Genomic DNA, 55,872 nt, shown 5'->3' with positions numbered 1-55,872 from the left:
AAATACATCAAGGATGAGATCTTCATCGTGCTGGGCACGGCATCGTCGGAAAGCGCCCTGCCGCGTCTGCTGCAAAAACTCGAGAAATTCGGCTGCTCCAAGCAGAGCGTCGGCCTGGTCCTGCCCACCGGCTATGCCTTCAACCTCGATGGCACCTCCATCTATATGTCGCTGTGCGTGCTGTTCATCGCCAATGCCTACGGCGTCCCGATGAGTTGGGAGCAACAGTTGGGCACCATCGCCATCATGCTGGTCACGTCCAAAGGCGCGGCGGCGGTGTCGGGTGGCAGTTTCGTGGTATTTGCCGCGACCGTGACCGCTATCGGCGTGCTGCCTGTCGAAGGCCTGGCCTTGTTGTTCGGGGTGTACCGCTTCATGTCGATGGCCATCGCCGCCTGCAACACCATCGGTAACAGCGTGGCGACGGTGGTGGTGTCCAAGTGGTCGGGGGAATTTACCGAGCAGACCGCCAAAGCCGAATACAGCCGGGTATTCGGACGCAATCCGGAAGCGGCGTTGTAACCCATCGCCCGCATTGCTTCAGATCACGACATTGACCCCGGATTTTCTCCGGGGTCTTTTTTTGCGGCCCAGCTAAGATTCATAGGTGGTGAACCTTATTCGCGGATACCCGGTCGATACCTGCAACCCGACCCGGTTAGCCGCCGCCTTCGATGCTCAAGGCGATGATTGGCTTGCTTCTTTTTCTGGAGAACGCCCCCGTGATATCGACTCTACACATCGCCAGGCTCAAAGCGTGGGGAGCCCATGGTTTTACCGCCACCGGCGTGGTCACCGCTTTTCTGGCGACCCTTGCCCTGCTCGATAACCAACCGACCCATTGCCTGTTGTGGCTGGGCGTAGCGCTGATTGTCGACGGCCTGGACGGCGCCCTGGCGCGCAAGGTCAATGTGCAGTCGGTGCTGCCCAGTTTCGACGGTTCGATCCTCGACCTGGTGATCGACTACCTGACGTATGTGTTCATCCCGGCACTGTTCATCTATCGCTACATCCCGCTGCCGGACTACACGCTGCTGCTGACCGTGTCGCTGATTCTGGTGTCGTCGCTGTTCTGTTTCTGCAACGTCAATATGAAAAGCAAGGACAACTATTTCCAGGGCTTTCCCGCCGCGTGGAATGTGGTTGCGCTGTGCCTGTACATCATCGCGCCGTCGCCGTGGATCACCTTCCTGACCGTGATCGGCCTGGCCCTGTTGACCCTGACCCGGATGAAATTCCTGCACCCCTTCCGTGTGCGCCGCTTCATGCCGATCAACATCGCCGTGACGGCCATCTGGCTGCTGTGCAGCCTGTCGCTGGTGATCAACCACCCGGTAATCAACCCGCTGGTGATGGGGCTCTGGCTGCTGATGTCGGCCTATTTCCTGGGGATCTGCTTCTGGCGCACCGCGCTGGAGTGGTTCGACGATTCGCGGCTCAAGTAACGCCATGCCGGTCCATATCGTGCGCCTCGGTTCGCCGCGAACACCCGGTGAAGGCCTGCGCCTGGGCACCGTGCGCCGCCCGCCCCGTGGCGTGCCGAAAGCCGAGTTCGCCAGGCGCGATTTCTACGATGTCTGGCAGCCACTGCTGTCGCCCAGCGCGGAGCTGGTGGCCGAAGCACTGTCTGCCCGGGATGCCAAGGCCTGGGCCACTTTCGTGCGCAAATTCAAGACCGAAATGAAGCAGCCGGCAGCCAGCCAGATGCTGGACCTGCTGGCCGCCCTTTCCCATCACACTTCGCTGGCCGTGGGCTGTTATTGCGAGGAAGAAGCGCATTGTCACCGCTCGGTGTTGCGCGAGTTGCTGGAGGCGCGGGGCGCGGTGGTTGTCTGAATATCTGAACCACACCACTAATCCCTGTGGGAGCGGGCTTGCTCGCGAAGGCGGTGCATCGGTCATTATCAATATCGACTGACACTCTGCCTTCGCGAGCAAGCCCACTCCCACATGGGCTTTGTGTGCTGCCAGAGACGGCCGACAACCGGCCCCAACAGCGGCCAATCATGGTCAATACTTAACAAGCCGAACGCCCCCCGGGAGGTTTGTCATGTCCGAGCAATCACGCTTCATGCTGGTGACTTCGCCCTTGATGGAGCACAGCCCCGCCTTCGACCGGGCGGCCGCGCTGGCCAAGGCGGAAGACGCGGCGCTGCACATCGTGGCGTTCGATTATCTGGAAGGCCTGGCCACGGCCGGCATGGTCAACGAAAAAGCCCTGGAACAGATGCGCCTGGGCTATGTCGACCGCCACCGCCAGTGGCTTGAAGACCAGGCCCGGCCCTTGCGCAAAATCGGTGTGCAGGTCACCACTGAGGTTGCGTGGGTGCAAGACCCGCTGGAAGAGATCCTGATTCACCTCAAGGAACAGCCGATGGATGTGCTGATCAAGGCGCTGGAACATCAGTCGCTGCTGTCACGGCTGATCTTCACCCCGCTGGATGTGCATCTGCTGCGCGAGTGTCCGGTGCCTTTACACTTCGTCAGCCACGCGGTGAACGCCCTGCCGCGCAGGGTGGTTGCAGCCGTGGACCCCTTCCACCGCGATGACCACTACAAGAGTTTCAACGACCGCATCCTGCACGAAGCCTCGAAACTGGCCAGTGCCTGCAATGCCGGGCTGGATGTGGTCTATGCCTATGATCTTTCGTCCATCAGCGCCGACGAATTCGGCTTCGACAATGGCTCGGCGTTCTTCTCCTCGACCCGCAACAAGACCCTCTATGACGCCCAGCTCCAATCTTTCAACGAACTGGCCGAACGCAACGGCATTCCGGCACCGCAACGGCACATGATCATGGGCAACCCGGCCAGGGTCCTGACCCGGTATGCCGATGCCTTTGACGTCGACGTCATCGTGATGGGTCGCGTCGGCCATCGGGGCATGGGGCGGTTGATCGGCAGCACGGTGGAGCACCTGCTGTACAAAATGCCGTGCAGTGTGTGGGTGGTGTACACCGAGCGGGTGGATGAGTGATAAGCCCTCTCCAAAACACCATAAACCTGATGTGGGAGCGGGCTTGCTCGCGAAGGCGGTGTGTCAGTCGACATATAGACTGACTGGTACTCCGCTTTCGCGAGCAAGCCCGCTCCCACAGGGATTTTCATCAACTCAACGCCGTGTGATGACCACCTCCAGGTACTCGCTCGGCACCACCAGCGACCTGTCCCCCGCCCGGTTAGAGCGGTTCAGCAGGTCGGTCATGTCGTTTTCCAGGGCTCTCGCGCCGTCGGCTGGCAGCGCCGCGAACGCCTTGTGCACCGGGCCGTACCAGCTGCGGAAGGTGTCGATGAAATGCCCGGCGTTGCGATAGCGGAAGGTGAAGGTCTTGCGCGTCACCTGGACCAAAAAGTTGCGCTCGTCGAAGTGCGTGTGCAACCAGGCCTCGGTGCCCCACTGCGAGGGCGGTTGCGCGCCGGGGGGTGGGGGCATGTGCTTGCCCAGGGTCTTGAACATCTGGCCGACGAAACCTTCCGGGGTCCAGTTGGCCAGGCCGATGCGCCCTCCTGGCCGACAGACCCGCGCCAGTTCCGCGGCCGCCTTGGGCTGGTCCGGCGTGAACATCACGCCGAAGGTCGAAAGCACGGCATCGAAGCTGGCATCGTCAAACGGCAGCGCTTCGGCATCGGCCACCTGGAAGGTGACATTGAGGCGTTCGGCCCTCGCCCGGTCTTCGCCGCGTTCGAGCAGTGCGGCCACATAGTCGGTGGAGGTAACCAGGCAGCCCCGGCGCGCGGCGGCTAGCGTGGCATTGCCATTGCCGGCGGCGACATCCAGTACCTGTTCATCGCACAGCAGGTCACAGGCTTCGGCCAGATTCTCGCCGACAATCTGCAGGGTGGTGCCGATCACGGCATAGTCGCCGCTGGCCCAAGCGGCCATCTGGCGGTTTTTCAAGGCAGTCAGATCAATGGGTGTACTCATGAATTCCGCTCCGTTGCGGTTAGGAACGCAGCCCCGGCTTATTCTGCCGTGGTCGGATCGATGATGGACGTGACCTGGGAAATGCGATTGGCCGGGAAACCGCTCTGCCTGGCGTGCTCCTTGATCAGCTCTTCACTCGGCGCAATGTACACGCAGTACAGCTTGTCGCCGGTGACATAACTTTGCAGCCACTGCACTTCCGGCAGCTCGCGCAAGGTCCTGCAGGACTTTTGCGAAGCGGCTTTCAAATCCCTTTCTGACAGTGTTCCAGCACCTGGTATCTCGCGTTCAATGACGAACTTCGGCATGGCAACCTCTCATTCTTTTTATTGATACAGGGCCGGCAGTGACCCTGTGGGCCAACTATCGCTCTGGCACGCAGCGGCGTCCTGCCCGATCGTCGGCGAACCTTGCCCGATCGTCCGGAGATTTCATGCCTGGCCGCCACTGGCTCACAATCAGGCTCCTGACCCCGCATTTACGCACGGGAAATCACCATGGACGCCCTGTCACAGACCCTTCGCGTCGTCCGCCTGGCCGGCGCCATTTTCATCAACGCCCGGTTCACCGCGCCCTGGTGCTACCAGTCGCCCAGGGCCGACACCGCCGCGCCGTTCCTGGAGCCCAACGCCGAACAAGTGGTGATCTTTCACCTGATCACCGAGGGCGAGTGCTACGTCGAACTCGGCGACGATCCGCCCCTGCGGCTGACCGCCGGCGACGTGGTGCTGTTCCCGCAGGGCGACGGGCATCGCATGACCTCCCAGCCCGGATTGCCCCCCGCCACCGGCGGACGGCTGGACAAGATCCTGGCGCGCCGGCCACAGCAACTGCGCTACGGCGGCGGCGGCGCGGTCACCCGCCTGGTGTGCGGTTACATGGCCTGTGATACGCGACTGGCCGGCATGTTGCTGACGGGGTTGCCGGCGGTGGTGCGGGTCAACGTGCGCGGCTCCAGTGCCGGCATGTGGCTGGAATCGTCGGTACGCTACGCCCTGGCCGAAGCCCGCTCGCCAAGGCCCGGTGGAGAAGGCGTGCTGGCGAAACTGGCCGAGGTGTTGTTCATCGAGGTCTTGCGCCTGTACATGCACGAGCACGGCGAAGGCCGTACCGGCTGGCTGGCGGGCGTCGGCGACCGGATCGTCGGTGCCGCCCTCAACGCCCTGCACAACAAGCCCTGCCATTGCTGGACCCTGGAGGAGCTGGCGCGCACCGCCGGCACCTCAAGATCGGTATTGGCCGAACGCTTCCAGCAACTGGTGGGGGTGTCGCCGATGCAGTACCTGACGCAATGGCGCATGTTGCTGGCGGCCAATCTGTTACGCAGCAGTAACAGCTCCTTGATCCGCATCGCCGAAGAAGTGGGTTATCAGACGGATACGGCGTTCAGCCGGGCGTTTCGGCGCGAGTATGGAACGCCGCCGGCGGCGTGGCGGCGTACGCACACGGCGCCACTGCATTAAGCCTCGCCCCGTAGGAGCTGCCGAAGGCTGCGATCTTTTGAGCTCTGCATCGATCCACGAGCAAAAGCAAAGTCAAAAGATCGCAGCCTTCGGCAGCTCCTACAAGGTGTGTCGCGTAGCGGGTTTACGCCGCTGGAGCACCCGCCTTCGCCTCTTCCAGCAACTGCTGGATCATCTGCTCCTGAGCCTCGTAGCGACCTTCACCAAAGTGGGTAAACCGTACCTGGCCTTTTGCGTCGATCAGGTAGTGCGCCGGCCAGTACTGGTTGTCGAAGTTGCGCCAGATCGCGTAGTTGTTGTCGATCGCCACCGGGTAGGTGATGCCGTATTCCTTCACCTTGTCCTTGACGTTGTCGATGATGCGCTCGAAGCCGTACTCAGGGGTGTGCACGCCAATCACCACCAGGCCGTCCTTCTCGTATTTCTTCGCCCAGTCCTTCACGTACGGGAGGGTGTGCTTGCAGTTGATGCAGTCGAAGGTCCAGAAATCCACCAGCACCACTTTGCCTTTGAGCGACTCATTGGTCAGGGCTGGCGAGTTGATCCATTCCACGGCACCGGCCAGCGACGGCATGGCGCCCTGGGCGTTGTCCATGGAGTCGGCCTTGACCTTGCTGACGAAGTAATCGACGACCTTCGGTACGTTTTCCAGCACGCTTTTTTCGACCTGGCCGACACTCTCCGACGAGGTACTGGCCAACAGCACGCTGTCGGCGCCGGTGGAGATCACTGCCGCACCGGCCAACACCGCCACACCGGCACCACGACGCAGCCAGCCCGTCACCGGGATCGACGGTTTCAAGCGATTGACCAGGCCGCGACCGGCGAAGATCAGCACGCCCAGGGACAACGCGCTGCCCAGGCCGTAGGCCACCAGCAACAGGCTGGTATTGGCGTTCGCGCCTTGCAGCATGGCGCTGGTGAGGATCACCCCGAGGATCGGCCCGGCACAAGGCGCCCAGAGCAGGCCGGTGGCGACACCGATCATCAGCGAACCCAGGGGACCCGAGACTTTGCGGCTGTTCGGGTCGAGGCGATTGCCCAGCAGGACGAACGGACGCGCCAGCCAGTCGCCGACCCGGGCGGAAATCAGCGACAGGGCAAACAGCACCATCACGATCAGGGCCACGTGGCGCCCGGCGTTGCTGGCTTGTATCACCCATTCGCTGCTGACCACGGCCAGGCTGGAGACCAGCGCGAAGGTCAGGGCCATGCCGCCGAGGGTGAGCAGGATCGATGAGCGCTTGCGGTCGGCACCGGCGAACAGGAACGGCACGACGGGCAGGATGCAGGGGCTGAGGACGGTCAATATGCCGCCCAGGAAAGCGATGAGAAACATGGGATCACCTTGAATAAAGAGGGTGGCAATTCACACAAGTCCCCTGTGGGAGCGGGCTTGCTCGCGAAAGCGGTCTGAGCGTCACACTAAGGTCGACTGACACTCAGCCTTCGCGAGCAAGCCCGCTCCCACATTGGATCGGGGGTGCTTGGGGTTCACGCGTTTTGTTCTTCCAGCCACTTGCCCTGGAGCGTATGACTGGAGCCGTTTTCGGCCACCACCTGCCCCTGTGGCGTGCGGTTGTAGCCATCCTCGGCCAGCAGCGCATCGGCGCCCTGCTTCGCCACCGGCGTCAGTTGGAAACAGGTGCTGCTGCCGCAGGCGCTTTGCTCCACGGCGGCATTGGCATGGGCCGCGGCGCCGGCGACGGAAAAGGCAATGGCGGTCAGGAATCGGCTGATGTTGTTCATGGTGGTGTTCCTCGCTTCAAAAGGGTTGTGATGGCCGGACTCAGTTGTCCGAGCCGCAGTTATCGGCAATTTTGCGGTAGTCCAGGACCTGGGTTTTGTTGTGCGAGTCCAGGTAGGTCAACTGCGCATCCACCACCCCGCAGGAAGCCGAGTTGTCTTGTTTCAGCGACACCACTTTCTTGATGTCCAGTTGCGTGCCGTAGGTGTAGGTTTTCTCGCTGACATCGGCTTCGGCACGGGCCGACAGGGTGCAGATGTTCAGGGCGGCAAACAGGCAGGCGGCGTAGATGGCTTTGGTGTTCATGGCGGATTCCTCAAGGCTTCAATAGGTAGTTCGTGAGTTGGGCCGAGGCGGTTTGGGTTTGCCTCGATGGAACCTATTTAAAGCGGGCGAGGTATCCCGCATGTGTCGGGAAAAGGCGCGTGTAAATCGGTAAGTATCAGAACCGGGCCGGGATACAGAGCGATACAAACCGGCGCAAAAACGGCTTTTTTTAGTCCGTGTGTATCCTTGGGCAAGCCAGATACACTGCAATACAAACGCCTGCGGGCGAGTCAGCCAAGGCTCGATAGACTGTGCGACATCCCCCACTGATAGAGGCAAGTCCCCATGGAACACGTCGATCACATTCTCATCGTTGACGATGACCGCGAGATCCGGGAACTGGTCGGCAACTATCTGAAGAAGAACGGCTTGCGCACCACGGTCGTGGCCGATGGCCGGCAGATGCGTACCTTCCTCGAATCCACCCCGGTGGACCTGATCGTGATGGACATCATGATGCCGGGCGACGACGGCCTGATGCTCTGCCGCGAACTGCGCGCCGGCAAACACAAGGCCACGCCGATCCTGATGCTCACCGCCCGCAACGATGAAACCGACCGCATCATCGGCCTGGAAATGGGCGCCGACGACTACCTGGTCAAGCCGTTCGCCGCCCGGGAACTGCTGGCCCGGATCAATGCCGTGCTGCGCCGCACGCGGATGCTGCCACCGAACCTGGTGGTGACCGAAACCAGTCGCCTGCTGGCTTTCGGGCGCTGGCGCCTGGACACCTCGGCCCGGCACCTGCTCGACGACGACGGCACCATGGTCGCCCTCAGTGGCGCCGAATACCGCTTGCTGCGGGTGTTCCTCGACCATCCGCAGCGGGTGCTCAATCGCGACCAGCTGCTCAACCTGACCCAGGGCCGCGACGCCGACCTGTTCGACCGTTCCATCGACCTGCTGGTGAGCCGCCTGCGCCAGCGCCTGCTGGACGATGCCCGCGAACCGGCCTACATCAAGACCGTGCGCAGCGAGGGCTATGTGTTTTCCCTGCCGGTGGAAATCATGGGGGCGCCAGCATGAACGTCTCGATGCGATGGCCCCGCACCCTGGCTTCGCGGTTGTCGCTGATTTTCCTGATCGGCCTGATCCTCGCCCAGGCGCTGTCTTTCGGCGCGCAGTACTACGAGCGCTACGAAAGCGCGAAAAACACCATGCTGGGCAACCTGGAAACCGACGTCTCGACCTCCATCGCCATCCTTGACCGCCTGCCGGTCGACGAGCGGGCCAGCTGGCTGCAACAACTGGAACGGCGCAATTATCGCTACTTGCTCGACGAGGGCTCGCCAGGCAACGTCATGGGCATGGACATGCCCGATGCGCCGATCGCGATGGCCTCGATCAAGGACGCCATCGGCAAGGATTATCCGATGACCTTCACCGATATTCCGGGCCCGAGGAAACACTTCCAGGTGCACCTGAAGCTGTCGGATGGCAGCCCGCTGACCATCGACGTGCGCCCGTCCATGGTGCCGCTGTCGCCCTGGCTGCCCATCGTCCTGCTCGGGCAACTGGCCCTGATGCTGGCCTGCACCTGGCTGGCGGTGCGGATCGCCATCCGCCCTCTCAGCCGTCTCGCCGAGGCCGTGGACACCCTCGACCCCAACACCCACCCGGTGCTGCTGGACGAAAAAGGCCCCACCGAAGTGGCCCACGCGGCCCGGGCCTTCAACGCCATGCAGGCGCGCATCGCGGCCTACCTCAAGGAGCGCATGCAATTGCTGGCGGCGATTTCCCACGACCTGCAAACGCCCATCACCCGGATGAAACTGCGCGCCGAATTCATGGACGACTGCCTGGAGAAGGACAAGCTCTGGAACGACCTGAGCGAGATGGAACACCTGGTGCGCGAAGGCGTGGCCTATGCCCGCAGCGTGCATGGCGCTACCGAAGAAAGTCGCCGCACCGACCTGGATTCGTTCCTCGACAGCCTGGTGTTCGACTATCAGGACGTGGGCAAGCAAGTGCAGCTGAGCGGCAAAAGCGCCACCGTTATCGACACCCGCCCCCACGCCTTGCGGCGGGTGCTGGTCAACCTGACGGACAACGCCCTGAAGTTCGCCGGGGCCGCCGAATTGCAGGTAGAGAAAAAGGCTGACGGCAGCGTCTCGGTGAAAGTCATGGACCGAGGCCCGGGCATCGCCGAAGCCGAGCTGGCGCAGGTCATGGAGCCGTTCTACCGCGTGGAAAACTCGCGCAACCGCAGCACCGGCGGCACCGGCCTGGGCCTGGCGATTGCGCAGCAGCTGGCGTTGGCGATCGGGGGATCGTTGACGTTGAGTAACCGTGAGGGTGGCGGGTTGTGCGCAGAGCTCAAGCTGCGGGGTTAACACATCTTCATCGCCGCTGACGCAACCTGTGGGAGCGGGCTTGCTCGCGAAAACGGAGTATCAGTCGATACAAACAGTGACTGGCACACCGCTTTCGCGAGCAAGCCCGCTCCCACAAGGGGCTGTGGTGTTTGGGCCAACCCTTCACCGTCAGATAACGAACCGCGCCACCAACCCGTTCAAGTCCACCGCCAGGCGCGACAGATCATGGGTGGCCACGCTGGTCTGGTTGGCACCGGCGGCGGACTGGGTGGCGAGATCGCGAATGTTCACCAGGTTGCGGTCGACTTCACGGGACACCTGGGCCTGCTCTTCCGAGGCACTGGCGATCACCAGGTTGCGTTCGTTGATCAGGTGGATCGACTGGGTGATCTGCTCCAGCGCCACACCGGCGGCCCGGGCCATCTCCAAGGTGTCCTGGGTGCGCTGGTTGCTTTGCTGCATCGACGCGACCGCTTCACCGGTACCGTTCTGAATGCCGGCGACCATCTTCTCGATTTCCTGGGTCGATTGCGCCGTGCGATGGGCCAGCGCCCGCACCTCGTCCGCCACCACCGCGAAACCCCGTCCGGCTTCACCGGCACGGGCCGCTTCGATGGCGGCGTTCAGCGCCAGCAGGTTGGTCTGCTCGGCGATGGCGCGGATCACGTCCAGCACCTTGCCGATGTCGCGGCCCTGGGCCGCCAGGCCTTCGATCATCAACGAGGTGTTGTGCACATCGTGGGTCATGGTCTGGATCGCGCCGACGGTTTCCACCACGCGGTCGCGTCCCTCACGGGCGGCCTGTGTCGACTGGCTGGAGGCTTCGGAGGTCGACACCGCGTTGCGCGCCACTTCTTCCACGGCGGCGGTCATTTGGTTGACGGCGGTGGCCGCCTGTTCGATTTCATTGTTCTGCTGTTGCAGGCCGCGGGACGCGTCCTGGGTCACGGTGCTGAGTTCTTCGGCAGCGGCGCCCAGTTGCGTGGCGGAGCCGGCGATCTGTTCGATGGTTTGCCGCAGGCTGGCCTGCATGGTGGACAAGGCGCCGAGCAAGCGTGCCGGTTCGTCCTTGCCGTCGACCTCGATGGTTTTAGTCAGGTTACCGCCGGCGATGGTTTCGGCGGCCTGCACCGCACGGCTCAACGGCGTGACGATGCTGCGCGTCAGCAGCCAGGCCAACAGCACAGTCATCAAGGCTGCCACCACGGACACCGCAATGATTCCGTTCACGGCGGCGTTGTAATTGTTTTCGGCGATCACCCCGGCGGCCTTGGCGCCGTCGGTGTTGTACTTCACCAGACGGCTCAGCTGCTCGCCCATCTGGTCGGTGCCGTCCTTGATCCGGGTGTTGATCAGGGTGCGCATCTCGTCCACTTTGTTCTGGCGCGACAAGTCCAACATTTCGCGTTGGGCCTGCATGTAGTTGTCCAGGGTCGCGCTGAACGCCTTGTACAGCGCCGCTTCATCCGGGCCCGCCGGCAACTCGGCGTAGCTGGCCTGGGCTTTGCGCGCATTGTCGGTCAGCACGCCGATACGGGTCTGGGCTTCCTGCAAACTGCCCGGCTCGCGGTTGACCAGGATGCGGAACGACAGAATGCGCATACGCAAAATGTTTTCGGTGATATTGCCCAGGTAACCCACGCTGGGCAGTTGGGTGCTGCCCATGTCGATCGACGACTGGCGGATGATCGACATGCGGTTGACCGCAAACACACCCAGCACGATGACCAGCAAGGCAATGAAGGCAAACCCCAGAAAGGCACGGGGCGCGATATTCAGGTTACGCAGGGACATAGGAGGATTCTCGGGTGAAAGGGCGACGAGCATCCTTGCCGTGATCACTGAACGGCGGGTATTGATGCCCCCTTTCAGCCTGGCGCCACTGCTGTAGCCGGTGTGTGCGCGCCTGAGAGTTGTATCGGCCGGGCTTGAGGTTTTTTGCGGGGATCGAGCAAATAAATTTCAACGGGTTACGAGTGTTTCCCGAGTGAAACACATGGTACGGGCGTGCATTATTTCTTGCCTCACCCCAGCTTTACTGTGGGAGCGGGCTTGCTCGCGAAGAGGTCCTGCCAGTCGCTATAGATGTCGACTGACAGTCCGCCTTCGCGAGCAAGCCCGCTCCCACAGGAAATGCGTCACCTCAGCTGATTACGCCCACCACCTCCTCCTCGTGTAGTTGCCGCAACAACGCCAGGCCGCTATCAAAGAACTCCTGCGATCCGCCCTGCCCTGCCTCAACCGCCAACGCTTGCAACTGTGCTCGCCCACTCAATTCAGGGAACTCATCGATACGCTGCAACAAGCGCCAGGCCAACGGGGTCAAGGCGGAAAACTTCACACTCCAGTCGTCTGCGCGGCGCACCAGCAGCAGCGTTGGTTCGGCCGGCACTGTAGCGGGCTGATAATCCGGCCCCACCGATTGCACCGGCCAGGCATACGCCAGCGGCCAGGCCAGCGGCGAAACCTGCAACGGACGCTCCGGCAACAGGTCGGCATCACCGGGTGACAACGGCTCGGCTTCGGATTGTTGCAGGGCCATTTCCACCCATTCGTAGTGCGCCAGCTCGACCATGAACGGCGGCCACGTGCCATCGGCCAGCGCCGGGGGTTCAGAGGTAAGGAACTCGACGAATTCCTCGGCGATTTCACCGAATTTCGGGGTGTGGGCGCGGTAGTCACGCAGGAAAATCCGCACCAGCGCCCGCCACTGACTGTCACCGAGAATCTGCACCAGCACCGGGAAGGTGCCGCTGATCAACGACGACAGGTTGGCGAACACCAGGTCGCGATAGACCCGGGCACGCTTGGGGTCCATTTCCGGCGGCGGTGCGCAGTGCTCGGGATCGCGCAGGTACAGGCCCATGCTGCTTTGCTGATCAAACAACGAGCGCTTGGCCACGGTTCACCTCCTCGGTCTGCAAGCGGCGGATGGTCTGCAACTCGGCGACCAGTTCGGAAAACAGCGGAAAGTTGAAATCCCGCTCCAGCAAGGTCGGTTGCGCGCCAAATCGGGCGTAGGCCTGGGCGAGCAGCGACCACACCGCCGGTTTGACCGAAGCGCCGTGGGTGTCGATCTTCAAGGTATCGGACTCATCGAAGTGCCCGGCGATGTGCATCGCCACTACCCGGTTGGCATCGATGCCCGCCAGGAAGGTACGCGGATCGAAGCCATGGTTGATCGAGTTGACGTACACGTTATTGACGTCCAGCAACAGATCGCAATCGGCTTCGCGCAGCACGGCATTGGTGAAGGTCACCTCGTCCATGTCCTGTTGCGGCGCGGCGTAGTAGGAGACGTTCTCCACCGCCAGGCGCCGGCCGAGAATGTCCTGGGCCTGGCGAATGCGCGCGGCCACGTGATGCACCGCCTCTTCGGTAAAGGGCAACGGCAACAGGTCGTAGAGATGACCGTCATCGCTGCAATAACTGAGGTGCTCGCTGTACAGCGGCACGTTGTAGTGATCGAGGAACACCCGCACCTCTTGCAGAAACCCGACATCCAGCGGCGACGGCCCGCCCAGCGACAGCGACAAGCCGTGGCAGGACAACGGATAGCGCTCGGCCAGGGTCCGTAGCGCCGCGCCGTGGGCGCCGCCGATGCCGATCCAGTTTTCCGGTGCCACTTCCAGGAAATCGAAATGGCCGGCCGGGGCGGCCAGGAGGTCCTTCATTAAACCGCGACGCAAGCCGAGCCCGGCGCTGGCCCTGGCGTAGGTGATGGGAGTCTGCATGTTGTCGATCTCAGGGGTTGTCGGAACGTGCTCACAGTTAACCGAAGCGATGTATCGGCTCTGTGTTGCGCGCCGACGGAAAACGGCAGGACGTGTATCGTCGCGGGGTCTGTACACACTGTGATACAGACCCCGGATCAGGCATTACGCCAGGTCGTATTTCTCGCGCACCAGATGGCCGATGCCCATGCGGTCCAGCACCGGCATCGGGCACAGGAAGGTCACGCGCACGGTGCCCGGCAGGCGGCTGATGTCGATGGAACCGGTGATGGTGGCGCGGTTGAGCACTTCGTCATACGGCAGGCCGGTGGCATTGGCGGCACGCTGCAAGCCGTTCTCTACCGCCAGGTTGAGGTTTTCGCCACTGCCGAGGAAAGTGATCGGGCCGCTCTGCTCGATCTCGTGCTGGCCCCAACGCTCGCCCAGCGCACGGACATTGGCCCGCTGTCCGGCGTTCATTGGCCGGGCCATCGGTGGCAGGTCATCGAGGTTTTGCAGGAGGATCGGGCCTTCCAGCGTCAGGTTTTTCACCACTTCCACCACGACCTCGGTTTCCCCGGAGCAATCGGTGGCGTGCCCGGCGATTTCGCCGTTGCCCTGCTGGGCGTGCATGTCGCCCATGTACACCCCGGCGCCCGGCACTTTCACCGGACAGATCAACACGCAGCCTTCGCGGATCGAGTTGGTGTCCATGTGGCCGTCGGTCTTGGCTGCGTGCAGCTCTTCGCGGGTCATGCCGAAACGGTGCGGGGCGTTGATCAGGTACTGGCCGAAGTCGGCGCAGTTGTGCGAGTCGGGCAAGTCGCGCGAGGGCATGGTGCCGATGTTGCCGAGAAACGGCCGCATGTGCGCGGCAACACCCGGGATATCGGCGCGTGCCAGGGACAGGATCGAATGCTGGGCGGCGAATTCCGGCAGCGCCGACATTTCGGAGGCCTTGCCGGCCAGTTGATTGGCGATGTCCTGGTTGACCGTCAGGCTGACCTGGTTCTGTGCGTCGAACACGATCACATAGCCGTGGCTGAAGCGGAACGCGCTGACCTCGGCGCCACAGTGGTTGCAGCGGATCGCGTCCTCGCCAATGCCTTCGACGTGGCTGGCCGGATGCTCGGTGCCGCACTTGGAACAGAACTTGGCGACGAACGGGTCGCCGTTGTAGCGCCCCTCGACGAAGGACATGACCCCGGACGAAGTGGCCAGCGACGTCACGCGCATGCTCTGGATCTTGATCGCCACCGCATCGCCGATCTCTGCGCCGGCGACGTACACCGGTTGCGTCACCTCGTGACCGCCTTCAAAGGCCGGCGTGATCATTGGTCCCCAGCAGCCCGGCGGCGTCCCGGTGATCAGGGTGCCGCCGTCCGCCAGCGGGCCCAGCATCGGCTGGCTCGGGCCGATGATGCCATTGGTGTAGTGATCGACCCGCAGGCGATCGACCGGCGTGGTGTCGAGCGTGGATTCAGGAACAAGCGTTGTCATTGTGGTCCCCTTGACCGCATCAGGCGCGGCACAGAGTCAGGAGCGAACGGTCGCCGGTGGCGGCGGCCAGGGAAAAAGTCTTGGCCGTCACGGTTGAACGGCGCCAAAACAGCCTGAACAGTTCATCGCAGGTTTGTATCTGGTCTGTGTTCGGCAGTGGCGGTGAATTGAGGGGAACTGTATCGGGAAGCCGGCTGGATACAGTGAGATACATACAAAGGCCTGCTGAACACTATCCCCCTGTGGGAGCGGGCTTGCTCGCGAAAGCGGTGGGTCAGTCACAGAAGATGTCGACTGACACTGCGCCTTCGCGAGCAAGCCCGCTCCCACAGAGGACTCTCGTCGACTGGGGTAACAGTGCACCCCATGCGGACTAAACTTAATGCACGCAGGACGTGCCTTTCGCCCTGCCCATTCCCACGACCACCGCCCAGCGGCGAAAACCCAGGCAAACCCTGCCTCTGGACCGTGATCCTCCTGAAGGAGCACACGTGATGGACGAGGCCAGACTCAATGATTTCATGGGCAAACTGGTGAATGACATGGGCGGCGCGGCGATGCTCGCCAATGTCATCCTCGGCGAGGAGCTCGGCCTGTACCGGGCGATGGCCGACAGCCAGCTCATCAGCCCTGAAGCACTCGCCGAAAAAACCGGCTGCAATGCCCGTCTGGTGCGCGAATGGCTTAGCGCCCACGCCGCCTCGGGCTACATGGAACACTCAGGCGGCCAGTTCCGCCTGCCGGAAGAACAAGCCCTGGCCCTGGCCATCGAAGATTCGCCGGTCTACATCGCCGGGGGCATCGGGGTGGTCGCGTCGTTTTTCCATGACAAGGACAAACTGGTCAAGGCCATGCGCGGCGACGGCGCCCTGCCCTGGGGCGATCACCATCCGTGCATGTTCAGCGGCACCGAACGGTTCTTCCGGCCCGGCTACAAGGCGCACCTGATCGCCGAATGGCTGCCGGCGCTGGATGGCGTGGTGGCGAAACTGGAGGCCGGGGCCAAAGTGGCGGACATCGGCTGCGGCCACGGCGCCTCGACGGTGATCATGGCCCAGGCGTTCCCGGATTCGCGGTTTGTCGGCTTCGACTACCACGCGCCCTCCGTCACCGTCGCCACCCAACGCGCCGAAGAGGGCGGCGTGTCCGGGCGGGCCCGGTTCTTCCAGGGCACGGCCAAAAGTTACCCCGGCGACGACTACGACCTGGTCTGCTACTTCGACTGTCTGCACGACATGGGCGACCCGGAGGGTGCGGCCAAACATGCCTACGACTCGTTGAAGCCGGACGGCACGGTGTTGCTGGTGGAACCCTTCGCCAATGATTCCCTCGACGACAACATCACCCCGGTCGGCCGGTTGTTCTACGCAGCCTCGACCTTCATCTGCACACCGAACTCGCTATCTCAGGAGGTTGGACTGGGCCTTGGCGCCCAGGCGGGCGAGGCGCGGTTGCGCAAAGTGTTCAGCGAGGCCGGTTTTTCGAGTTTCAGGCGGGCTACGGAGACGCCGTTCAACCTGATTCTTGAGGCCCGCAAATAAACACCGCTTGTGTAGGAGCTGCCGCAGGCTGCGATCTTTTGATCTTGCTTTTTCAAGATCAAAGTCAAAAGATCGCAGCCTGCGGCAGCTCCTACAGGTATTGCGGGGTTCTCTCCATGATCGACAGCCTGATCCACGAACAGCTCGACCGCCTCCGGCAACTCATGGCCGACGAGCCGTTCGCGGTGCTGACCGGTGCCGGTATCAGCACGCCGTCGGGCATTCCCGACTATCGCGACCATCAGGGTGTGCGTCGTGGCCGGCAGCCCATGATGTATCAGGAGTTTCTCTCGGCACCCGAATCCCGGCGGCGCTACTGGGCCCGGGCGATGCTCGGCTGGCCACGGGTGCGCCACGCAATGCCGAATGTGGCCCACGACACCCTGGCCCACTTGCAGAGCACCCGGCTGATCGGCGGCCTGATCACGCAGAACGTCGACACCCTGCACGACCAGGCCGGCAGCCACGACGTGATCGAACTCCACGGCAGCCTGCACCGGGTCCTGTGCCTGGACTGCGGACAGCGCTGCGAGCGCGACGCGATCCAGCAAGTGATGGAAACGCAGAACCCCTATCTTGCGGGCGTGGACGCCGTGCAGGCCCCGGACGGCGATACCCTGCTGGACAGCGCCTTCGAAGCGCGCTTTCAGGTCCCGCACTGCCCCCACTGCACGGGCGAGCGGATGAAACCGGATGTGGTGTTTTTCGGCGAGAACGTCGCCCAGGAAACCGCGGCCAAAGCCATGGCGACGGTGGAAAAAGCGGCGGGGCTGCTGGTGGTCGGCTCGTCGCTGATGGCGTATTCGGCGTTTCGCCTGTGCCGGTCGGTGGTGGATCAGGGCAAGCCACTGATCGCAATCAACCTGGGCAAGACCCGGGCGGATGAGCTGCTGGATTTGAAGATCGAAGGGTCGTGCGAGCAGTTATTGCCGTTATTGGCACAGCGCCTATCACTCTGAAAAAAACCATTCCTTGTGGGAGCGGGCTTGCTCGCGAAAGCGGTGCGTCAGTCGACAACCCTATTGACTGGCACGCCGCTTTCGCGAGCAAGCCCGCTCCCACATTTGGTTTTGTGTATCACCGCGAAGACAGTTGCTGCCCGAAGTTCTCTTCTTTCAGCACATCAAACAACGCCTGCGCCGCCGCCGACAGCTCTCCCCCGGGCAAGGTCAGCACGCCGATGGCCCGTTCCACCACCGGGTCGCTCAGGGTGATGCAGTGCGCGCCCAGCTCGCGCATCTGCCCGGCGCACAAGGCCGGTACGGCGCTGACGCCCAAGCCGCTGGCGACCATGCGCCCCACGGTCGCCAGTTGATGGCTTTCGAACTCCACCGGCAACTTCATGCCCCGGGCCTGCAAATGCTCCTCGAGCATCACCCGCACGGTGGATGGGCGTTGCAGGGTGATGAACGGTTCCATCAGCAGCGTCTGCCAGTCGATGTGATCGCGCTCGACCAGCGCCGAGTCATGGGGCACCACCGCCACGAACCGGTCGATGTACAACGGGGTGAATTGCAGCGACGAATTCTGCGTCGGCTCGAACGCCACCCCCAGTTCCACCTGGCGGTCGCGAACCATTTCCAGCACCTGTTCGTTGATCACATCGTTAACGGTGACGTTGACTTTCGGATACCGGGCGCGGAAGGTCTTGAGGATCGGTGGCAGCAGGTTACCGGCAAACGACGGCATGGCCGCCAGGGTCACGCGGCCGCGCTGCAGGGTGAAACGCTGGCGCAGTTCGTCCTCGGCGTTGTCCCAGTCAGCGATCAGGCGGCGCGCCAGGGGCACCAGGGACTCGCCCTCGGCGGTCAGCGCCACGTTGCGGGTGTTGCGGGTGAACAGGCGTCCGCCCAGGCCTTCTTCCAGCGCCTTGATGGTCAGGCTCAGGGCTGATTGCGACAGGTGCAGGCGCTCGCAGGCCACGGCGAAACTCAGGCTTTGGGCAACGGCCAGGAAGGCGCGGATCTGCTTGACGGTCATTCACGGCCCCTCCAGGGTAACTACATTGATTCGACATCACACAGACTTACCGTAGGAGCTGCCGCAGGCTGCGATCTTTTGATTTTGTTTTTGGCATTGTCGAGATTGCAGAAGATCAAGATCAAAAGATCGCAGCCTGCGGCAGGTCCTACGGATTGTTGAGTATTACCAATCAATCGACCTTAAAAATCAACTTAACAAATAAATACGCCGGCGCGACACTCCATCCATACGGCTAGCCAGCCGCCCACAAAGAATAAAAGAGGTGCATATGGCAGGTTTCGACAAGCGCGTGAGTTCCTACGAGGAAGCTCTGGCAGGTCTTGAAGACGGCATGACCGTGATTGCTGGCGGCTTCGGCCTGTGCGGCATCCCGGAAAACCTGATCGCCGAGATCAAGCGCAAGGGCACGCGTGACCTTACCGTGGTCTCCAACAACTGCGGCGTCGACGGTTTCGGTCTCGGCGTGCTGCTGACCGACCGCCAGATCAGCAAGGTGGTGGCCTCCTACGTCGGCGAGAACAAGCTGTTCGAAGAACAACTGCTCAAGGGCGAAATCGAAGTCACCCTGACCCCGCAAGGCACCCTCGCCGAAAAAATGCGCGCGGGCGGTGCCGGCATCCCGGCGTTCTTCACTGCAACCGGCGTCGGCACCCCGGTGGCCGAAGGCAAGGAAGTACGCGAGTTCCATGGCCGCAAGTACCTGATGGAAGAGTCCATCACCGGTGACTTCGCCATCGTCAAAGGCTGGAAAGCCGACCATTTCGGTAACGTGATCTACCGCCACACCGCCCAGAACTTCAACCCCCTGGCCGCCACCGCCGGCAAGATCACCGTGGTCGAAGTCGAAGAAATCGTCGAACCCGGCGAGCTGGACCCGGCGCAGATCCACACCCCTGGCATCTACGTCGACCGGATCATCTGCGGCACGTTCGAGAAGCGCATCGAACAGCGCACCGTGCGTAAGTGATCCCCTGCCCCCGGACCGAATGAAGGAATAACAACAATGGCACTTTCCCGCGAACAAATGGCTCAACGCGTCGCCCGCGAAATGCAGGACGGCTTCTACGTGAACCTGGGCATCGGCATCCCGACCCTGGTCGCCAACTACATTCCCGAAGGCATGGAAGTCATGCTGCAGTCGGAAAACGGCCTGCTGGGCATGGGTCCTTTTCCGACTGAAGAAACCATCGATGCCGACATGATCAACGCCGGCAAGCAAACCGTGACCGCGCGCATCGGCGCGTCGATCTTCTCCTCGGCCGAGTCCTTCGCAATGATCCGCGGCGGCCATGTCGACCTGACCGTGCTCGGCGCTTTCGAAGTCGACGTGCAAGGCAACATCGCCTCGTGGATGATCCCCGGCAAGCTGGTCAAGGGCATGGGCGGCGCCATGGACCTGGTGGCCGGTGCAGACAACATCATCGTGATCATGACCCACGCGTCCAAGGACGGTGAGTCCAAGCTCCTGTCCCAATGCAGCCTGCCGCTGACCGGCGCCGGTTGCATCAAGCGCGTACTGACCGACCTGGCCTACCTGGAGATCGAAAACGGCGCGTTCATTCTCAAAGAGCGTGCGCCGGGCGTCAGCGTCGAAGAGATCGTCGCCAAAACCGCCGGTAAACTGATCGTGCCGGACCACGTTCCGGAAATGCAGTTCGCTGCCCAGTGAGGAATCATTCCATGCAAGAAGTCGTCATTGTTGCCGCCACGCGCACCGCGATCGGCAGTTTCCAGGGTTCCCTGGCCAATGTGTCCGCGGTTGACCTGGGCGCGGCGGTGATCCGTCAGCTGCTGGCGCAAACCGGCCTGGACCCTGCGCAAGTCGATGAAGTGATCATGGGCCAGGTATTGACCGCCGGCGCCGGGCAGAACCCTGCGCGCCAGGCGTCGATCAAGGCCGGCCTGCCCTTCGCCGTACCCGCCATGACCCTGAACAAGGTCTGCGGCTCGGGCCTCAAGGCCCTGCACCTGGGCGCCCAGGCGATTCGCTGCGGCGATGCCGAGGTGATCATCGCCGGCGGCCAGGAAAACATGAGCCTGGCCAACTACGTCATGCCCGGTGCCCGCACCGGCCTGCGCATGGGTCACGCGCAAATCGTCGACACCATGATCAGCGACGGCCTGTGGGACGCGTTCAACGATTACCACATGGGCATCACCGCCGAGAACCTGGCCGAGAAATACAGCCTGAGCCGCGAGCAGCAGGATGCCTTCGCTGCCGCCTCGCAGCAGAAAGCCACGGCCGCCATCGAAGCCGGGCGTTTTGCCGATGAGATCACGCCGATCCTGATCCCGCAGCGCAAGGGCGATCCGCTGTCCTTCGCCACCGACGAGCAGCCACGGGCCGGCACCACCGCCGAGTCCCTGGGCAAGCTCAAGGCCGCCTTCAAGAAGGACGGTTCGGTGACCGCCGGCAACGCTTCGTCGCTCAACGACGGCGCCGCCGCCGTGATCCTGATGAGCGCCGAAAAAGCCAAGGCCCTGGGCCTGCCGGTACTGGCGAAAATCGCCGCCTACGCCAACGCGGGCGTGGACCCGGCGATCATGGGCATCGGCCCGGTATCGGCCACCCGCCGCTGCCTGGACAAGGCCGGCTGGTCCATCGACCAGCTGGACCTGATCGAAGCCAACGAAGCCTTCGCCGCACAATCGCTGGCCGTGGCCAAGGACCTGGAATGGGACTTGAACAAGGTCAACGTCAATGGCGGTGCCATCGCCCTCGGTCACCCCATCGGTGCCTCGGGTTGCCGCGTGCTGGTGACCCTGCTGCATGAAATGATCAAGCGCGACGCCAAGAAAGGCCTCGCCACCCTGTGCATCGGTGGCGGCCAGGGCGTGGCATTGGCGATCGAACGGGCTTAAAGCGTTCAACAGCCTGCGCGGGGACCCACGAAGAGCCGCGCAGTCTGGCAACATCCCGGTGCGATTCACGTCGCACCGGGTCTCTGAAACAACCCTGTAGGAGCTGCCGCAGGCTGCGATCTTTTGATCTTGACCTTCAAAAGCAAGATCAAAAGATCGCAGCCTGCGGCAGCTCCTACACAGGGAACGGCGGCCGATTTCTTCAGCCGAATTTCACCAGATTCAACGTCGGCAGCGGCCCGCCCGGAAACTGCGCCAGTCGCCCGCCGACACTCAAAGACCCCAGGTCAACCCCAAAGAACCCCAGGCGCTCGATCAACGCAGCCACCTCGACCTTGGCTTGTGCCGAATCGCCCGAGAAAAACAGCACCCTGCGCCCGCCCTCCGCCGCCGGATCGCCCTCGACCAGAGACGCTTGAAGGTGATTGAACGCCTTCACCACCCGCGCCCCAGGCACCCACTCGGCAAACACTTCGCTGGACACACGGCCCTGCAAATCCACCGCCTTGAACAACGGTGCCTCGATCGGATTGTTGGCATCGATCACGATACGTCCGGCGAAATCAGGCAGGCCGGCCAGCGCCGTCGGCAACTTCGACCAGTTCACCGCGACCAGCACAACGGCTTGCGCGGCCGCTTCTTCGCGGGTGCCGGCGCGTGCGGTCGGCCCGAGCTGCGCGACCAGATCAGCCAGGGAGTCGGGGCCGCGACTGTTGGCAATGACCACTTCGATGCCTTGACGTGACAGGGCCCGGGCGAAGGCTGCGCCGATAGCCCCGGCGCCAATGATTCCAATGCTGCTCATGCTGATGTCCTCTGGTTGATCAGGCTGTGAAGCCGCCGTCGGCAATGATGTCGGCAGCGGTGACAAACGCCGCGCCAGGGCTGGCCAGGAAGGCCACGACGCTGGCAATGTCTTCGGGTTTGCCGTAACGGCCGACGGCGATGCCGGGGCCGACGATTTCGCTGACCGGGCCGCCGTCCGGATTCATGTCGGTGTCGGTCGGGCCGGGATGAACGGTATTGACGGTGATGCCCTTGGGTCCCAGATCACGGGCCAGGCTGCGGTTGAAACCGGCGATGGCACCCTTGGTCAAGGTGTAGAGCGATGCGGTGGGGAACGCGGCGTAATGGGTCATCGACGAACCGATGTGGATGATCCGGCCACCCGTTTTCATGGTGCGAGCCGCTTCCTGGGTGGCGACAAACACTCCGGTGACGTTGACCGCGATCATGCGTTGGTAGTCGTCGAAGCTGATGTCCTCAATCGGCCCGCCGAGGGCGATGCCGGCGTTGTTGACCAGAATGTCGAGGCTGCCGAACGCTTCAAGGGTGCGAGTGACCGCTGCACGCACCGCGACCGGGTCACCGGCATCGGCGGCAATCGCCAGGGCACGGCCGCCAGCGGCTTCGATGCTCTGCACCACCTCGAAGGCTTTATCCGGCGACGCGCTGAAGGTCAGCACCACGTTGGCGCCGTCGGCCGCCAGGCGCCTGGCAATCGCCGCGCCAATGGAACGGGAACCGCCGGTCACCAGTGCGGTTTTGCCGGCAAGAGGAAGAGGGGAAGTGCTCATGGATGTTTTCACTCCGTGGGTTGGGGACGGAGTGAATACTGCCCTTGCCATTAGCAATTGATTAGCGGGTAATGGCTTGAATGATTTTCAAGCCTTGTTATCAGGTATCTGCCATGGAAACCCTCGCCAACCTCGAATCCTTTGTGCGCAGCGCTGAAACCGGGAGCTTTTCGGCGGCCGCCCGTTTGCTCGCCCTGACCCCGGCCGCTGTCAGTCGCAATGTGGCGACCCTGGAGCGCAACATCGGCGTGCGCCTGTTCCAGCGCTCGACCCGCAAGCTGTCCCTGACCGAAGCTGGGGAACGCTTCCTGGCCAGCATTGGCGGCAATCTGCAGGCGCTGCAAGCGGCGATCAACGCGGTCACCACCGATAAAGGCGAGCCTGCGGGTGTGCTCAAGGTCAGCCTGGCGCCCACTTTCGGCATCGGCCATATCCTGCCGTTGCTGCCGCAATTCCTGGCGCGCTACCCACTGATCCGCCCCGAATGGCATTTCGAAAACCGCGCCGTGGACCTGATTGCCGAAGGTTATGACGCCGCCATTGGCGGTGGCTTCGACCTGACGCCTGGGGTCGTTTCCCGGACCCTGGCGCCGGCCCAGGTGGTAGCCGTCGTTTCACCGGCCTATCTGGCGACTGTGACTGCCCCCGCCACCCCCGCTGAACTGGCCGGGCTGCGGGGTATCGTGATGCGCGGCACGGGCACCGGGCGCATTCGCCAGTGGGTCATGCGCGATGACCTGGGCAATGAATCGCCGGCCAGCCTGAGCGAAAACATCGTGCTCAACGACCCGGCCGCCATGCGCGAGGCCGCCATCCTTGGCCTGGGCGTGACGCTGCTGGTGCTGCCCGATGTGCTGCCGAACATTCAGCGCGGCGAACTGGTGCGACTGTTGCCGGACTGGCATGGGGATGCGGGGGCGATTTCGCTGTACTACCCGAGCCGGACGCTAATGCCGGCCAAGACCCGGGTGTTTGTTGATTTCCTGGTACAAGCCTTTGACCGGGGTTGAAGATCAACAGATCGCAGCCTGCGGCAGCTCCTACGCAGGAAAGCGTGTTTCTGTAGGAGCTGCCGCAGGCTGCGATCTTTTAATGGCTCAAGCCAAAAACTGCAGGATCAACCAGCTGTTAGCCCCACTGATCACCACAAACAACCCCCACGCCAACACCCGCGTCGGCCAGCGATTCACAAACGGGCCCATCAGCTTGCGGTCATTGGTCATGCGAATCAGCGGATAGAGCGCAAACGGCAATTGCAGGCTCAGCACCACCTGGCTCAACACCAACAGCTTGCCCACCGCACCATCGCCCATCAGCCAGACCCCCACGAATGCCGGGATCAGCGCCAGCCCACGGGTGATCAAACGCCGCTGCCAGCACGGCAGCCGCAGGTTGAGGAAACCCTCCATGATCACCTGGCCGGCGATGGTGCCGGTGAAGGTCGAACTCTGCCCCGACGCCAGCAACGCGACGCCAAACAGCACACTGGCCAGCGCCCCGCCCACCAAGGGATCCAGCAAGTGATAGGCGTCCTGGATGTCCACCACATCGGTATGCCCGGTCTTGTGAAACGCGGCGGCGGCGAGGATCAGGATCGCCGCGTTGACCATGAGCGCCAGGGCCAGGGAGCCGATGGTGTCGATGCGCGCCAGTTTGACCGCATCCTCCTTGCTGGCCTGGTCCTTGCCGATCAACCGCGTTTGCACGATCGAGGTGTGCAGGTACAGGTTATGCGGCATCACCGTGGCGCCGAGAATGCCGATGGCCAGGTACAGCGGCGCCGCGTCGGCGAGGGCTGACAGCGACGGCTTGAAGCCTTGCGCCACCTCGGGCCAGTAAGGCTTGATCAACAACAGCTCGACAAAGAAACAGGCGCCGATGGTGCCCACCAGCACCAGCATGATCGCCTCCAGGCGCCGAAAACCACGGTTCTGCAGGGCCAGTACCAGCAGGGTGTCGAAGGCCGTGAGGGCGATGCCGAAAGTCAGCGAGCAACCCAGCAGCAAATGGAACGCCAGGGCACAGCCGAGCACTTCGGCGAGGTCGGTGGCAATGATCGAGATCTCCGCCAGCACCCACTGGGTGCGCGCCGTCCGTGTGCTGTAGCGCGCCCGGCACAGCTGCGCCAGGTCCCGCCCGGTGGCGATGCCCAGGCGCGAGCACAAACACTGCACCACCATCCCCGCCAGACTGGCCAGCAACACCACGAACAACAGGCTGTAGCCAAACCGCGACCCGGCCTCGATGGCCGTCGCCCAGTTTCCAGGGTCCATGTAGCCGATGGACACCAGCAAGCCGGGACCGGCGAAACGCAACACGCGTTTGAAAAATGACGCGCCGGGATCGACGGCGACAGTACCGGCCACTTCCGGCGGGCAGAACGGCGCAGTGCCGACTTTGGGCAGAGTGAATTTCACGCGAAGGTCCATCAACAGGTGGGAAGGCGCAGCTTAGACGGTTCGCTGCTCACGCCCAAGGAGTAAATACCTGGTGTTCAAGGGGTGGCGAACCCGAGTAATCGTTGGCGTAACTCAGGACTGCGGGTGCGTGGATCGAGCCAGATATCGAAGAAGGCGCGAGCGAATTGCGGATCCTTGACTTCATGCTGCAACTGCTGCCCGACAAAAAACCGTGCGCCCTGCCCCGGCAAGTACACCCCGGTCAGCCGCGTCCCCGCCTGCACATCGACGAACGATTGCTGCATCTGCGCCTGCCACGCCGCCAGTTGCCCGTCACTGACCGAGCCACCGGACAGGCGCTTGATTTCCTTGAGGCTGGCCTCTACCAGGTCATCACGGGAAATCGTGCGCTGGTAAATCAGCTCCAGTGCGAACGGTTGATCATCGACCAACGGCCTCCCCGCACTCCACAGTCGTGCGTTGTAGACATCAAAACCGAACATGCGGAACTCGCCGCTGCCAATGATTTGCGCACCGGGCAACGCCTCCCGCCATTCGGCCAGGGCCTGGGAACCCAGCAATGCCAATAGCCACAGACTATGGCGCAGCGGTGAGCGTTGTCCGTTCATGGTGCGTTCGACTCCTGCGCAATGCCTGTTAAAAACCTATGCGTAAAAACTGCTTTTGTACAATTTCAACCCGTCATTAATTTTGTATACAAAAACTGGTTATCCGTAGAGCAATCCCTCACGGGCAATGCTACCGTTGCCGCCTTACAGAGATCGGAGGTAGACGCGTGCTAATGCTCAAACTGTTGGTAATTCCAGGCTTCCTGCTGCTGATTTCCCTCGCCGGCAAACGCTGGGGGCCGAGTGTGGCGGGCTGGTTGTCGGGGTTGCCGGTGGTGGTCGGGCCGATTCTGTTTTTCCTCGCCATCGAACAGGGCGAAGGGTTTGCCGCCCAATCGGCTCTGGCGGCGCTGTCGGCCATGTTCGCGATGATTTCATTCTGCGTGACCTATGCGCAGGTCGCCCAACGGGCGCAATGGCCCCTGGCGCTGACGGTTTCGCTGGCGGTGTGGGCCGTGGTCGCCACGGTGCTGTCATTGATTCCGCCCTCGCTGCCGGTGTCGGTGATTGCCGCCGCCAGCGCGCTGTTGGCCGCGCCCTACCTGTTCCCGTCGGTGCAGCCGATCGTTTCGGGCCCGGCGCCGAAGTCCGACAAACTCTTGCTGCGCATGGTGGCCGGCGCCCTGTTGACCCTGGCCGTGACTTTGCTCGCCAGCACCGTCGGCGACCGCTGGAGCGGCCTGCTGGCCGTGTTCCCGGTGCTGGGCAGTGTCATGGCCGTGTTCTCGCAACAGACCCGTGGCCCGGCCTTTACCGCCGTGCTGTTGCGGGCTACCGCCACGGGCATGTACTCGTTCTCGGCGTTCTGCCTCGTCCTGGCGCTGGCATTGCCAGGCATGGGGATGAGCGCGTTTGCCCTCGGCGTGGCGGTGTCCGTGGCGATGCTGGGCGTGACCAGGCGCCTGCTGGCCTCCGCGCCCCGCCCACCCGCAACACATTCGAATGTTTCGCACGAGTAGCCCAACTACTCCGTACGTCAATCGAACAGGTTTCGCCCATCATCAGCCTCAGTTCACCACCCACGACTGACTGAGGCCAACACCATGAAATTCTTTTTCCATCCTTCGCCCAACCCGATGAAAGTCGCCCTGCTGCTCGAAGAACTGCAGACGCCCTACGAGCTGATCGGCGTCGATACCTTCAAGGGCGAACAACACCTGCCGGCGTTCCTGGCAATCAACCCGAACGCCAAGGTGCCAGCGCTGGTCGACGGCGACGCCACGGTCTTCGACTCCCAGGCGATCCTGCTGCACCTGGCGCAAACGCACCAGCGCTTCCTGCCGACCAGTGCGGCCGGCAACGCCGAACTGCTGTCGTGGCTGATGTTCATCGCCACCGGCCTGTCACCGTTCTCCGGCCAGGCCGTGCACTTCCTGCACCACGCACCGCAAGACCTGCCCTACGCCAAAAACCGTTACTTGAAGGAAGTCGAGCGGCACTACCGCGTTCTCGACCAACGCCTGGCCGAACATCAATACCTGGCCGGCGACAGCTACAGCATCGCCGACATGGCTCTCTGGGGCTGGGCCAACTACGCACCGTACATCCTTGGCGAAAACGGCCTGGCGGCCTACCCGAACGTCAAGCGCCTGTTCGACGAAATCAGCGCCCGCCCCGCCGCTCAACGCGCACTGGGCCTGAAAGAAAAACTGGTGCTCAAGGCCGAATTCGACGAAGAAACCCGTCGCAACCTGTTCCCGCAAAACCAGGCGTAAACCGCCGGTTCCCGCATGCCGAGGTGATGAAATGAGTGATCAAGTCGCGTTTATCGTTTACCTGCCGGCCAGACCGGAACGTCTGGCCGAAACCCGGGAACGCCTGCTGGACGTGGTGCACCAGATGTCCGCCGAGCCGGACTTCGTCAACACCTGGGTGCACCAGCACCAGGACGAACCGAACACCCTGGTGCTGTATGAAACCTGGAACTGCAGCAAGGAAGACTTCATCAGTCGTCACCTGAGCAAACCCTATCGCCAGGAATACGAGCGGCTATTGCCGGAGTTGCTGGCCAGTGAGCGGCGGATCGAGTTTCTGGACGTGATCAAGCGCTATCCGGTGCGGCGGGAAATGTGATTGCGCTGGGCCTTGGATGAGGAATAAGCCTCTACCCAAGGCGACTATCGGGCTGTGACGAAAGTGCCTCAAATGTCGTTGATCGGGTTTCCCGCGTCGGATATTTCGTAAATGTATCAAGGAAATATCCGACGTCTTTTTAAGGTTGGCCCTCGGAAACCCGGAGCTTAGGATTTGGTTCGGCTGGAGTCATCAACCGCACTGTTTGGCAGGGTGTACTTCGTCGTTACAGCGACGACAACGATCCACATTCCCAATAGACTGCTTTCCATTGATCCTGGAGATCACCATGAGCACGGAACTTTCCCCCATCGTTTCAGAGTTTGAAACCGAAGAGCAGGCCGCCAGCTATGACCGCTGGTTCCGCGCCAAGGTGCAGGCTTCGCTGGATGATCCACGCCCGAGCATTCCGCATGATCAGGTGATGGCCGAGATGCATGCCCTTTTGGAGTCAAAGCGCATCAAGCGCAATGCTGGTTGAGTGGCGGCCCGAAGCACGGGCCGAACTCCGGCAAATCCTCGAATATATTGGCGATCGTAATCTCGAAGCAGCCATTGAGCTGTCCCAGGCCATTGAAGTTGCGACATCGACCCTTCCCGAACATCCCTATCTCTATCGATTCGGCCGAGTACCCGATACTCGGGAGATTGTTGTTCACCCCAACTATTTGGTGATTTATCAAGTAACGGATCGAATCGAGATTGTGAGTGTTGTACATGCCAGACAGAAATACCCGCCTGCCTGAGCATCCATGACCGTCCGTTAGCCCACACTGGAACGCCCGCCAACCTCCGTGGGATGATCGCCCCCCACCGCGCGACCATCCCTGGAGATTCACCCATGTCACTGTTGAGTAAAAAAGCCGTTGTCCTGTTGCTGGCGGCGGCTGCCACTTTGGGGGCATTGAATGCGCAGGCCGCCAAGGCCACGGCCAAGGAGACGGGGGCGGCGCTGAAGGTTTCAATGCTTGATGGCAAGTTCACCTTCACCCTGCCCAAGGGCTTCGTCGCCAACCCGCTGCCGAGCGGCCCTACCGGCGCCAGTGGCACCATGTACGCCAACGAGACCACCAAGACCGTGGTCATTGCCGCCGAAAACAACCTGCCGGAGGGCACCACGGTCAAGGACAACGACGGCGCGTTCCTCGACGGGACCGCGGCCGATTTCGACGCGGCGCAACGCAAGGCCCTGCCGGACTACAACAAGCTCAGCGAAAAAAGCCTGACCCTGAAAAGTACCGGGCTGGGTGTGCGCCAGGTCGACAGCACCGCCACCCAGGGTGGCGGCATGACCCTCAACACCACGCTGATGGCGGCGTCCGGCAAGCATATGACGGTGATTCAGGTCATTTCCCGCCCCGGCGACATGGCGGCCCACGAGACACTGATCAAACAGATCGTCAGCGGCAAGTGAGCCTCAGGGGTTGAGGCGCTGCAACCAGGCGCTCAAGTCCTGCATTTCTTCGGCACTGATGGTATGACCGACACCCTGGTAGGCGTGAAACTCGGGTTCGAGCGACACGCTCTGCAACAGGCTGTTGGCCTCGGTGCCGTCGCTGTACGGCAGGCGTTTGTCCGCCGTGCCATGACCGATGAAAATCGCCAGTGACTGGCGTTTTTCATCCGGTTTCAGCTCCGCGCGCAGCACCGGCAGAATCCGCCCGCTCAACGCGGCGATCCCGCCTACCGCGTCGGGGTGCCGCAAGGCAACTTCGTAGGACATGATCGCGCCCTGGCTGAACCCCACCAGGAACACCTTGTCGGGTTCGGTGTGATACTTCTGCGCCGCCTTCGCGACGAAATCCAGCAGCAACTGGCCGCTGGACTTCAGATCATCGGTCTCACCGTTGTAGGCGCCTTCGCCCTTCTTGCGAAACCATTGGTAACTGCCCTCTTCCATCACCATCGGCGCCCGCACCGACAGATAGGTGTATTGCGCCGGCAGTTGGTCCTTGATGCCGAACAGATCCTGCTCGTTACTGCCGTAGCCGTGGAGGAAAATCACCAGGGGCTGGTCACGGGCATCGGGGTTGGTTTGTTCCAGGTACTTGAGTGGCAGGTCGGTTTGCAGCGGGGTTTGAGCGTGGACAGCGGCGGATGCCAGCAAGGTCAGCAGAACGAGAAACTTCAACATAAGCCTTCCTTCACAGTGCGCAGGATTCGGGGCTGAGCCTAACACTGTGAAGCAGGCAGGGAAATTTTCGGTAAGGCTGATTCAGCCTTCGCGAGCAGGCTCGCTCCCACATTTGAAATGCATTCCATTGTGGGAGCGAGCCTGCTCGCGAAAAGGCCAGATGAGGCGCAGCAACTTCTGGAGTCAGTCGTTGATCAACTTTCCGACCCGAATCGGCTCCCGTCCCGCCACTTTAGCCTGCCAGGTCCCCGGCTGCGTGTAACGCCCGCGATCGATGGCAAACAGCACGCCACTGGTTCCGGCCCGTACGGTGCTGACCCTGTCGTTGAGCGGGTCGACCACTTCGAACAGTGCATCGCCCCGCTCCACCCATTCACCGGCCTCGCGCAGGAAGCTGACCACCCCGTGATGCGGTGCGAACAGGTATTCGGTGCCTTCGAACGGCATCCCTTCACAGCATTCCTGCGGCGCCGCCGGCCAGGTGCCCTTGATCACACCCTGTTCGGCAAGGAAGCCCAGGATCGCTTCGCAGTTGGCTTGCGCCTGGTCGACCCGGGTGTCGCCCATGCTGCCCAGTTCCAGGGTGGTCGCCAGGTTGGCCGGTGGAATCGCGGCATCGGGGAACGCCCTGGCCAGGCGCAACCACGGTGAGGAACAGGACTCGTCGAAGGAACTGCCGCCGGAGTCTTCACACAGCAACGCCACGCCGGCCTTCAAGCGCGCCGCCAGGGATTGCCACTGCGGCCAGTGTTGCGGCAAGGCGTAAATGTGAATCGCCGCATCAAAATCGCAATGCAGATCGAGGGTGATGTCGGCGTCGCAGGCGTGGCGCAGTAACAGGCGATGCATGGCTTCCAGTTGCGAAGCCGGGGCCGGCAAGCCGTCGAGCACCTGGCCCATGGCCTGGCGGATCAGCGTGATGTTCGCTTCGGCATCGTTGCCCAGGCGATCACCGATCAACCGGGCGACCGGAGCACTGAGTTCGACGAATGCGCGGTTGAAATTCTTGCCGCTGCCGAGTTCGAAGCGGCCCATGTGACTGCCTTGCAGATGCTGATCGAGACCGATGGGGTTGGCCACCGGCACCAGTTCAACCACGCCCTGCAACTGGCCCTGGCTTTCCAGCTCGGCCAGGCGCTTCTTCAGCTCCCAGGCCGTACGCATGCCCGGCAGCTCATCGGCGTGCAGGCTGGCCTGGATGTAGACCTTGCGCTTACCTGAACCGTAACGGAACACGCTGAGGGTGCGCTCGGTTCCGAGGTGGCTCCAGGGCAGTGGGTGGTCGATGCGTTGCATGGGGACGCTCCAATTCAAGGGTCACTGAGATCACCTGTGGGAGCGGGCTTGCTCGCGAAAGCGGAATGTCAGGCAACATCTATGTCGAATGTACTGCCGCTTTCGCGAGCAAGCCCGCTCCCACAGGTTTCTCGATTCAAAAGATAGAAATCATAAAAAAGTGGCCGCCGCGTCAACGGCTGCCACTTCTTTCAAACAGCTGGATTACTCGCCGTAAACGTCAAACTTGAAGTACTTGTCCTGCACTTGCTTGTACTTGCCGTTGGCGCGGATTTCGGTGATGGCTTTGTTGAATTGCTCGGCCAGGGCGGTATCGCCCTTGCGCACGGCAATACCGGCACCGCCACCGAAGTATTTCGGATCGTTGTATTCAGGGCCAACGAAGGCGAAGCCTTTACCGGCGTCGGTTTTCAGGAAACCGTCATCCAGGTTGACCGAGTCGGCCAGCAGCGCGTCGACGCGACCGGAAACCATGTCCAGGTTGGCTTCCTGCTGGGAACCGTAACGCACCAGCTCGATCCCGGCCGGCACCAGCACTTCGGTGGCGAAGCGGTCGTGGGTACTGGCGCGCAGCACACCGACTTTCTTGCCCTTGAGCTCGGTCAGCGGGTCCTTGATGGCGGTGCCTTCCTTCATCACGAAGCGCGCCGGGGTGTGGTAGTACTTGATGGTGAAATCGACGTTCTTCTTGCGGTCGTCGGTGATGGTCATGGACGACAGGATGGCGTCGATTTTCTTGACCTTCAGTGCCGGGATCAGGCCGTCGAACTCTTGCTCGACCCAGGTGCACTTCACTTTCATCTGCTCGCACAGCGCGTCGCCGATATCGACGTCGAAACCGGTCAACTTGCCGTCAGGGGTTTTCATCGAGAATGGCGGGTAACCGGCTTCGATACCGATGCGGATCGGCTTGGCGTCGTCGGCCACGGCGGTCAGGGACAACATCGACAGTGCCAGGGCACCGAACATCACTAGCTTCTTCATTTATAACTCCTGTGTGCGGAGACTTTTATTGGCAGCTTTCGGTCGTTTGCTTGTGGCGGGTAAGACCGAAGAGGCCGGCAGTCTAGAGCGGCTCGGGCAGGGCCAATTGTTTCGACGCGACAAGTTCTTACAGAAAATGGTCAAACATCCGACAGTGATTTCAGCGTGCTCCAGCACGGTGCAAAGTCTGTCAGATAATGTTCGCCCACCTGCCCATTCGTGAGAAGCGTGATGTCCGAGTTGAACCTGATCCAGCACCACCCCGCCGAAGGGCCGGGCGCCATTGCCGAATGGGCCGCCTCGCGCGGGGTGACGCTGAATGTCTTTCGTGCAGATCTAGGCCAGTTACCGCCCGTCAGCGCGGCGCCTGTGATCGTGTTGGGTGGGCCCTATGAGTCCAACGCCGGGCCGGCCTGGCTGGAAGCCGAACGGCAATGGCTGGCGGGCAGCCTGGATCGAGGCGCGGCCGTGTTCGCCATTTGCCTGGGGGCACAATTGCTGGCCCTGAGCCTGGGCGGCAATGTGCGGCGCATGGCGCAAAGCGAAACGGGCTGGACCACCGTGAACTTCATCGATGGCCAGGGTTTGAAGGTGCTGGAGTGGCACGAAGATGCCATTGACCTGCCGCCCGGGGCGCAGTTGCTGGCCAGTAGCGAGCACTGTGCACAGCAGATGTACCGCGTAGGGCCAACGCGGGTGGGTTTGCAGTTTCATCCGGAGTGGAATGCGCAATCGGTGGCTTTGTTGAATCAGCACTTCGCCGAAGAATCGCCGTTGCCTCGGGGGGGGGCTCGGGACAACGCCGCCCATGCTGCCGTTTTTGACTGGTTGCAGGCGACGCTGGATGAGTGGTGGGCGGTGACTTGAACAGCAACATCAAAAGATCGCAGGCTGCGCCAGCTCCTACAGATGAATGTGCATCCCCTGTAGGAGCTTGCGCAGCCTGCGATCTTTGCGGCTACCTCAGCATTCGCAACCGATGACCGTATTGACCGGTCGCTGCACCTCGACACTCAACGCAAACCCTTCATCCAGCCATCCGGTCACGCCGCCGATCATCTCCTTGACCGGGTACCCCAGCGCCGCCAGTTTCACTGCCGCCTTGTTCGCGCCGTTGCAGTGCGGGCCCGCGCAATAGACCACGAACAGGCTGCTCCTGGGATAGGCCGCCAGACTTTCAGCGGTGAGCAAGCGGCCCGGAATATTGATGGCCCCCGGCACATGCCCGCGCTCGAATGCCAGCGGCCCCCGCACATCCACCAGGATAAAATCGATCTCCCCGGCCTGTTGGCTGCCATGCACGTCGGAACAGTCGGTTTCGAAGGTCAGGCGGTTGCTGAAATGCATCAGGGCGATGGCCGAAGGTGCGGCGGGGATGTCGCGGACCAGGCTGGTCATGGGCGGTGCTCCAGGGTGTCAGTGGGTGTGAACAGACTGTATCTGCCCGCCCCTTGACGTTACAGTGGCGCATAAGACACTCACCGGGAATTTTCCGCCAAATGCACACTGCCCCAGGATTGGTCGCCATTCTGGCCTACGACGGCCTCTGTACCTTTGAGTTCGGCATCGCCGTGGAGATCTTCGGCCTGGCGCGGCCGGAGTTCGATTTCCCCTGGTACGAACACCGGATTGTCGGCGTCGACCAAGGCCCGATGCGCGCCATGGGCGGCATCCAGGTCCTGGCGGATGGCGGCCTGGACCTGCTCGCCAATGCCCGGACCATCATCATTCCCGGCTGGCGCGACCGCAACGCCGCCGTACCCGAGCCGCTGCTCGCCGCCTTGCGCCAGGCCCACGACCGGGGTGCGCGCTTGCTGTCGATCTGCTCGGGGGTATTCGTGCTGGCCGCCACCGGGTTGCTCAATGGCCACGGCGCCACCACGCACTGGCGCTACACCACGGAACTGGCCGAACGCTTTCCCGACATCCTGGTAGACCCCGATGTGCTGTATGTCGACTCGGGCCAGTTGATCACCTCGGCCGGCAGCGCGGCCGGCATTGACGCCTGCCTGCATCTGGTGGCCCGGGATTTCGGCACCCAGGTGGCCAACGCCGTGGCGCGGCGGCTGGTGATGTCGCCGCAACGCACCGGTGGCCAGGCGCAGTTTATTCCCACGCCGGTCAGTCCTACGCCGCGCAGCGATCTTTCCCGCGTCATGCAGTGGGCACGCGAGCGTCTGCATCAACCGCTGGAAGTGCGTGACCTGGCCAGCGAAGCGGCCATGAGCGAGCGCACCTTCCTGAGGCGCTTCACCGAAGCCAGCGGTCAATCGCCCAAGACCTGGTTGCAACATGAACGCCTGGGCCGCGCCCGCGAACTGCTGGAAAGTACCCATCAAAACACCGAACAGATTGCCCAGCATTGTGGTTATCGATCGGTGGAAAGCTTTCGGGTGGCGTTTCGCAGCGTGGTCGGCGTGCCGCCGTCGGTGTATCGGGAGCGGTTTGGGCGTGGAGATTTGCAGTGTTCTTGAGGGCTTCTTCGCGAGCAAGCCCGCTCCCACAGGTATCGCGGTGACCCTGTGGGAGCGGGCTTGCTCGCGAAGAGGCCCGAAATGACAACCAACCTGTCAAGGCTTGCGCAACAGATAGGTATCCATGATCCAGCCATTGGCCAGCCGCGCCGCCTTGCGCACCCGCTCGATCTCATCCGCCACGTCCCGAAGCTTGCCGCTGATGAGGATTTCGTCCGCCGTCCCCAGGTACGCGCCCCAGTAAATCTCGGTGTCCTGGTCCGCCACCTGATGGTAGGCATCCTGCGCATCGAGCATCACCACCAGGCTGTCGGCATCGCTCACCTGCCCCGCCGCCAGCCGTCGGCCGGTGGTGATTTCGACCGAGCGGCCAATCCGGTTGAGCGGCACTTTATGCTGCGCCGCCAACGCCTGCACACTGGTGATGCCGGGGATCACTTCGAACTCGAAGGCACAGGCGCCCGAGGTAAGAATTGCCTGCAGGATGCGCACGGTGCTGTCGTACAACGCCGGGTCGCCCCACACCAGGAAACCGCCGCACTGGCCGTCGGACAGTTGCTCGTTGATCAGCCGTTCAAAGGTCCGCTGCTTGGCCAGGTTCAGATCGTCGACGCTGGTGGTGTAGTCCACATCGCCCCGTTCGCGCTCCGGGCTTTGCGCTTCGACAAAACGGTAGTCGCGATCGGTGATGTAGCGCTCGCAGATGTCGCGGCGCAGGTCGATCAGCTTGTCCTTGCTCTGGCCCTTGTCCATGAGGAAGAACACATCGGCCCGGTTCAGCGCCTTGACCGCCTGCATCGTGATGTAGTCGGGGTTGCCGGCGCCAATGCCGATGACCAGGAGTGTTTTCATCAAAGCGTTCCTTCGGGCTCGATGCCCGGCAAGCGCAGTCGCCAGCAACCATTGAACCTCAGTTCGATGGCCGACAACGGCTCGACATCAATCAGGTTGAACGCCGGACTTTGCAGCACGTGCGTCAGGGCGGCGCGGATGATAAACGGGTGGGTCACGGCGACGACTTGACCGGGTACCGCCTGCAATGTCACCAGCCAGGCGGCCACCCGCTCAATGACCTGCGCCACCGACTCCCCGCCGTGGGGTGCGGAATCCGGATCGGCAAGCCAGGATTGCAGCCGTTCGGGCTCGCTCTTTTGCACGTCATTGATGCGGGCCGCGTTCCAGCGGCCGAAATCGCAGTCCCTCAGCGCTTCAACCACTTCAACGGTGTCGCCGAACAGTTCGGCGGTTTGCCGGGTCCGCAGCTCCGGGGCGCACATCAGCCTGGGCGAACCCTTGAATCGGGTGCTGCGCGACCCCCTGGCCGATTGCCAATCCATCTCCAACGGCTCATTTGTAGGAAAACGCGCCAATTTCTGTGCGACGGTTCGAGCGTGGCACAGCAAAGTCAAACAGGTCGCCTGCACGAAAATTCTCTCCGTCGCCCGCAAGAAAAAACAGCTTTACGCCGTGGAATAGCGGGCAATTGTGCCGGAACACGGATGATCGGTGGTGTTTCATTCAAGCCCTTGATGCGGGCCGGCTCAGACATTTCATCGCTCAACAATCGCCATATCCGACATTCCAATAGGCGATGCCCTACAAGATAGATTGCCATCTGCGTAGCCTTTGACCCATGGGCATTTGCACTGTTTTTGGGCCGTCAAAATTAACTAGACATGTCACGCCGCTTAAATAAATACTGATTTAAACGGACTATCGATACCCCATCCAGCAGGAGCCAGGATGCCTTCACTCAAAGACCCGATCATCGATCCTGGTCGGACCCTGCACCGTCCGAACCCATAACGACTGAAAAAAGAGCGGAGCCCTCCCGGGCAGCCGCCGCTTCAACGCGTGGAAACCGACAGTGATAGTCAGGCCCGGTGCCCGTCACCGAGCCCTTTGATACAGGAGTGCATCCATGCTGGTCTTGCGTCCAGTGCAGTTAACCGACCTGCCCCAATTGCAGCGTCTCGCCCGCGAGAGCCTGGTGGGCGTCACGTCCTTGCCGGACGATGGCGAGCGCCTGCGCGACAAAATCCTCGATTCCCGCACGTCATTCGAGCAAACCGTGCACAGCCCGGGCCCGGAGAGTTACTGCTTCGTGCTGGAAGACCTGACAGACCGGCGCCTGGTGGGCTGTTCGGAAATCCTCGCCACCGCCGGCTTCTGCGAACCCTTCTACAGCCTGCGCAACCGCCCGTTCAACAGCGCCTCGCGGGAACTGAACATCGAGCACAACGTGCCGGCGCTGTCGGTGTGCCATGACCTCAGCGGTCACACCTTGTTGCGGGGGTTCCATATCGATGCCGCATTGGCGCGCACCGCGTCCTCCGAGCTGTTATCACGGGCGCGACTGTTGTTTATCGCGGCCCATGCCCGGCGTTTTTCCGACGCGGTAATCACCGAAATCGTCGGCTACAGCAGCGACGAGGGTCACTCACCGTTCTGGGATGCCGTGGGCAAGCATTTCTTCGACCTGCCCTACGTCGAGGCAGAACGGCTGTGCGGCCTGGAAAGCCGGACGTTTCTCGCCGAATTGATGCCGCACTACCCCATCTACGTGCCGATGCTGCCCCAGGCCGCCCAGGACTGCATCGGCCGCATTCATCCCGATGGCCAGGACGCCTTCGATATCCTTGAGCGCGAGGGCTTCGAAACCAACAGTTATGTCGACCTGTTCGACGGTGGCCCGACGCTGTTTGCGCGCACGGCCGGCATCCGCTCCATCGCCCGCAGCCACAGCGCGCAGGCCAAACCCGTGGCCGCCATCGATGCCCGTGGCCGCTACCTGGTCAGCAATGATTCCCTGGAAAATTATCGGGCCATCGTCGCCGAACTGGACTATATCGCCGGGCAACCCGTGGGCCTCGACGCCGGCATGTGCGCGGCGCTGAAGGTCAGCGAAGGCAGCCCGATCCGGCTGGTCGCCCTGTGAGCCGCTACCGGCCCGGTGCCCAACGACAGCGCCCGAGCGGGCGCGAAGCAGGAGTTGCAGCATGATTGTCCGCCCGGTCCAGGTCACCGACCTGCCCGCCCTGCGTACGCTGGTCCGGCAGGCGGGCCGCGGCTTGACCAGCCTGCCGGCCAACGAAGAACGCCTGAGCCATCGCCTGCGTTGGGCCAGGAGGACATTCGCCGAACAGGTCGAGCGCGCCGATGCCGATTACCTGTTCGTGCTCGAAGACGATGATCAGCAAGTGATCGGCGTCAGTGCCCTGACGGGGGCCGTCGGCCTGCGCGAACCCTGGTACAACTACCGCGTCGGGCTGACGGTCAGCGCATCGGCGGACCTGGGCATCCAGCGGCACATCCCGACGTTGTTCCTGAACAATGAAATGACCGGACAATCGGAGCTCGGCTCATTGTTCCTGCGCCCCGATCAACGCCTGGAGGGGCACGGCCGACTGCTGTCCCTGAGTCGCCTTTTGTTTGTCGCGGAATTCCCCCATCTGTTCGGTGACAAACTCATCGCGGAATTGCGTGGCAGCGCCGACGAACGAGGGTGTTCACCTTTCTGGGACAGTGTGGGCCGGCACTTTTTCAAGATGGACTTCAGCCACGCCGATCACTTGTCGTGGCTGGGCAACAAATCGTTCATCGCCGAACTGATGCCACGCCAGCCGCTTTACACCTGCCTGCTCACCGAGCAGGCCCAGGCCGTGATCGGTAAGCCCCATATCAACAGCGAAGCGGCGCTGAAAATCCTCACCGCCGAGGGTTTTGCCCACCGCGGCTACATCGATATCTTCGACGCCGGCCCGCTCATCGAGTCGCCGATAGCGAATATCCGTACCGTGCGCGACAGTCAACTGCTGGAACTGGCCATCGGCAGCCCGGACGACCAGGCCCCGATGTGGCTGATCCACAACCGCCGCCTGGAAAACTGCCGCATCACCACCGCCCCGGCGCGACAGGTCGGTGGTTGCCTGACGGTTGATCGCCTCACCGCCAAGCACTTGCAATTGCAACCCGGTGATTCGGTGCGCGGCGTGCTGATGCGCGAACAGCAAGCACGGGCCGTGGCGGCCTGATCGCCGGGACGATGAACCGTGCTGCAAGCAAAATGGCAGCATTCACCCTAAATTCGTCATCATTTACCACCTGCACCCGTGATAGCCTCTAACTCTTTCGGCGTTGACACTTTTGCTCAAGCCTTTCCATTTCCATTGGTGGAACCCATATGTCCAGGCTGTCTCATCAAGATTTGCGCCGCAATTTTCGCCAACTGTTCGCTTCCAACACCTGCTATCACACCGCATCGGTCTTCGATCCGATGTCGGCACGCATCGCCGCCGACCTGGGATTCGAAGTCGGCATCCTCGGCGGGTCGGTCGCTTCGCTACAGGTGCTGGGTGCCCCTGACTTTGCCTTGATCACCCTCAGCGAATTCGCCGAACAGGCCACCCGCATCGGCCGCGTCGCCCAGTTGCCGGTCATCGCCGACGCCGACCATGGCTACGGCAACGCGCTGAACGTCATGCGCACCATCGTCGAGCTCGAACGGGCCGGCGTGGCCGCCCTGACCATCGAAGACACCTTGCTGCCGGCGCAATTCGGCCGTAAATCCACCGACCTGATCACCGTCGCCGAAGGCGTCGGCAAGATTCGCGCAGCACTGGAAGCACGCTGCGACTCGGAAATGGCCATCGTCGCCCGCACCCACGCCGGGATCCTGCCGGTCCAGGAAATCATCAGCCGCACCAGGCAATACCAGGCCGCCGGCGCGGATGGCATCTGCATGGTGGGGATACGCGACTTCGACCACCTGGAACAGATCGCCGAACACCTCAGCGTGCCGCTGATGCTGGTGACCTACGGCAACCCGGCGCTGCGCGACGACAAACGCCTGGCCGAACTCGGCGTGCGCGTCACCATCGACGGCCACGGCGCCTACTTCGCGGCCATCAAGGCCACCTACGACAGCCTGCGCGAACAACGCCAGATCTTCACCCAGGCCTCGGACCTGGGCGCGACCGAACTGACCCACACCTACACCCAGCCGGAAGAATACATCCGCTATGCGGAAGAATTCATGAGCGTGAAGGAGTAACGTCTTCCGGTTGTCGGACGCTGGCTTTTGCTTGGTTTTGGCTTTGGCTTTGGCTTTTGCTTGGTTTTGGCTTTTGCCCCACCCGCCCCTTCGGAAGGCTGAGCGCAGGCGTTTATCCGGGGAGTGGCGCGCAGCGCCGTTCGACGCAGTCGAACACGCTGCATGTAGGTGCAGCGAAGCCAACCGGAGGGCAGTGTCCCCGGATGAATGCCGGAGCGAAGGAACCCCGAGCCTTGGCGAGGGGCCGGACGCCGGGGCGAGCGTTTTTTTGCTTACTTTTTTTAGGCGCTTGTAAAAAAAGTGAGTCGCCGTAAGGGCGAAACCATAAGCGGCCGTTACCGCAGCAATGGATATGTACTCAATCAACAACAGCCAGGCCGGCTATCAGGCCGCCTTCGCGGGCAAGCCTCGCTCCTACAGTGCGGGGGATCGCGCAAAACGCTATACCGAATCGAACAGTGCGCGATGCGGTCGCTCGTTATCACTGCAAATCACCCGATTACGCCCCGTACTCTTGGCCTCATACAACGCCTGATCAGCATCATTGAGCCACAGCGTCGCATCGGCATGCGTGGAGTTGAACGCCGCCAGCCCAATGCTCAAGCTGACTTTCAACGCCGGATTCTGCTCATAGCCCAGGGTCGCGAAACGGTCACGCAGCGCTTCCATAGCCACAGCGGCACTGTTCAAGGGCAAGTCCGGAAGAATCACACAAAACTCATCCCCCCCATATCGCCCGGCGACATCGGTGGCCCTGAGGTTCTGCCTGAGCATTTTGCTCAGGTGCCGCAACACGATGTCACCGGCGACATGGCCATACGTGTCGTTGATGCTTTTGAAATGATCGATATCGATCAGCGCGATCGCCCCGCCTCGCTGCTGACGCTGGCAGCGCTGGAATTCGATTTCCAGTTGGTCCTTCCAGGCCCCGTGATTAAGCAGCCCGGTCAGGCTGTCGGTGCGGCTCAGGGCCAACAGCTCACGCTTTTGCCGACCGAGGGTATGGGCCTGCCGAAAGCAGATCCAGCCCAGTGCCAGCGGATAAAAACACATCAGCGGCAAGCTGGCGTAGAGCTGCAGCGGGCTGGTTTGTGGAATGAACAGCGGGAAAAAGATCAGCCATCCGATGCCCAGGCCGAGCATCTGCACGACAGTGCCCAACAACAGAAACCGCAAGCCACCGATGGCCACGTTGTTCATCGCCATCATGGACAGGGTGATGGCACTGGGCAGCGGATTGAAGTGCATGGCCGCGACCCAGAAGCCGCCCATGAAGGCATCCACCAGCAAATTGCGGTATTCGGCGTGGTAAGGCGTCGTGGACCGGCGCGCCCATTGGTAGGCCAGGTGCGGCCAGAACAGACCGTTGAACAGCATCAAACCCCAGACCCAGGGCGCAGGGTTCAACGGGTACATCGCCACGCTCACGCACAGCAAGCCCAATACCAGCCCCAGGGCGCGCGAGGTGTAGAGCCTCCTGGCCAGTGAAAGTCCTTTTCCTCCCATCTTTTCCATTGGGACCTCTGTTCCGCTGAACGGAACCTGCTCGCACCGCCATTGCAGGTGTGCACGAAGTCTATCAGGGCACCGTCAAATAGCCATCACCGACTGGCGGGCTGAATACCCCGTTATCTGGCTATCTGCTGGAGCGAGCTTGCGCCTGCAGAAGAGCAGCAAAAGCCCCGCAGAAACGGCTATACATGAAGAACGGGTTGGACCCATGCCGGCAAACAGGAGCCCCATGCAGACTTTTCAAGTGTTGATCATCGGCAGCGGCTTTGGCGGTCAGTGTGCAGCGGTCAATCTGCTCAAGGCCGGCATCACCGACTTTCGTCTGCTGGAACGGCGGGATTTCTTCGGCGGCACCTGGTGCCAGAACACCTATCCCGGCGCGGCCGTCGACGTGCCCTCGCCGCTCTACTCGCTGTCCTTTGCCCCCTATCGCTGGACGCAGATGTTCGCCGAACAGGCCGAACTGCATCGCTACACCCGTTACGTGGTGGAGCGTTTCGGCCTTCGCGAGCGGGTGGAACTGCAAGCCAATGTCGAGCGGGTGGAATGGGACGATGCCGGTAAACGCTGGGCGGTGCACACCGCCAAAGGCACCTTTCATGCGCAATTCCTGATCAATGCCACCGGGCCGCTGAGTCAACCGGTGGTGCCGCATTTCAAGGGCCAGGAGCGCTTCAAGGGCAAGACTTTTCACACCAACAACTGGGACCATTCCTACGACTACCGGCAAAAACGCGTGGCCATCGTCGGCAGCGGCGCCAGCGCGGCCCAGGTCATTCCGGCGATCGCCCCGGACGTCGAACACCTGCATGTATTCCAGCGCACGCCACATTGGGTCTTGCCCCGGGCGGACCGCACGTTCGGCCGTTTCCAGCGCTGGCTGCTCGGGTTCAAGCCGGCTTATAAGCTCCTGCGCTGGATGATCTACTGGCAGTTCGAAACCCGGGTGATCGCGTTCAAGTACTCGAAACCGGCGGTGCGCATGGTCCAGCACCAGGCCTTGCGCTTGATCAAGCGTCAGGTAGCGGACGCCGAACTGCGGCGAAAACTGACGCCGGACTACACCCTCGGCTGCAAGCGGGTGATTCTGTCCAGCACGCTGTACCCGGCGCTGGCCCGCGCCAACGTGACCTTGCACAGCCGCGAACAAGGCATTGCCGAGATCGACGAAACCGGGATCGTCATGCAGGACGGCCAGCACCTCGACCTGGACCTGATCGTCTGGTCCACCGGCTACGACGCCACCGACGGGGTGATTTCCTACCCGGTCACCGGTAAAAACGGCACGCAACTCAGAACTGTCTGGGCCGAATATCCCCGGGCCTACCTCGGCACCAGCCTGCCGGACTTTCCCAACCTGTTTATCGTCACAGGTCCCAACACCGGAATCGGCCACACATCGGCGCTGTTTATCATCGAATCGCAGATGAACTACATCCTGGACTGCATTCGCACGCTAAAAGCACGAGGTTTGCGCAGCATCGAAGTACGCCCCGAGGCAGAACGTACCTACACTGAAATGATCCATAGAGAAATGGAACGCACGGTGTGGAAGTCCGGAGGCTGCCACAGTTGGTATCAAAGCAGGAGCGGTCATGTGATTGCCATGTTTCCGGGGTTCAGTTTCAGCTTCCACCGCTTGACCCGAGCCCTGAAACCCGCCGATCACATTTTGTCCTGATCTGTCAGAAGGAAGACACCTGATGCTTTTACTGGTTGTCGCTATTGCGGTTTTCGCGGCCTGGAGCTGGTTGAGCTACCCGGCCATCGGGTACTGGCTGTACGACTTGAGCGTCGCCGCCGAGGCCAGGTTGTACAAACTGCACAAGATTGTGGTGCCCATCAGCGAGATGACCGTCTCGACCTGGCAAGGCGGGCCCTACGAAGCCTCCAGCAATGTGTTGATGCTTCACGGCTTCAGCGCGGATAAAAATATCTGGCTGCGCTTTGCCCGGCACTTTGTCGGCAATTACCGGGTGATCATCCCCGACATCGCCGGTCATGGCGAAACCGGCTTCAAGGCCGGTGGCGGCTATGACATCGCGTTGCAAGCCAAGCGCATGATCCAGTTGCTGGACGTTTGCGGGGTCGAGAAAGTCCATGTGATCGGCAACTCGATGGGCGGCTATATCGCGGCCTGGCTCGCGGCTTATTACCCGGAGCGCATTGTCTCGGTCGCCCTGTTCGACCCGGCGGGCGTCGCGTCGCCCGAACCCAGTGACCTGGAACGGCATTTGGCCAAGGGCCACAACCCGTTCCTGATCAATTCCCGGGAAGAATTCAAATACTTTTATGCCATGACCATGGCCGAGCCACCGTGGGTGCCGCGCGTGGTGCTGGACGCCATCGCCCATCGCTATCAACAGGCGCGCGATGAACTGGAAGAAATCTTCCGCGATTTTCGCGCCAGCCCGCTGATGGAACCGAAACTCCCGGCAATCAAGGCCCCGGCGCTGTTGCTGTGGGGGCGCAAGGACCGTTTGATCGATGTCAGTAGCGTGGCCATCTGGAGCAAAGGCATTGCCGACCTGCGGGTTGAGATCTGGGAGGGCATCGGCCACATGCCGATGGTCGAGGCGCCCGCCGGTTCGGCGCGCCTGTATCGGGAGTTTTTGGCATCGCTGCGCTCGGAAAGCCCTCAGGATCAACGATTGCATTGACGATCGCGGAACCCGTAGGAGCTGTCGAGCTTGCGAGGCTGCGATCGGCTGCGCAGCAGTCGTAAATCCAACATGCATTTTTCCCTGACGCACCGCAGCGCCTGATTTTACGACTGCTTCGCAGCCGATCGCAGCCGATCGCAGCCTCGCAAGCTCGACAGCTCCTACAGGGAAGGCAGCCTCGCAAGCGTGACAGGATGCAGTCCTTTGCAGAATGAAGTTCGTCAGAAACTTCGTTTGTCGGCGCCGCTGAAGGCTGCGATCTTTTCTCCCATCCTTCACGTCACCGCGCCAGGAATTCAGTGCATGAACCACCCGAACTTCGTCAGCCCCGACCTGATTCGCCAACGCTTCTCCAAAGCGATGTCCGATATGTACCGCGAAGAAGTGCCGCTGTACGGCGCGCTGATGGAACTGGTGGAACAGACCAACCGCCACGTGCTGGACAACGATCCGCAAGTAGCCCGACAGTTGAACAGCACCGGCGAGATCGAGCGCCTGGACCTGGAACGCCACGGCGCGATCCGCGTCGGCACCGCCGCGGAACTGGCGACCCTCGCCCGCCTGTTCGCGGTGATGGGCATGCAACCGGTGGGTTATTACGACCTGACCCCGGCCGGTGTGCCGGTGCATTCCACGGCGTTTCGGGCGGTGCATGAAACGTCGCTGCAGGTCAGCCCGTTTCGCGTGTTCACCTCGCTGTTGCGCCTGGAGCTGATCGAAGACCTGCAACTGCGGGCGTTTGCCCAGTCGGTGCTGGACCAGCGTTCGATCTTCACCCCCGCCGCGTTGACCCTCATCGATCGCGCCGAAACCCAGGGCGGCCTCACGGAACACGAAGCCCTGGAATTCGTCGAGCAGGCGCTGGAAACCTTCCGCTGGCACCACAGCGCCACTGTCACTGCCGAGCAATATCGCAAACTCAGCGCCCAACACCGCCTGATTGCCGACGTGGTGGCGTTCAAGGGCCCGCACATCAATCACCTGACACCGCGCACCCTGGACATCGATATCGTCCAGGCGCAAATGCCCGTGCATGGCATCACCCCCAAGGCGGTGATCGAAGGCCCGCCCCGTCGGCAATGTCCGATCCTGTTGCGCCAGACCAGTTTCAAGGCGCTCGACGAGCCGGTCGCGTTCACCGATCAAGCCGACACGCAGGGCAGCCACAGCGCCCGTTTCGGCGAGATTGAGCAGCGCGGCGCCGCGCTCACCCCCAAGGGTCGGGCGCTGTACGACCGTTTACTCAATGCCGCCCGTGACGAACTCAAGGACTTCCCCAACGAAGCCAACGCCGCCCGCTACAACGCGCTGATGGCGCAGCACTTCAGCGAATTCCCTGACACTTATGAAGGCATGCGCCAACAGGAACTGGCGTACTTTCGCTACTTTGTGACGGAAAAAGGACGGGCGGCGGTCGAGCTGAAAACCGCGCCCCTGGAGGACCTGGTCAGGGACGGCTATCTGCGGGTTGAACCGCTGGTGTACGAAGATTTCCTGCCGGTGAGCGCAGCGGGGATTTTTCAGTCGAACCTGGGGGACGCCGCGCAAACCCACTATGGGGTGCATTCCAACCAGCAAGCGTTCGAGCAGGCCCTGGGTCGTCCGACGATTGATGAGTTGGGGCTGTATGCACAGACACAGCGGCGCTCGATCGAGCAGTGTTTTGCGGTGCTGAACCCGTAAAAGATCGCAGCCTGCGGCAGCTCCTACAGGGATTCGCATTCCCAGGCAGGAGCGGCCGCAGGCTGCGGTCTTTTGATCTTCTATTTCAGTTTTGCCAGTAACGCTTCAGCGGTCGCTTGCGACGAAGCCGGGTTCTGTCCGGTCAGCAACAGGCCGTCGGTGAGCACATAGCTGGCCCAATCCGGCCCCTTGGAAAATATCCCGCCCTTGGCCTTGAGCTCGTCTTCCACCAGGAACGGCACGACGTCGGTCAGCTGCACGGCCTCCTCTTCGGTATTGGTGAACCCCGTCACTTTCTTGCCTTTGACCAATGGCTGGCCGTCCGCGTCCCTGGCATGGCGCAATACACCCGGGGCATGGCAAACCGTCGCGACCGGTTTGCCGGCGTTGTAGAACGCTTCGATGAGGGCGATCGACTGCTTGTCCTCGGCCAGGTCCCAGAGCGGGCCATGTCCGCCGGGATAGAAGACCGCATCGTAATCACCGGCCCTCACCGAACCCAGCAAGGCCGTCGACGCCAATGCCGACTGGGCGGCCGGGTCCTTGCGGAAACGCTCGGTGGCTTCGGTTTGGAAATCAGGCTCGTCGCTTTTCGGGTCCAGCGGTGGCTGGCCGCCCTTGGGCGAGGCCAGGGTCAGCTGCGCGCCTGCATCCTTGAAGGCGTAATAAGGTGCCGCGAATTCTTCCAGCCAGAAGCCGGTTTTCTTGCCGGTGTTACCCAATTGATCGTGGGACGTTAAAACCATCAGGATTTTCATGTCTTCACTCCATCTCGGGGTTGCGGGGGGTGGCGTAGGGCCGGGATGCGCAGCAAGCCTGGCATCGGGCCTGGCGTAAGACCATGATGCGGGGTTGATCGTTCGGCCTGTAAAGCCACTCGATACGGTGCGCCAAAAACGGCCCTGTGTCGCGCAAACTTTTATGCAAGTGCCAGCAGTTTTTCAGGAAACTTGCGGGGCGATATTCGTCAAGTTCAAAACGTGCCGAAGCCGGCGAAGTTGTCCAGTTCAGATCAATTGCAAAATAGATAAATCGTTCGTGTGTGGACCACGATGGAAAGTGCAATTCGCACTTTGGGGAGGGAGTTCGCCCAGTGCAATGGCCTCGGCAATCCATGCACTGGTAAAGAGCCCTGACACTGGGCGAACGGGGCGTATTTTAATTGAAGATTCTCAAGATGTCCGCGTCTGAAACGTGAAATTTGCCGATACATGTTTTAACAATTTTCGACACATAGTTACCCAATGGCTAAAACTCACCACTTTGTCCATTACACTGATTATTCCTATACAAAAAGTTGTACAGGAATAATCAACCGTCATTCAACTTCAGCGTTTGCTGGTCACTGTCAGTATGTCGGTATAGGTCACATAAACGCTTTGCCCGACTTTCAGATCCTTCAATTTGGCTTGAACTTCCGGGCGTTCGATATCCAGGGTTTTACTTTGCCCGGCCGGATTTTCGAGGGTCACCTGATTTTTCTTCAGGTCGATATGGGTGATCTTCAGCTGCACTTGCACCTGACGATAAGCTTCACCGCCAGGGTTGGCGCTACCCGGCGCCGCGCGGACTTCGCCGGTGCGCTCGGTCGTGCCTGGCAGGCCCTTGTCGACATCGGTGTCGAGGTAGGCCGCCACGGCGCGGGTCACCTTGATATCGACCTGATCGCCAGGCTTCAGATTGTCGAGGTTTTTCGCCTTTTCGGTCAGTTGCACCGTGGCCTGGCGACCTTCCGGCCCCTCAAGGACGACCTGACGGTTGGCGGCATCGACCGAAATGACTTTGGTGGAGATCTGATCGGCTTCCACCACCGCTGACAACGGAATGTCAGCCGCCATGGCACTCAGGCTGGTGGCGGACAGCAACGTGGCGAGCGTAATGGCTTTGGTCAGTACGTGAAGTTTCATAGGCAGACATTCCCTGTGATCAATGGCGACAAACGGCATCGGAGCAGGCACCGATGCCGAGCGTGCCAGTGAGCATAGACGCTGATCAGGCGTTGCGACTCAATAACCCGTCATTTCCAGATACCCCTGCCCGCCATGGCTGCCGCTCAACCGCACCGGGCCTTCCCAGTACGGAATGCGCAGGTCCATCCAGGCGTTGGGGTTGAGGGCGCTGATGACGATGTCCAGGTGCTTGCCGGGGATCTGGATCGACCAGCGCACGGGCATCGAGCGCCCGGCGACGCGGGCGGTGTCCTGCGGGGTGAGGCGGATGTCTTTGCCGTGCAGCACCTGCGTCTGGCCCCGGGCGTCGATCCAGGTGCCGGTCAGGTAAGGTTCGCCGTCCTTTTGCCGCATGCGATAGAGCATCACCTGCTCGCCGCTGTCCAGATGCAGGGAAAACCAGTCCCAGCCGGTCTGGTTGGCGGTCAGTGGCTGGCTGCTCCATTCCCGGTCGAGCCAGGCCGGACCGCTGACCTGATAGCGCTTGCCATCGATCTCCAGGGTGCCGCTGGCCTGGAAAAACGGCTGGCTGTAGTAATACGACGCCTGGCCCTGTTCGGATTTCTGGCTGAAGCCCTTGTCCCCTTGCAAGACCAGCGGCCGATTCGACGTCAGCCGCAATTGATAACTGAACGCCTTGTCGCGGGCACTCAATTGCAGGTCGGCCAGCGGGTCGGCGTCGCTCGACTGGCTGCTGAAACGCCAATCGTCGATCCACGCATTGAACGGTGCCAGGCTCACCCCGGCCTGGCCGACGCCACCACGGGCGTAGCGTTCGGCGGCATGATGCACGGTCGCCGAGGTCACGGCCGCGTGGCCGAGCCAGATCGTCTGGTTGTCCCACCCCGCCACCTCGGGCGTGGCCTTCAAGGCGCTGCGAAACAATGTCCACTGCGCGCCGAACTCGTTGCCCTGCTCGTCCTTGAGGTTGGCGGTGACGTACCACCATTCGATGCGAAAGCCGTCGTGGGGGCCATGATCGGCCGGAAAATCGAACACCCGTCCGGGCGCCACCGGGGTGAAGGCAGCCGCCTGACTGCCCATGCCGGCGAAGCCTTTTTCCACGGGTGCCGATTGATCGCAGCCACTCAACAGCAACGCACACAGCCACACGGCGAGCTTAATCCTCATGGGCAAACGTCCTCAGCAGGTCCGCCGGCCGGGTGCGATACAACGAATACAGCGGCCACGCCGAAGCCAGCAGCGTCGCCACCAGCGCCAGCCCCATCAATTGCAGCAATTGCAGCGGGAACACCCGCAACGGCAAACGCCAACCGAAGGCCTGGACATTGATCACCGCGTCCAGGCACCAGGCCAGGGCAATGCCCAGCGGCAAGGCCAGTACTAGCGTCAACAGGGCCAGCAACCAGGTTTGCCCGAGGTTGAGCAGCATCAGTTGCCGACGCGTGACGCCCAGTGCCCACAGCGGCGCCAGCTGCCCCAGGCGGCTCTGGCTTTGGGTCAGCAGGCTGATGAACAGCGCCACCCCCGCCACGCAGAGGGTCAGACTGTTGAGTGCGGCCGTGGCGGCGAAAGTCCGTTCGAACACTTGCGTCGACCACCCCTTGAGCCGCGCCTGATCGACGATCCGGCTGTCCTCCAGGGCGAAACGTGCTTGCAGCGCCTTGACGAACGGCGTGATCAGCGGCGGTTCTATGCGCAGGTTGAAGCGATTGGGTGTCAGTTGCGGCCAGCCGCGCAGCAAGTGATTGACGTTGACCAGTACGTGGCCCTTCGGGTTGCCGTAGTCGGCATAGATCCCGATGATGCGCGGCGACCACGGGCCATTGGGCGTGGCAATCGTCAGGTGATCGCCCAGGCGCACGTTCAGCCGCCGGGCCAGCTGCTCGCTGAGCATCAAGGCATCGTCGGTGGCCAGGCGCTCCCAGGGCGTGTCGCCCAGGGCTTCGAGCAGCGGCCAGTGCTGGCGATAGGTCGGATGATCGATCACGCCAAAAATGTCCGTCGGCCAGCCTTGCAGCTGGATCGCCACCTGCCAGTTGGGCAACACCGCCGAGAGCTGCGGCTGCTGCTTGAGCCAGCCATGCAGTTCAAGGGCCTGGGCCGGGTTTTGCGGATTGACGTACAGCTCGGCGGTCAAGCGCTGTTCGAGCCAATCGCTGAAGGTCTGACGAAAGCCGGCGGTCATGCTGCCGGCCCCGATGTTGGCCGCCAGGGCCAGCAGCAACGCCATCAACGCCAGGCTCAGGGCCGGCAGCTGCTGGCGGCAATCGGCGACGAACCATTGGCCGAGCACCGAATGACTGCGGCCCGACAACCCGTTAAGCACCGCATCGAGCACCACCGGCAACGCCAGGGCGGCGCCCAGCAACAGCGCGGCCATCAGCACGAAACCACTGGCCAGGCTGTCACCGCGCAGCAACGCCAGCAAGGCGATGGCCAGCGCCAGCGCCGCCACCCAGCCCTGGCGCCGCAACCAGCGCGCATGGGCTTGATGCCAGGCCTGCGGATCGGCCAGGGCCAGCAGCGGCAGACGCGCCGCACGCCACAAACTGTTGGCGCCGGCGAGCAAGGCGCCGAGCAGGCTCAAGCCGATGCCGCTCAACCACCACAGCGGGCTGAGGCTCAACTGCCCCGCCACCTCGGCGCCGTACAGGCCGCGCAGGCTGGCGGCGACATCCGGCAGCAGCACGCTGGCCAGCAGGTAGCCACTGACCACGCCGGCCACGCCACCGATCAAGGCCAGCCCCGCCAGTTCGACAGCCAGGCAGGCGATCAGCCTCCGTGCGCTGACGCCACAGGCCCGCAGCGTCCTGAGCAAGCCCCGGCGCTGCTCCAGCGCCAGCCCAATGGCGGCGTGAACGATGAACAGGCCAACCACGAACGACAGAAACCCCAGGGCGTCGAGGTTCAGGTGAAAGCTCTCGGTCAGGCGCGCCAGATTGTTTTCTTCACCGCTGCTCTTGAGCTGCAACTGGCCCTTGAACGCATCGGGCAGTGTCGCGCTGAAATCCTTGGGCAGCAGCAGGCGCGATAGCTGATCCGGCAAACCGAGCATGCGCTGGGCAAACCCGATGTCCACCAGCAGCACCCCCGGTGCCATGTCTGCCTGGGCTCGCAACGGCGGCAATACCTGGCCGTTCAGCGCCAGCGGTTGTTGCCCCTCCGCCAGCCCCAGGGCCTGCAACGTCTGCGGCGCAATCCAGGTGCTGCCCGGCGGGGTGAAAAACTCGACGACCTGCTCGATGGCCAACGCCTGCCCGGCCACCACGCCACCGGCTGGCAGCGACACCGGTTCGATGCCCATCAGTTGCAGGCGCTGATCCTCATGGCCCTTGAGCGTCAACCGCCCCTGCAACACCGGCGACACCGGCCAGCCGGCACGGCGCAGGTCGACAAACCATTGCTGAGGAAAGGTCCCGCCGGCGGGCGCGCTGAGGCTGGCCTGGGGTTCGCCGCCGATCAACTGGCTGGCCCGGGCGTAGCTGTCGCGTGCCTGGCTGTTCAGCGCCTGCACGCCGGTGAGCAGGCTGGTGGCCAGCCACAACCCGGTCAGCACACTGAAAAACTGCACCGGATGGCGCCGCCAGTGACTGAGCAACGCCCGCAGGGTTTCGCGAAAAATGCGCACCTCAGCGCCCGCCCACACCGGCCAGACGCCCACCGTGCAGTACCACTTTCTCCGCCAGTCGCGCCGCGACACTGGGGCTGTGGGTGACCATCAACAGGGTCGTGTGGCTGTCATCGAGCAGTTCCAGCAACAGCTTGAGCACCTCGTCGCTGGTGGCCTCGTCCAGGCTGCCGGTGGGTTCGTCGGCCAGCAGCAGTTTCGGTTGCGAGGCCAGGGCGCGACCCAGCGCCACCCGTTGCTGCTGGCCACCGGAGAGTTGCTCCGGATAACGTCGCAGCACATCAGCCAGGCCCAAGCGCTGCACCAGGTGCGCCTGCCAGCGAGGGTCATGGCGCCCGGCCAGGCGTGCCTGAAACGCCAGGTTGTCCTCCACCCGCAAACTGCCGATCAGGTTGAACTGCTGGAACACCAGGCCGATTTCCGTGCGTCGCCAGTTCGCCAGCTGGCCTTCGTTCATCTGCTCCAGCCGATGCCCGCCGCTGCGGATGCTGCCGCGATCCAGCTTGTCCAGCCCGGCGATCAGGTGCAGCAAGGTGCTCTTGCCGCTGCCCGATTCGCCCATCAGCGCCAGGCTGCTGCCCGGTTTGAGGCTCAGGTCGACACCTTGCAGCACCGGCAACGGGCCTTGCGGCGTGGCGTAGCTTTTGAAGACGCCCTGGACTTCAAGCATGGGAGAACCCGTTCGGTAAGCGTGGCCCCAAGGATAGCGGCCCTGAATGGTTTTTGTCCGTTGTCGATTGCCGCACCGTCCGGCCGCCGCCCTAACTTAGAGAGTCATAACGATAAAAACGGAGACTCCATGCCACGTTTCATCTTAAGCCCGCGCGGCCTGTTGGCCTGCCTGATCACCGCGTGCCTGGCGCAATCGGTGGTCGCCGCCGATGCGCCCGTCAATGCCGACGCCAGCCCTCAGACGGCCGCCAGTAACGCCGCCGTGCTGCAACAACTGCCCTTCACCGATCGCACTGACTTCGAGTCGGTCGCCAAAGGCTTGATCGCGCCGTTCAAGGGCCAGGTCAAGGACGCCAGCGGCAAGGTCCTCTGGGATATCCAGGCCTACGGTTTTCTTGACAAGGACCCGGCGCCCGACTCGGTCAACCCGAGCCTGTGGCGCCTGGCCCGGCTCAGCGCCCATGCCGGTCTGTTCGAAGTCAGCCCGAACATTTATCAGGTGCGCGGCCTCGACCTGGCCAACATGACCATCATCGAAGGCGATGACGGGCTGATCATCATCGACCCGCTGACCATGGCCGAAACCGCCAGGGCGGCACTGGATCTGTACTACCAGAACCGTCCGCGCAAACCGGTGGTGGCGGTGATCTACAGCCATACCCACGTCGACCATTTTGGCGGCGTGCGCGGGGTGATCGACGAGGCCGACGTCAAGGCCGGCAAGGTCAAGGTGTTCGCACCCGCCGGGTTCATGGAACACGTGATGAGCGAGAACGTGTTCGCCGGCAACGCCATGAGTCGTCGCGCGCAATTCCAGTTCGGCAGCCTCTTGCCCCGTGGGGAGAAAGGCCAGGTGGACGCGGGCCTGGGCAAGAGCACGCCCAGCGGCGGCACCATCACCCTGATCGCGCCCACCGACCTGATCGAAAAGGAACTGGACACCCGCACCATCGCCGGCCTGCAAGTGGAATTCCAGCTCACGCCAGGCACCGAGGCGCCGGCGGAAATGAACCTCTACCTGCCGCAATTGCGCGCCTTGTGCATGGCGGAAAACGCCTCGCAAATGATGCACAACATCCTCACTCCGCGCGGCGCGCAAGTGCGTGACGCCAAAGCCTGGGCGCAATACCTGGACAGCAGCCTGGCGCGCTACGGCGACAAGAGCGACGTGCTGTTCGCCCAGCACAACTGGCCAACCTGGGGTGGCGAGCGGATCCGCACCTTCCTCGCCGATCAGCGCGACATGTACGCCTTCCTCAATGACCGCACCCTGCACTTGCTCAACCAGGGCCTGACGCCGCTGGAAATCGCCGACGCGATCAAGAAACTGCCCGGCGCCCTGGACCAGAAGTGGTACACCCGGGGCTACTACGGTTCCCTGAGTTTCAACACCCGCGCGGTGTATCAGCGCTACCTGGGTTTCTACGACGGCAACCCGGCCAACCTCAATCCGCTGCCACCGGTGGACACCGCCAAACGCAGCGTCGAGGCCATGGGTGGCGGCGCCGCCGTGCTGGAGAAAATGCGCGCGGCCATGGCCAGGGCCGATTACCGCTGGGCCGCGCAATTGGGCAATCAGCTGATCTTCGCCGAACCGGACAACCTTGAGGCGCGCAAGGCTCAGGCCGACACCCTGGAACAACTGGGGTATCAGAGCGAAAACGCCACCTGGCGCAACATGTACCTGACCGGTGCGATGGAACTGCGCAACGGCGTGCCGCAGCACGCCGGCACCTCGGTCTCGGTGGACATGGTGCGGGCGATGAGCCCGCAGATGTTCTTCGATTTCCTGGCGATCCGCCTGGACAGCGACAAAGCCGTGGGCCACGACCTCACACTGAACTGGACCTTCGAGGACCCGCGCAAGGACTTCAACCTGACCCTGCGCAACGGCGTGCTGACCCACCGCGCCGGGCTCAATCCACAGGCCGATGCCGGGGTCAGCATGAGCAAGGCGACGCTGGAGCAGATCAGCCTCAAGCAACTGGATTTCCCGACGGCGATCCAGCAAGGCTTGATCAAGTTGCAGGGCAGCGGCAAGAAGCTTGGGGAATTGATGAGCAGCCTGGATACCTTTGCGCCGCAGTTCAATATCGTCACGCCTTAGGACCGGGTCGCGGCCTTCGCGAGCAGGCTCGCTCCCACAAGGGATCGTTGGGCTTGCTCGCGAAGAGGCCGGCACACTCAACATCTTCATCGCCTGACACACAGCCTTCGCGAGCAAGCCCGCTCCCACAGGTTTCCATGGCACCCACACTGTTTGTGAACTGCACAGATCCCCATGTGGGAGCGGGCTTGCTCGCGAAGGCAGCGGTAAGAACTACACAGATATCGCTTCTACCGCAGGCATCTGCCACTGCTCCCACAAGGGATCGTTGTCGTTCACACCCTTGTGGGAGCGGGCTTGCTCGCGAAGAGGCCGGCACACTCAACATCTTCATTGCCTGACACACAGCCTTCGCGAGCAAGCCCGCTCCCACAGGTTTCCATGGCACCCACACTATTTGTGAACTGCACAGATCCCCATGTGGGAGCGGGCTTGCTCGCGAAGGCGGCGGTAAGAACTACACAGATATCGCTTCTACCGCAGGCATCTGCCACTGCTGCTCAATCACCTGTCGCTGCGGCCCATACAGCCGCAACACCAGAGTAAAGGCCCCACTGACAGGCGTCGGCAGCCAGTTGTCCTGCGCGTCCGGCGCCGGGGTTTGCATGACCAGCGTCAACCCGCCCTCCGCGTCTCTCTGCAAAGGATCGCGGCTGCTCAGGCAATAACGATTGATCGCATTGGCCACCAGTTGCCGGTCCGGCAGGTCGTACAGCGTCAACGACCAGAACTCGCTGGCCGGCGGCAGTTGCCCCGGTGCAAAGCGCAGGCGATAACGCCGCCCGCCCTGCAACGGCTGCCCCTGATTGTCCAGGCGGGTGCCGGTGTAGAACGCCTCTTCGACGCTGTTACCGTAGATGCCGACATGGGCGGCGACGGCGCGGTTGAGGTAGTTGCCGTGCAGCGCTTCGCGGGTGCCGAACAGGCCGAGGGTGGTTCGCACCTGGCTCACGGCGGCTTTCAGTTGCGCCTGCGCGTCCTGGATTCCGTCGATCAAGGCCTGACGTTTATCCACGGGCAACGCTGCGACATCGAAACCTTCACCCGGGACGATGCCGATCCGCGCGAACCGTTCACGCAACGCCTGTTCCGCTGGATGGGTCGGGCACAGCGCGAGGATCCGGTTGAGCACAGCAATGAAATCCAGTCCCAGCCCGGTTTTGCTGTCCCAGGCCGGCCATGCAATCGACGGTGCCGCAACGGGCGCAGGACCGCCGATGTACGAATGAAAGGCGCGCAGGCGATATTGCTGCTGCAACGCGCGCACGGCCGGCAGGTCTTCGGCATTTTTCAAACCGGTGCGCCCCAGGATCATCACGATCGCGGTTTCACTGCGCAGCACGCCCTTGATCCCCGGCGGCGTCGGCCCTTGCCAGTCGGGCCCGGCGATCAGGTAATCGCCCGCTTCGCGCCCGGTACGGAGCACGCCGACGTAGCCGAAGTTATGGGTGTATTGATCGACCAGTTGATGCACGTAATAGCGTTGCTCATCGACCGCCGGAACACTCAGCACCTGGGGCTCGCTGCGCAGGTCGAGCCAGGCCCAGGAGTACGGCGTATCGTTGTTCGGGGTGACGATTTCACGGTTGTTCGGGGTGTACAGCTGGCTGTAATGCCGGAAGCGGTTGAAGCCGCCGACGTACTCCGGCGCCGCCGGATCGAGCAGCTGCTTTTCCAGGGTCTGGTAGTGCATGAGCAT

The 55,872-nt window shown here is 62.4% G+C and carries 55 protein-coding genes (2 of these 55 only partly in view); 28 read left to right on the top strand and 27 right to left on the bottom strand.

The genetic code is table 11. The features are described from left to right. The 4 genes from dctA to F8N66_RS17565 form a co-directional block, all read left to right on the top strand. Window positions 1-522 carry the 3' end of a C4-dicarboxylate transporter DctA gene (dctA, locus tag F8N66_RS17580; RefSeq protein WP_150771382.1) on the top strand. The gene continues 780 nt to the left of window position 1, outside the view, so only the last 522 of its 1,302 coding nucleotides appear in the window; its start codon lies off the left edge, out of view; its stop codon occupies window positions 520-522. A 200-nt stretch (window positions 523-722) separates the two neighbouring features. Further along, window positions 723-1,445: a phosphatidylcholine synthase gene (pcsA, locus tag F8N66_RS17575; RefSeq protein WP_150771381.1), complete on the top strand. Its 723-nt coding sequence runs from the start codon at window positions 723-725 to the stop codon at window positions 1,443-1,445. Window positions 1,446-1,449: 4 nt separating this feature from the next. Continuing rightward, window positions 1,450-1,836: a DUF488 domain-containing protein gene (locus F8N66_RS17570; protein ID WP_150771380.1), complete on the top strand. Its 387-nt coding sequence runs from the start codon at window positions 1,450-1,452 to the stop codon at window positions 1,834-1,836. Window positions 1,837-2,050: 214 nt separating this feature from the next. Beyond that, window positions 2,051-2,977, top strand: a complete 927-nt coding sequence (locus F8N66_RS17565; RefSeq protein WP_150771379.1) for a universal stress protein — start codon at window positions 2,051-2,053, stop codon at window positions 2,975-2,977. 135 nt (window positions 2,978-3,112) lie between these two features. Here F8N66_RS17565 and F8N66_RS17560 read toward each other — a convergent pair whose 3' ends face one another. Further along, window positions 3,113-3,925 (bottom strand): class I SAM-dependent methyltransferase, encoded by an 813-nt coding sequence (locus F8N66_RS17560; protein WP_150771378.1) that lies wholly within the window; start codon window positions 3,923-3,925, stop codon window positions 3,113-3,115. A 38-nt stretch (window positions 3,926-3,963) separates the two neighbouring features. Then, the gene (locus tag F8N66_RS17555; RefSeq protein ID WP_150771377.1) at window positions 3,964-4,233 is read right to left on the bottom strand and encodes a DUF4242 domain-containing protein; all 270 of its coding nucleotides are present in this window, start codon (window positions 4,231-4,233) and stop codon (window positions 3,964-3,966) included. 189 nt (window positions 4,234-4,422) lie between these two features. On the opposite strand from F8N66_RS17555, the gene F8N66_RS17550 reads away from it, so the two are divergent. Beyond that, window positions 4,423-5,388 carry an AraC family transcriptional regulator gene (locus F8N66_RS17550; protein ID WP_150771376.1) on the top strand — a complete coding sequence of 322 codons (966 nt, stop codon included), beginning with the start codon at window positions 4,423-4,425 and terminating at the stop codon, window positions 5,386-5,388. A 124-nt stretch (window positions 5,389-5,512) separates the two neighbouring features. Here the strand turns inward: F8N66_RS17550 and F8N66_RS17545 are convergent, their stop codons facing one another. The 3 genes from F8N66_RS17545 to F8N66_RS17535 all read right to left on the bottom strand — a co-directional run bounded on the left by F8N66_RS17545 (window position 5,513) and on the right by F8N66_RS17535 (window position 7,441). Then, the gene (locus F8N66_RS17545) at window positions 5,513-6,727 is read right to left on the bottom strand and encodes a cytochrome c biogenesis protein DipZ (protein ID WP_150771375.1); all 1,215 of its coding nucleotides are present in this window, start codon (window positions 6,725-6,727) and stop codon (window positions 5,513-5,515) included. A gap of 155 nt (window positions 6,728-6,882) precedes the next feature. Next, window positions 6,883-7,137, bottom strand: a complete 255-nt coding sequence (locus F8N66_RS17540; protein WP_150771374.1) for a hypothetical protein — start codon at window positions 7,135-7,137, stop codon at window positions 6,883-6,885. Between the two features lie 40 nt (window positions 7,138-7,177). Next, window positions 7,178-7,441 carry a DUF2790 domain-containing protein gene (locus F8N66_RS17535; RefSeq protein WP_150771373.1) on the bottom strand — a complete coding sequence of 88 codons (264 nt, stop codon included), beginning with the start codon at window positions 7,439-7,441 and terminating at the stop codon, window positions 7,178-7,180. A 306-nt stretch (window positions 7,442-7,747) separates the two neighbouring features. Between F8N66_RS17535 and F8N66_RS17530 the strand changes: the two genes are divergently transcribed. Continuing rightward, a complete protein-coding gene (locus F8N66_RS17530) occupies window positions 7,748-8,488 on the top strand; it encodes a response regulator (protein ID WP_150771372.1) in 741 nt (246 codons plus the stop codon). Further along, window positions 8,485-9,795: an ATP-binding protein gene (locus F8N66_RS17525; protein WP_150771371.1), complete on the top strand. Its 1,311-nt coding sequence runs from the start codon at window positions 8,485-8,487 to the stop codon at window positions 9,793-9,795. The genes F8N66_RS17530 and F8N66_RS17525 overlap by 4 nt, the downstream gene beginning before the upstream one ends. Before the next feature lie 150 nt (window positions 9,796-9,945). Here F8N66_RS17525 and F8N66_RS17520 read toward each other — a convergent pair whose 3' ends face one another. The 4 genes from F8N66_RS17520 to F8N66_RS17500 form a co-directional block, all read right to left on the bottom strand. Beyond that, a complete protein-coding gene (locus F8N66_RS17520) occupies window positions 9,946-11,571 on the bottom strand; it encodes a methyl-accepting chemotaxis protein (RefSeq protein WP_150771370.1) in 1,626 nt (541 codons plus the stop codon). Between the two features lie 349 nt (window positions 11,572-11,920). Then, the gene (locus F8N66_RS17510) at window positions 11,921-12,679 is read right to left on the bottom strand and encodes a DUF2063 domain-containing protein (protein WP_150771369.1); all 759 of its coding nucleotides are present in this window, start codon (window positions 12,677-12,679) and stop codon (window positions 11,921-11,923) included. After that, entirely contained in the window at window positions 12,657-13,511 is an 855-nt protein-coding gene (locus F8N66_RS17505) for a DUF692 domain-containing protein (protein ID WP_150771368.1), read from the bottom strand. The genes F8N66_RS17510 and F8N66_RS17505 overlap by 23 nt, the downstream gene beginning before the upstream one ends. Window positions 13,512-13,655: 144 nt before the next feature. Continuing rightward, the gene (locus tag F8N66_RS17500) at window positions 13,656-14,990 is read right to left on the bottom strand and encodes an acetamidase/formamidase family protein (protein WP_150771367.1); all 1,335 of its coding nucleotides are present in this window, start codon (window positions 14,988-14,990) and stop codon (window positions 13,656-13,658) included. A gap of 494 nt (window positions 14,991-15,484) precedes the next feature. Here F8N66_RS17500 and F8N66_RS17490 point away from each other — a divergent pair, with 494 nt between their 5' ends. Together F8N66_RS17490 and F8N66_RS17485 are read left to right on the top strand one after the other, a co-directional pair. Beyond that, window positions 15,485-16,531, top strand: a complete 1,047-nt coding sequence (locus tag F8N66_RS17490; RefSeq protein WP_150771366.1) for a class I SAM-dependent methyltransferase — start codon at window positions 15,485-15,487, stop codon at window positions 16,529-16,531. A gap of 116 nt (window positions 16,532-16,647) precedes the next feature. Then, the gene (locus F8N66_RS17485; RefSeq protein WP_150771365.1) at window positions 16,648-17,490 is read left to right on the top strand and encodes an NAD-dependent protein deacetylase; all 843 of its coding nucleotides are present in this window, start codon (window positions 16,648-16,650) and stop codon (window positions 17,488-17,490) included. A gap of 118 nt (window positions 17,491-17,608) precedes the next feature. Here F8N66_RS17485 and F8N66_RS17480 read toward each other — a convergent pair whose 3' ends face one another. Further along, complete coding sequence (locus tag F8N66_RS17480) at window positions 17,609-18,511, bottom strand: LysR family transcriptional regulator (protein WP_150771364.1); 903 nt, start codon at window positions 18,509-18,511, stop codon at window positions 17,609-17,611. Window positions 18,512-18,782: 271 nt separating this feature from the next. Here F8N66_RS17480 and F8N66_RS17475 point away from each other — a divergent pair, with 271 nt between their 5' ends. The 3 genes from F8N66_RS17475 to F8N66_RS17465 are packed head-to-tail and all read left to right on the top strand — an operon-like array spanning window position 18,783 to window position 21,376. Further along, window positions 18,783-19,481, top strand: a complete 699-nt coding sequence (locus F8N66_RS17475) for a CoA transferase subunit A (RefSeq protein ID WP_150771363.1) — start codon at window positions 18,783-18,785, stop codon at window positions 19,479-19,481. Window positions 19,482-19,517: 36 nt separating this feature from the next. Next, a complete protein-coding gene (locus F8N66_RS17470) occupies window positions 19,518-20,183 on the top strand; it encodes a CoA transferase subunit B (RefSeq protein WP_057399619.1) in 666 nt (221 codons plus the stop codon). A gap of 11 nt (window positions 20,184-20,194) precedes the next feature. Next, on the top strand, window positions 20,195-21,376 hold the full coding sequence (locus F8N66_RS17465) for an acetyl-CoA C-acetyltransferase (protein ID WP_150771362.1): 1,182 nt from the start codon (window positions 20,195-20,197) through the stop codon (window positions 21,374-21,376). A gap of 202 nt (window positions 21,377-21,578) precedes the next feature. Here F8N66_RS17465 and F8N66_RS17460 read toward each other — a convergent pair whose 3' ends face one another. Then, window positions 21,579-22,181, bottom strand: a complete 603-nt coding sequence (locus tag F8N66_RS17460; RefSeq protein ID WP_150771361.1) for an NADPH-dependent F420 reductase — start codon at window positions 22,179-22,181, stop codon at window positions 21,579-21,581. 19 nt (window positions 22,182-22,200) lie between these two features. After that, window positions 22,201-22,953: an SDR family NAD(P)-dependent oxidoreductase gene (locus tag F8N66_RS17455; RefSeq protein WP_318195460.1), complete on the bottom strand. Its 753-nt coding sequence runs from the start codon at window positions 22,951-22,953 to the stop codon at window positions 22,201-22,203. A 113-nt stretch (window positions 22,954-23,066) separates the two neighbouring features. Between F8N66_RS17455 and F8N66_RS17450 the strand changes: the two genes are divergently transcribed. Beyond that, window positions 23,067-23,963, top strand: a complete 897-nt coding sequence (locus F8N66_RS17450) for a LysR family transcriptional regulator (RefSeq protein WP_150771359.1) — start codon at window positions 23,067-23,069, stop codon at window positions 23,961-23,963. Between the two features lie 87 nt (window positions 23,964-24,050). On the opposite strand, the gene F8N66_RS17445 is transcribed toward F8N66_RS17450, so the two are convergent. Next, the gene (locus tag F8N66_RS17445) at window positions 24,051-25,370 is read right to left on the bottom strand and encodes an Nramp family divalent metal transporter (RefSeq protein ID WP_150771358.1); all 1,320 of its coding nucleotides are present in this window, start codon (window positions 25,368-25,370) and stop codon (window positions 24,051-24,053) included. A 77-nt stretch (window positions 25,371-25,447) separates the two neighbouring features. Further along, window positions 25,448-25,981 (bottom strand): chalcone isomerase family protein, encoded by a 534-nt coding sequence (locus tag F8N66_RS17440; protein ID WP_150771357.1) that lies wholly within the window; start codon window positions 25,979-25,981, stop codon window positions 25,448-25,450. Window positions 25,982-26,148: 167 nt separating this feature from the next. Between F8N66_RS17440 and F8N66_RS17435 the strand changes: the two genes are divergently transcribed. The 6 genes from F8N66_RS17435 to F8N66_RS17410 all read left to right on the top strand — a co-directional run bounded on the left by F8N66_RS17435 (window position 26,149) and on the right by F8N66_RS17410 (window position 29,468). Beyond that, window positions 26,149-26,940: a hypothetical protein gene (locus F8N66_RS17435; RefSeq protein WP_150771356.1), complete on the top strand. Its 792-nt coding sequence runs from the start codon at window positions 26,149-26,151 to the stop codon at window positions 26,938-26,940. A gap of 84 nt (window positions 26,941-27,024) precedes the next feature. Next, on the top strand, window positions 27,025-27,696 hold the full coding sequence (locus F8N66_RS17430) for a glutathione S-transferase family protein (protein WP_150771355.1): 672 nt from the start codon (window positions 27,025-27,027) through the stop codon (window positions 27,694-27,696). A 31-nt stretch (window positions 27,697-27,727) separates the two neighbouring features. Beyond that, window positions 27,728-28,054: a putative quinol monooxygenase gene (locus tag F8N66_RS17425; protein WP_150771354.1), complete on the top strand. Its 327-nt coding sequence runs from the start codon at window positions 27,728-27,730 to the stop codon at window positions 28,052-28,054. A gap of 289 nt (window positions 28,055-28,343) precedes the next feature. After that, window positions 28,344-28,535: an antitoxin gene (locus F8N66_RS17420; protein ID WP_150771353.1), complete on the top strand. Its 192-nt coding sequence runs from the start codon at window positions 28,344-28,346 to the stop codon at window positions 28,533-28,535. Continuing rightward, a complete protein-coding gene (locus F8N66_RS17415) occupies window positions 28,525-28,800 on the top strand; it encodes a type II toxin-antitoxin system RelE/ParE family toxin (RefSeq protein ID WP_150771352.1) in 276 nt (91 codons plus the stop codon). The genes F8N66_RS17420 and F8N66_RS17415 overlap by 11 nt, the downstream gene beginning before the upstream one ends. 95 nt (window positions 28,801-28,895) lie before the next feature. Next, a complete protein-coding gene (locus F8N66_RS17410; RefSeq protein WP_150771351.1) occupies window positions 28,896-29,468 on the top strand; it encodes a hypothetical protein in 573 nt (190 codons plus the stop codon). A 3-nt stretch (window positions 29,469-29,471) separates the two neighbouring features. Here the strand turns inward: F8N66_RS17410 and F8N66_RS17405 are convergent, their stop codons facing one another. The 3 genes from F8N66_RS17405 to F8N66_RS17395 all read right to left on the bottom strand — a co-directional run bounded on the left by F8N66_RS17405 (window position 29,472) and on the right by F8N66_RS17395 (window position 32,468). Then, window positions 29,472-30,188, bottom strand: coding sequence for an alpha/beta hydrolase (locus tag F8N66_RS17405; RefSeq protein WP_150771350.1), 717 nt, complete (start codon window positions 30,186-30,188; stop codon window positions 29,472-29,474). 183 nt (window positions 30,189-30,371) lie between these two features. Beyond that, window positions 30,372-31,484, bottom strand: coding sequence for a M14 family metallopeptidase (locus tag F8N66_RS17400; protein WP_150771349.1), 1,113 nt, complete (start codon window positions 31,482-31,484; stop codon window positions 30,372-30,374). A 204-nt stretch (window positions 31,485-31,688) separates the two neighbouring features. After that, the gene (locus tag F8N66_RS17395) at window positions 31,689-32,468 is read right to left on the bottom strand and encodes an ABC transporter substrate-binding protein (RefSeq protein WP_150771348.1); all 780 of its coding nucleotides are present in this window, start codon (window positions 32,466-32,468) and stop codon (window positions 31,689-31,691) included. A gap of 231 nt (window positions 32,469-32,699) precedes the next feature. On the opposite strand from F8N66_RS17395, the gene F8N66_RS17390 reads away from it, so the two are divergent. After that, on the top strand, window positions 32,700-33,335 hold the full coding sequence (locus F8N66_RS17390) for a type 1 glutamine amidotransferase (protein ID WP_150771347.1): 636 nt from the start codon (window positions 32,700-32,702) through the stop codon (window positions 33,333-33,335). A gap of 96 nt (window positions 33,336-33,431) precedes the next feature. Here the strand turns inward: F8N66_RS17390 and F8N66_RS17385 are convergent, their stop codons facing one another. Beyond that, window positions 33,432-33,866, bottom strand: a complete 435-nt coding sequence (locus F8N66_RS17385; RefSeq protein ID WP_150771346.1) for a rhodanese-like domain-containing protein — start codon at window positions 33,864-33,866, stop codon at window positions 33,432-33,434. 101 nt (window positions 33,867-33,967) lie between these two features. Between F8N66_RS17385 and ftrA the strand changes: the two genes are divergently transcribed. Continuing rightward, on the top strand, window positions 33,968-34,942 hold the full coding sequence (ftrA, locus tag F8N66_RS17380) for a transcriptional regulator FtrA (protein ID WP_150771345.1): 975 nt from the start codon (window positions 33,968-33,970) through the stop codon (window positions 34,940-34,942). 96 nt (window positions 34,943-35,038) lie between these two features. On the opposite strand, the gene cobF is transcribed toward ftrA, so the two are convergent. Together cobF and F8N66_RS17370 are read right to left on the bottom strand one after the other, a co-directional pair. Beyond that, window positions 35,039-35,794 (bottom strand): precorrin-6A synthase (deacetylating), encoded by a 756-nt coding sequence (gene cobF, locus F8N66_RS17375; protein ID WP_150771344.1) that lies wholly within the window; start codon window positions 35,792-35,794, stop codon window positions 35,039-35,041. Next, window positions 35,794-36,366, bottom strand: coding sequence for a histidine phosphatase family protein (locus F8N66_RS17370; protein ID WP_150771343.1), 573 nt, complete (start codon window positions 36,364-36,366; stop codon window positions 35,794-35,796). The genes cobF and F8N66_RS17370 overlap by 1 nt, the downstream gene beginning before the upstream one ends. A gap of 497 nt (window positions 36,367-36,863) precedes the next feature. Here F8N66_RS17370 and F8N66_RS17365 point away from each other — a divergent pair, with 497 nt between their 5' ends. The 3 genes from F8N66_RS17365 to F8N66_RS17355 all read left to right on the top strand — a co-directional run bounded on the left by F8N66_RS17365 (window position 36,864) and on the right by F8N66_RS17355 (window position 39,995). Then, window positions 36,864-37,880 carry an arginine N-succinyltransferase gene (locus F8N66_RS17365; RefSeq protein WP_150771342.1) on the top strand — a complete coding sequence of 339 codons (1,017 nt, stop codon included), beginning with the start codon at window positions 36,864-36,866 and terminating at the stop codon, window positions 37,878-37,880. A gap of 61 nt (window positions 37,881-37,941) precedes the next feature. Further along, window positions 37,942-38,976, top strand: coding sequence for an arginine N-succinyltransferase (astA, locus tag F8N66_RS17360; protein ID WP_150771341.1), 1,035 nt, complete (start codon window positions 37,942-37,944; stop codon window positions 38,974-38,976). A 149-nt stretch (window positions 38,977-39,125) separates the two neighbouring features. Then, window positions 39,126-39,995: an isocitrate lyase/PEP mutase family protein gene (locus tag F8N66_RS17355; protein WP_150771340.1), complete on the top strand. Its 870-nt coding sequence runs from the start codon at window positions 39,126-39,128 to the stop codon at window positions 39,993-39,995. 441 nt (window positions 39,996-40,436) lie between these two features. Here the strand turns inward: F8N66_RS17355 and F8N66_RS17350 are convergent, their stop codons facing one another. Further along, a complete protein-coding gene (locus tag F8N66_RS17350) occupies window positions 40,437-41,510 on the bottom strand; it encodes a diguanylate cyclase (RefSeq protein WP_150771339.1) in 1,074 nt (357 codons plus the stop codon). 226 nt (window positions 41,511-41,736) lie between these two features. On the opposite strand from F8N66_RS17350, the gene F8N66_RS17345 reads away from it, so the two are divergent. The 3 genes from F8N66_RS17345 to F8N66_RS17335 all read left to right on the top strand — a co-directional run bounded on the left by F8N66_RS17345 (window position 41,737) and on the right by F8N66_RS17335 (window position 45,853). Further along, window positions 41,737-43,188 (top strand): flavin-containing monooxygenase, encoded by a 1,452-nt coding sequence (locus tag F8N66_RS17345; RefSeq protein WP_150771338.1) that lies wholly within the window; start codon window positions 41,737-41,739, stop codon window positions 43,186-43,188. Between the two features lie 22 nt (window positions 43,189-43,210). Beyond that, entirely contained in the window at window positions 43,211-44,167 is a 957-nt protein-coding gene (locus F8N66_RS17340; RefSeq protein WP_150771337.1) for an alpha/beta fold hydrolase, read from the top strand. A gap of 306 nt (window positions 44,168-44,473) precedes the next feature. Then, window positions 44,474-45,853, top strand: a complete 1,380-nt coding sequence (locus F8N66_RS17335) for a VOC family protein (RefSeq protein WP_150771336.1) — start codon at window positions 44,474-44,476, stop codon at window positions 45,851-45,853. Between the two features lie 80 nt (window positions 45,854-45,933). On the opposite strand, the gene F8N66_RS17330 is transcribed toward F8N66_RS17335, so the two are convergent. From F8N66_RS17330 to F8N66_RS17310, 5 genes are all read right to left on the bottom strand, one after another. After that, entirely contained in the window at window positions 45,934-46,611 is a 678-nt protein-coding gene (locus tag F8N66_RS17330; protein WP_150771335.1) for a type 1 glutamine amidotransferase domain-containing protein, read from the bottom strand. Window positions 46,612-47,181: 570 nt separating this feature from the next. After that, window positions 47,182-47,760: a hypothetical protein gene (locus F8N66_RS17325; RefSeq protein ID WP_150771334.1), complete on the bottom strand. Its 579-nt coding sequence runs from the start codon at window positions 47,758-47,760 to the stop codon at window positions 47,182-47,184. Between the two features lie 99 nt (window positions 47,761-47,859). Continuing rightward, window positions 47,860-48,933: a lipocalin-like domain-containing protein gene (locus tag F8N66_RS17320; protein ID WP_150771333.1), complete on the bottom strand. Its 1,074-nt coding sequence runs from the start codon at window positions 48,931-48,933 to the stop codon at window positions 47,860-47,862. After that, window positions 48,923-51,394 carry an ABC transporter permease gene (locus F8N66_RS17315; RefSeq protein ID WP_150771332.1) on the bottom strand — a complete coding sequence of 824 codons (2,472 nt, stop codon included), beginning with the start codon at window positions 51,392-51,394 and terminating at the stop codon, window positions 48,923-48,925. The genes F8N66_RS17320 and F8N66_RS17315 overlap by 11 nt, the downstream gene beginning before the upstream one ends. 1 nt (window position 51,395) lies before the next feature. Continuing rightward, complete coding sequence (locus F8N66_RS17310; protein ID WP_150771331.1) at window positions 51,396-52,064, bottom strand: ABC transporter ATP-binding protein; 669 nt, start codon at window positions 52,062-52,064, stop codon at window positions 51,396-51,398. 129 nt (window positions 52,065-52,193) lie between these two features. On the opposite strand from F8N66_RS17310, the gene F8N66_RS17305 reads away from it, so the two are divergent. Continuing rightward, complete coding sequence (locus tag F8N66_RS17305) at window positions 52,194-54,173, top strand: alkyl/aryl-sulfatase (RefSeq protein ID WP_150771330.1); 1,980 nt, start codon at window positions 52,194-52,196, stop codon at window positions 54,171-54,173. A 457-nt stretch (window positions 54,174-54,630) separates the two neighbouring features. Here F8N66_RS17305 and F8N66_RS17295 read toward each other — a convergent pair whose 3' ends face one another. Then, a protein-coding gene (locus F8N66_RS17295; RefSeq protein WP_224790503.1) for a DUF1254 domain-containing protein crosses the window boundary here: on the bottom strand, window positions 54,631-55,872 show its 3' portion. The gene runs 138 nt beyond the window's last position; only the last 1,242 of its 1,380 coding nucleotides appear in the window; its start codon lies off the right edge, out of view; the stop codon is at window positions 54,631-54,633.

The sequence above is a fragment of the Pseudomonas fluorescens genome (assembly GCF_902498195.1).
GTDB lineage: Bacteria > Pseudomonadota > Gammaproteobacteria > Pseudomonadales > Pseudomonadaceae > Aquipseudomonas > Aquipseudomonas fluorescens_BU.
Note: the sequence above shows the minus strand (reverse complement) of the source record. Positions and strands in the feature narration are given on the sequence as shown.

Bases quoted from the DNA above. Each gene is read 5' to 3' on its own strand.
- F8N66_RS17530 (WP_150771372.1), top strand. From the start codon at position 7,748: ATGGAACACGTCGATCACATTCTCATCGTTGACGATGACCGCGAGATC.
- F8N66_RS17350 (WP_150771339.1), bottom strand. From the start codon at position 41,510: ATGGAAAAGATGGGAGGAAAAGGACTTTCACTGGCCAGGAGGCTCTAC.
- F8N66_RS17485 (WP_150771365.1), top strand. From the start codon at position 16,648: ATGATCGACAGCCTGATCCACGAACAGCTCGACCGCCTCCGGCAACTC.
- F8N66_RS17505 (WP_150771368.1), bottom strand. From the start codon at position 13,511: ATGCAGACTCCCATCACCTACGCCAGGGCCAGCGCCGGGCTCGGCTTG.
- F8N66_RS17480 (WP_150771364.1), bottom strand. From the start codon at position 18,511: ATGACCGTCAAGCAGATCCGCGCCTTCCTGGCCGTTGCCCAAAGCCTG.
- F8N66_RS17385 (WP_150771346.1), bottom strand. From the start codon at position 33,866: ATGACCAGCCTGGTCCGCGACATCCCCGCCGCACCTTCGGCCATCGCC.
- F8N66_RS17345 (WP_150771338.1), top strand. From the start codon at position 41,737: ATGCAGACTTTTCAAGTGTTGATCATCGGCAGCGGCTTTGGCGGTCAG.
- F8N66_RS17395 (WP_150771348.1), bottom strand. From the start codon at position 32,468: ATGAAGAAGCTAGTGATGTTCGGTGCCCTGGCACTGTCGATGTTGTCC.
- F8N66_RS17565 (WP_150771379.1), top strand. From the start codon at position 2,051: ATGTCCGAGCAATCACGCTTCATGCTGGTGACTTCGCCCTTGATGGAG.
- F8N66_RS17555 (WP_150771377.1), bottom strand. From the start codon at position 4,233: ATGCCGAAGTTCGTCATTGAACGCGAGATACCAGGTGCTGGAACACTG.
- F8N66_RS17340 (WP_150771337.1), top strand. From the start codon at position 43,211: ATGCTTTTACTGGTTGTCGCTATTGCGGTTTTCGCGGCCTGGAGCTGG.
- F8N66_RS17490 (WP_150771366.1), top strand. From the start codon at position 15,485: ATGGACGAGGCCAGACTCAATGATTTCATGGGCAAACTGGTGAATGAC.
- F8N66_RS17560 (WP_150771378.1), bottom strand. From the start codon at position 3,925: ATGAGTACACCCATTGATCTGACTGCCTTGAAAAACCGCCAGATGGCC.
- F8N66_RS17570 (WP_150771380.1), top strand. From the start codon at position 1,450: ATGCCGGTCCATATCGTGCGCCTCGGTTCGCCGCGAACACCCGGTGAA.
- cobF (WP_150771344.1), bottom strand. From the start codon at position 35,794: ATGAAAACACTCCTGGTCATCGGCATTGGCGCCGGCAACCCCGACTAC.
- F8N66_RS17545 (WP_150771375.1), bottom strand. From the start codon at position 6,727: ATGTTTCTCATCGCTTTCCTGGGCGGCATATTGACCGTCCTCAGCCCC.
- F8N66_RS17450 (WP_150771359.1), top strand. From the start codon at position 23,067: ATGGAAACCCTCGCCAACCTCGAATCCTTTGTGCGCAGCGCTGAAACC.
- F8N66_RS17430 (WP_150771355.1), top strand. From the start codon at position 27,025: ATGAAATTCTTTTTCCATCCTTCGCCCAACCCGATGAAAGTCGCCCTG.
- F8N66_RS17420 (WP_150771353.1), top strand. From the start codon at position 28,344: ATGAGCACGGAACTTTCCCCCATCGTTTCAGAGTTTGAAACCGAAGAG.
- F8N66_RS17410 (WP_150771351.1), top strand. From the start codon at position 28,896: ATGTCACTGTTGAGTAAAAAAGCCGTTGTCCTGTTGCTGGCGGCGGCT.
- F8N66_RS17440 (WP_150771357.1), bottom strand. From the start codon at position 25,981: ATGAACGGACAACGCTCACCGCTGCGCCATAGTCTGTGGCTATTGGCA.
- F8N66_RS17365 (WP_150771342.1), top strand. From the start codon at position 36,864: ATGCTGGTCTTGCGTCCAGTGCAGTTAACCGACCTGCCCCAATTGCAG.
- F8N66_RS17550 (WP_150771376.1), top strand. From the start codon at position 4,423: ATGGACGCCCTGTCACAGACCCTTCGCGTCGTCCGCCTGGCCGGCGCC.
- F8N66_RS17535 (WP_150771373.1), bottom strand. From the start codon at position 7,441: ATGAACACCAAAGCCATCTACGCCGCCTGCCTGTTTGCCGCCCTGAAC.
- F8N66_RS17540 (WP_150771374.1), bottom strand. From the start codon at position 7,137: ATGAACAACATCAGCCGATTCCTGACCGCCATTGCCTTTTCCGTCGCC.
- F8N66_RS17355 (WP_150771340.1), top strand. From the start codon at position 39,126: ATGTCCAGGCTGTCTCATCAAGATTTGCGCCGCAATTTTCGCCAACTG.
- F8N66_RS17320 (WP_150771333.1), bottom strand. From the start codon at position 48,933: ATGAGGATTAAGCTCGCCGTGTGGCTGTGTGCGTTGCTGTTGAGTGGC.
- F8N66_RS17330 (WP_150771335.1), bottom strand. From the start codon at position 46,611: ATGAAAATCCTGATGGTTTTAACGTCCCACGATCAATTGGGTAACACC.
- F8N66_RS17310 (WP_150771331.1), bottom strand. From the start codon at position 52,064: ATGCTTGAAGTCCAGGGCGTCTTCAAAAGCTACGCCACGCCGCAAGGC.
- F8N66_RS17335 (WP_150771336.1), top strand. From the start codon at position 44,474: ATGAACCACCCGAACTTCGTCAGCCCCGACCTGATTCGCCAACGCTTC.
- astA (WP_150771341.1), top strand. From the start codon at position 37,942: ATGATTGTCCGCCCGGTCCAGGTCACCGACCTGCCCGCCCTGCGTACG.
- F8N66_RS17500 (WP_150771367.1), bottom strand. From the start codon at position 14,990: ATGACAACGCTTGTTCCTGAATCCACGCTCGACACCACGCCGGTCGAT.
- F8N66_RS17470 (WP_057399619.1), top strand. From the start codon at position 19,518: ATGGCACTTTCCCGCGAACAAATGGCTCAACGCGTCGCCCGCGAAATG.
- F8N66_RS17475 (WP_150771363.1), top strand. From the start codon at position 18,783: ATGGCAGGTTTCGACAAGCGCGTGAGTTCCTACGAGGAAGCTCTGGCA.
- F8N66_RS17390 (WP_150771347.1), top strand. From the start codon at position 32,700: ATGTCCGAGTTGAACCTGATCCAGCACCACCCCGCCGAAGGGCCGGGC.
- F8N66_RS17465 (WP_150771362.1), top strand. From the start codon at position 20,195: ATGCAAGAAGTCGTCATTGTTGCCGCCACGCGCACCGCGATCGGCAGT.
- ftrA (WP_150771345.1), top strand. From the start codon at position 33,968: ATGCACACTGCCCCAGGATTGGTCGCCATTCTGGCCTACGACGGCCTC.
- F8N66_RS17405 (WP_150771350.1), bottom strand. From the start codon at position 30,188: ATGTTGAAGTTTCTCGTTCTGCTGACCTTGCTGGCATCCGCCGCTGTC.
- F8N66_RS17425 (WP_150771354.1), top strand. From the start codon at position 27,728: ATGAGTGATCAAGTCGCGTTTATCGTTTACCTGCCGGCCAGACCGGAA.
- F8N66_RS17520 (WP_150771370.1), bottom strand. From the start codon at position 11,571: ATGTCCCTGCGTAACCTGAATATCGCGCCCCGTGCCTTTCTGGGGTTT.
- F8N66_RS17460 (WP_150771361.1), bottom strand. From the start codon at position 22,181: ATGAGCAGCATTGGAATCATTGGCGCCGGGGCTATCGGCGCAGCCTTC.
- F8N66_RS17305 (WP_150771330.1), top strand. From the start codon at position 52,194: ATGCCACGTTTCATCTTAAGCCCGCGCGGCCTGTTGGCCTGCCTGATC.
- F8N66_RS17400 (WP_150771349.1), bottom strand. From the start codon at position 31,484: ATGCAACGCATCGACCACCCACTGCCCTGGAGCCACCTCGGAACCGAG.
- F8N66_RS17525 (WP_150771371.1), top strand. From the start codon at position 8,485: ATGAACGTCTCGATGCGATGGCCCCGCACCCTGGCTTCGCGGTTGTCG.
- F8N66_RS17325 (WP_150771334.1), bottom strand. From the start codon at position 47,760: ATGAAACTTCACGTACTGACCAAAGCCATTACGCTCGCCACGTTGCTG.
- F8N66_RS17415 (WP_150771352.1), top strand. From the start codon at position 28,525: ATGCTGGTTGAGTGGCGGCCCGAAGCACGGGCCGAACTCCGGCAAATC.
- F8N66_RS17455 (WP_318195460.1), bottom strand. From the start codon at position 22,953: ATGAGCACTTCCCCTCTTCCTCTTGCCGGCAAAACCGCACTGGTGACC.